Source organism: Kitasatospora cinereorecta (assembly GCF_024172095.1).
Lineage (GTDB): Bacteria > Actinomycetota > Actinomycetes > Streptomycetales > Streptomycetaceae > Kitasatospora > Kitasatospora cinereorecta.
In genome coordinates, this window is record NZ_JAMZDX010000001.1 from 885,651 (window position 1) to 942,439 (window position 56,789).

The window sequence follows — 56,789 nt, forward strand, 5'->3', positions numbered from 1 at the left end:
CCACCACCGTCCTGCTGGAGCTGGACACCGAGGCCGCCGCACCCGCGTGGCAGCGGGCCGGGGCCGAGGCCCGGCGGGCCAGGCGCTCGCCGGAGGCGGTCCGCCGCGAGGCGGCCCGGGCCGGCGCCGAGCAGCGGGTCCGCGCCGACCGGGCGATCGACCGGATCGACGCGGCGGTGCGCCGTGCGGTGCCGGGTGCCGTCCCGGTCTACCGCACCCGCACGCTGACCACCGGCCTCGCCCTGCGGGTGAGGCCCGCCGACCTGCCCCGGCTGGGCACCCTGCCGGGAGTGCGGGCGGTCCACCCGGTGGTGCTCAAGACCCGCTCCAACGCCTACTCGGTGCCGCTCACCGGCGCCCCCGCGGTCTGGTCCGGCCTGCCCGGCACCACCGGTGAGGGCGTCCGGATCGGCATCGTCGACTCCGGCATCGACTACACCCACGCCGACTTCGGCGGCCCCGGCACCGAGGCCGCCTTCCAGGCCGTGGACGGCGCCGCGCCCGCCCCGGCGGCCCTGTTCCCGAACGCCAAGGTGATCGGCGGCCAGGACCTGGTCGGCGACGCGTACGACCCGAGCCCGTCCGCCGCCGAGGACCGGCACACCCCGCACCCCGACGCCAACCCGATCGACTGCGCGCTGAACGGCCACGGCACCCACGTCGCCGGCACCGCGGCCGGCTACGGCGTCACCGCCGGCGGCGCCACCTACCGCGGCCCGTACCGGCCGGGACTGGATCCGGCCGGGTTCCGGGTCGGCCCCGGCGCCGCGCCCGGCGCCCAGCTGTACGCGATCCGGGTATTCGGCTGCGAGGGCTCCACCGACCAGCTCGCGCACGCCCTGGACGTCGCCGCCGACCCGAACGGCGACGGCGACCTCGGCGACCGCCTGGACGTGGTCAACCTCTCCCTCGGCAGCCCCTTCGGCGGCCCCGGGGACGCCGACGCACTGGCCGCCGACCGGCTCGCCGCACTCGGCACCGTGGTGGTCGCCGCGTCCGGCAACGAGGGCGACGTGTACGCCGTCGGCGGCAGCCCCGGCACCGCCGTCCGGGCCCTCACCGTGGCCGCCTCCGTCGACCCGCACGGCGACGCCGACGGCATCCGGGTGATCGCGCCCGCCGAGCTGGCCGGCCTGGTCCCGGCCCACTGGAGCTCCCGCTACCAGGGCTGGTCCAGCCAGGACGTCGCCGGTGAACTCGCCGTGCCGGTCGACCAGGCCGACGGCTGCACCGCCTTCGACACCGCCGACACCGGGCGGCTGCGCGGCAGGATCGCCCTGCTCACCTGGCACACCCGGGAGCCCGACCGGGCCTGCGGCTCCGCCGCCCGGGCCGACCACGCCGCCGACGCCGGCGCGATCGGCGCGCTCTTCGCCGCCGACGGCGACAGCCTCGGCGAGGTCGCCGGCAACGACCGGATCCCCACCGCGATCCTCGCCCCCGCCGACGGCGGACGGCTGATCCGGGCGGTCGGCCAGGGGCCGGTCCGGGTCGAACTTTCCACCCCGGGCAACCCGCTGCACGGCTCGGTCGGCCAGGACCAGCCGCAGCGCGCCGACACCCTGACCGGCTTCACCTCGCGCGGCATCGGGATCGAGGGCCTGGTCAAGCCCGACCTGGCCGCGCCCGGCGAGACCATCTGGTCCGCCAAGGCCGGCAGCGGCACCGGCGGCATGCGCGAGGACGGCACCTCGATGGCCACCCCGCACGTCGCGGGCCTCGCCGCGCTGGTCCGCGCCGCCCACCCCGACTGGAGCGTCGCCGAGGTCAAGGCCGCGCTGATGAACACCACCGGCGACACCTGGCAGGGCGACGGCCACACCGGCCCCCTCTACGGGCCCGAGCGCACCGGCGCCGGCGAGGTCCGGGTCGACCGGGCGGTGGCCACCCCGGCGGTGGCGATGGACGGCGGCAGCGACGGCGCGGTCGGCGTCTCCTTCGGACCGGTCGCCGTCACCGGGCCCACGTCACTGCGGCGCGAGGTGGAGGTCCGCAACCTCTCCGACCGCCCGCTCGGCTACACCACCTCCTACCTCCCGGCCACCGAACTGCCCGGCGCCGCCTTCCGGCTCTCGCCCGCCCGGATCGAGGTCCCGGCCCACGGCAGCGCCCGGGTCACCGTCACCCTGGCCGTCCCCACCGGGCTCCAGCGCCGCCCCGACCCCACGCTGGACCTGGTCCAGGGCGGCCGGGCCCGCAGCTACCGCGGCGAGCTCTCCGGCCGGCTGCTGCTCACCCCCACCGCCGGCGGCGACCCCGCGCTGCGGGTGCCGCTGTTCGCCGCCCCGCGGGCCGCCTCCGAGCACACCGTCGTCGGCGGCCCCGAGCCGTACGCCGTCCGCGGCACCGGAGCGGGCCTGCTCAGCGCCGTCCGGCTCGGCGCCGAGGGCACCCGCTGGCCCGACTGCCCCGGCCGGGACCTGTGCGTCGACGACCCCGCCCAGCGCGCCGCCAACCTGCGGGCCGTCGGCGCCGCGACCGACGGCCACGGCATGCTCTACCTGGCCGCCGCCCTGTACGCCCCGGCCCCCACCCCGGCCGGCGCCTTCAGGGTGCGGGCCTCGCTCGACCTGGACGGCGACGGCACCACCGACGCCGTGGTGGCGGCCGACCGGATCAAGGGCAGCGACGTGCTCGTCGCCCGTACCCTCGACGCCCGCACCGGCGCCGAGCTGGACGTCCAGCCGCTGAACGGGCGCTGGGGCGACACCGACACCGACCTGCTCGACACCGACGCGCTGGTGCTGCCGGTCCGCCTCGCCGCGCTGCCCGTTCCGCCCACCGCCCCGCGCTACGCCGTGTGGACGGCGGCCGCCTCCACCGACCAGGCCGACGCGCTGGACTCGCTCGGCCTCGACGACGGCCGGCCCGTCCTCCCGGTGGACCTCGACCACCCCTCGTCCGACCTGCTCACCCCCACCCGGGCCGGCACCTTCCTGCACCCGGGACCTGGTCCGCTGCTGCTGATCCACCACCTCGACCCGGACGGCCGCCGGGCGCAGATCGTCCGACCGCGGGCGACGGACCGGGGACCTGACACGGCGTCCGGATGATGGACGGTGCGTGCTCAGGCCCTGGGACGCGGAGTACTGTCCGAAATATGTCTCGCACCATTCGTCTCGCAGTGATCCCGGGTGACGGCATCGGCCAGGAGGTCGTGGCCGAGGGCCTCAAGGTGCTCGGCGCCGCCCTTCCCGCCGACATCAAGCTGGAGACCACCGAGTACGACCTCGGTGCCCGGCTCTACCACCGGACCGGCGAGACCCTGCCGGACAGCGTGCTGGAGGAGCTGAAGGGCGCGGACGCGATCCTGCTCGGCGCGATCGGCGACCCGAGCGTCCCGTCCGGCGTGCTGGAGCGCGGCCTGCTGCTGAAGCTGCGGTTCGCCTTCGACCACCACATCAACCTCCGCCCCGGCAAGCTGTTCCCAGGTGTGAAGTCGCCGCTGGCCGGCACTGAGATCGACAGCGCGTCTCCGACACGACGACAGATCGACTTCGTGGTGGTCCGCGAGGGTACCGAGGGCCCGTACGTCGGCAACGGCGGCACCCTGCGCACCGGCACCGAGCACGAGGTGGCCACCGAGGTCAGCCTGAACACCGCGTACGGCATCGAGCGGGTGGTCCGCGACGCGTACCGCCGGGCCTCTGCCCGTCCGCGCAAGAAGCTCACCCTGGTGCACAAGAACAACGTGCTGGTGCACGCCGGCCACCTGTGGACCCGGATCTTCGAGCAGGTCGGCCGGGAGTTCCCCGAGGTCACCACCGACTACCTGCACGTCGACGCGGCGACGATCTTCTTCGTCACCCAGCCCGAGCGCTTCGACGTGATCGTCACCGACAACCTGTTCGGCGACATCCTGACCGACCTCGCCGCGGCCGTCACCGGCGGCATCGGCCTGGCCGCGTCCGGCAACATCAACCCGAGCGGCGAGTTCCCGTCGATGTTCGAGCCGGTGCACGGCTCCGCCCCGGACATCGCCGGCCAGGGCAAGGCCGACCCGACCGCCACCGTGCTGTCGGTCGCCATGCTGCTGGAGCACCTCGGCTTCACCGCCGAGGCGGCGCAGGTCGAGGCGGCGGTCGCGGCCGACCTCACCGAGCGCAGCGGCGCCCGGTCCACCTCGCAGGTCGGCGACGCGCTCGCCGCCCGAGTATCCGGCTGACCGGCCGGAGCCCCAATCCGGCCGGCGGGCCGGTTCATATCGCGCACAGCCACTCCCGGCTGTTCGGCACGGCCCTCTGGATGCGAGTATCGACAGTGGGCCGTGCCGTCGTGCGTTCGATCAGTGACGGAGGCGGCCCAGCCCAACCCCACGGTGAAGGACAGACAGTCATGAGTACGCCCACCCAGGCGCCCATCACGTTCGACCTCAAGCCCTCCGCGCACCCGCTGTCCGACGCGGAGCGCGAGGCCCGGCTGGCCAACCCCGGTTTCGGCCGCGTCTTCACCGACCACATGGTCACCATCCGGTGGACCGAGGGCCTGGGCTGGCACGACGCCCAGCTGACCCCGTACGCGCCGCTGGAGATCGACCCGGCCAACATGACGCTGCACTACGGCCAGGCGATCTTCGAGGGCCTGAAGGCCTACCGGCAGACGGACGGCTCCATCGCCACCTTCCGCCCCGAGGCCAACGCGGCCCGCTTCCAGGCCTCGGCCCGCCGGCTGGCCATGCCGGAGCTGCCGGTCGAGACCTTCGTCGAGGCGGTCGAGCTGCTGGTCGAGCAGGAGCAGAGCTGGGTGCCGAACCAGGCCGAGCAGAGCCTCTACCTGCGGCCGTTCATGTTCGCCACCGAGGTCGGCCTGGGCGTCCGCCCGGCGAACTCCTACCTCTTCATGATCATTGCCTCGCCGGCCGGCGCGTACTTCCCCGGCGGCGTGAAGCCGGTCTCCGTCTGGCTCTCCGAGGACTACGTCCGCGCCGCGCCGGGCGGCACCGGCGCCGCCAAGTGCGCGGGCAACTACGCCGCCTCGCTGGTCGCCCAGGCCGAGGCCGCCCAGAAGGGCTGCGACCAGGTCGTCTGGCTCGACGCCGCCGAGCACCGGTGGATCGAGGAGATGGGCGGCATGAACCTGTACTTCGTGTTCGGCGAGGGCGCCGACGCGAAGATCGTCACCCCCGAGCTGTCCGGCGCCCTGCTGCCGGGCATCACCCGTGACTCGCTGCTCCAGCTCGCCGCCGACCTCGGCTACGCGGTCGAGGAGCGGAAGATCTCCACCGAGGAGTGGAAGCAGGGCAACGCGGACGGGACCCTGACCGAGGTCTTCGCCTGCGGCACCGCCGCCGTGATCACCCCGGTCGGCTCGGTCAAGTCCCGCGGCGGCGACTGGACGGTCGGCACCGGCGAGCCCGGCCCGATCACCATGGAGCTGCGCAAGGCCCTGCTCGCCATCCAGGGCGGCCAGGCGCCGGACACCCACAACTGGCTGCACAAGATCGTCTGACCCGGGCCCGGGCGTCCCGCCCCGACGGGACGCCCGCCCTCGGTAACCTCGAAGCGTTCCGCTCGTTGAGCCGTACGGATCGGAAGGAGGGGCCGTGACCGCCGCAACCCACGACTGGACCGCGTCCTGGCGCAGCCCGGAAGAGGAACTCCTCGACGCCTTCCTGGCCCTGGACACCCCGGAGGGGTTCAAGGCCGAGCTCATCGAGGGGGAGATCGTCGTGACGCCACCGCCGGACGGTGACCACGAGACCGCGATCGGCCGGATCGTCAAGCAGGTCTTCCGGCAGTGCCCGGCGGACCTCGACTTCGCTCCGGGCAAGGGCCTGATCGTGCCGGACGGCCGCTACATCCCGGACGGCACCTTCACGGTGGCCGACGCGATGCTGGGGAAGGAGTCCTGGTCCTCGCCGGACGGCGTGGTGATGGTCATGGAGGTCACCTCCAGCCGCCCGGGCAAGGACCGCGAGGCCAAGCGCAGGGGCTACGCGGAGGCCGGGATCCCGCTGTACCTGCTGGTGGACCGCCAGCGCGACGAGATCGTGCTGTACAGCCACCCGCGGGTCGGGGACTACGCGGCGACCAACGCCGTGCCGGTGGGCGACCCGCTGCCGCTTCCCGAGCCGTTCGACTTCGAGCTGTCGACCGACCGGCTGACCTGAGGCGTTTCGGATCGCGAGACGCCCGGGCCGGGATTCGGAACGTGTGCCAGACTGCCGACGTGTCCTCGCTCGCGCTCATTATTGGCAGCAGGCGCGCCGGTCCGCAGTGACCGTTCCGCAGCACCACCCCGACCGCGGAGCGACCACCAGCGTCCAGACCCGCGCGCAGACCTCTCGCACCCGCGAGGGGTCTTTTGTTTTGGCCCATGACCGGTCCGTTCCCCCACAAGGGGAGCGGGGACACCTGGGCCGCGCGCGGGATGCTGGACAGTGGAGCCGGATTCCCACGATCCCGGCATCAGCAGTACCTCCACCGAACGGAGAACCCAGGGCCATGACCGAGGCCAGCAGCCGACCCCATGACAGCTTCCACGTGTTCGACACCACGCTGCGCGACGGCGCGCAGCGCGAGGGCATCAACCTCACCGTCGCCGACAAGCTGACCATCGCCCGTCACCTGGACGAGTTCGGCGTCGGCTTCATCGAGGGCGGCTGGCCCGGCGCCAACCCCCGGGACACCGAGTTCTTCGCCCGCGCCGCCGCGGAGCTGGAGCTGACCCACGCCCAGCTGGTCGCCTTCGGCGCCACCCGCCGGGCCGGCGGCAAGGCCGCCGAGGACCCGCAGCTGGCCGCCCTGGTCTCCTCGGGCGCCCCGGTGGTCACCCTGGTGGCCAAGTCGCACGACCGCCACGTGGAGCTCGCCCTGCGCACCACGCTGGAGGAGAACCTGGAGATGGTCCGGGACAGCGTGGAGTTCCTGCGCTCCCAGGGCCGCCGGGTGTTCATCGACTGCGAGCACTTCTTCGACGGGTACAAGGCCAACCCCGACTACGCGGTCGCCGTGGTGCGCACCGCCCACCAGGCCGGCGCCGACGTGGTGGTGCTCTGCGACACCAACGGCGGCATGCTGCCCGCCGGGGTGCACACCGTCGTGGCGGACGTGCTGGCGCGCACCGGGGCCCGGCTCGGCATCCACGCCCAGGACGACACCGGCTGCGCGGTGGCCAACACCCTGGCCGCGGTGGACGCGGGCGCCACCCACGTGCAGTGCACCGCCAACGGCTACGGCGAGCGGGTGGGCAACGCCAACCTCTTCCCGGTGGTGGGCGCACTGGAGATCAAGTACGACCGCCGGGTGCTGCCGGCCGGCAGCCTGGCGGAGATGACCCGGATCTCGCACGCCATCGCCGAGGTGGTCAACCTGGCGCCCTCCACTCATCAGCCGTACGTCGGCTTCTCGGCGTTCGCCCACAAGGCCGGGCTGCACGCCTCCGCCATCAAGGTGGACCCGGACCTGTACCAGCACATCGACCCGGAGCTGGTCGGCAACACCATGCGGATGCTGGTGTCCGACATGGCCGGGCGGGCCTCGATCGAGCTCAAGGGCAAGGAGCTGGGATACGACCTCTCCGCCGACCGCGACCTGGTCGGCCGGGTGGTGGCCAAGGTCAAGGAGCAGGAGAACGCCGGCTACACCTACGAGGCGGCCGACGCCTCGTTCGAGCTGCTGCTGCGCGACGAGGTGAAGGGCCGTCGGGAGCGCTTCTTCACGCTGGAGTCCTGGCGGACCATCAGCGAGCAGGGCCCGGACGGCACCGCGGGCAACGAGGCCACCGTGAAGCTGTGGGCCAAGGGCGAGCGGAGGATCGCCACGGGGGAGGGCAACGGTCCGGTCGACGCCCTCGACCGGGCGCTGCGGACGGCGCTGGAGCGGATCTACCCGCAGCTGGCCGCGCTGGAGCTGGTCGACTACAAGGTCCGCATCCTGGAGGGCCAGCACGGCACCGGGTCGAAGACCCGGGTGCTGATCGAGTCCGGTGACGGCACGGCCACCTGGTCGACGGTCGGCGTGGCCGACAACGTGATCGCGGCGTCCTGGCGGGCCCTGGAGGACGCCTACACCTACGGCCTGCTGCGGGCCGGGGTGGAGCCCGAGCGGGCCTGAGCGGGGCCTGCGCGGGCCTCACCGGGGAGATCCCGGAGTAGAAGCGTGAAGGGGCGCGAACCGTGAGGTTCGCGCCCCTTCTGGTGTCCCTGATGCCCCTGTGACTACCGGAGTCGGGCGAGGAGGGCGTGTTCGACGAGGGTGATGAGGGCGCTCTTGGCGCTGTCGCGTCGCCGTGCGTCGAGGGTGATGACGGGGGTTTCGCTGTTCAGCTGGAGTGCTTCGCGGACTTCTTCGGGGGTGTGGGGCTGGTGTCCGTCGAAGCCGTTGAGGGCGACGACGAAGGGCAGTCCGCTGTTCTCGAAGTAGTCGAGGGCGGGGAAGCAGTCGGCGAGGCGGCGGGTGTCGACGAGGACGACGGCGCCGATGGCGCCGCGGACGAGGTCGTCCCACATGAACCAGAAGCGGTCCTGGCCGGGGGTGCCGAAGAGGTAGAGGATGAGGTCTTCGTCGAGGGTGATGCGGCCGAAGTCCATGGCGACCGTGGTGGTGGTCTTGCCGGAGACGTGGCTGAGGTCGTCGATGCCGGCGGAGGCGCTGGTCATGACGGCTTCGGTGCGCAGCGGGTTGATCTCGGAGACGGCGCCGACGAGGGTCGTCTTGCCGACGCCGAAGCCGCCTGCGACGACGATCTTCGCGGAGGTGGTGGCGCGGGTGGGGGCGGCCGCGTTAGAGCTTGCGAAGTCCACTGAGGACCCTTTCGAGCAGCGTGACGTCGGGCTGGGTGCCGGATTCGCCGCCGGCAGCGGGCTGATGGATGGCCACGAGACCGGCCTCGGCGAGGTCCGCGACCAGGATCCGGGCCACACCCAGCGGAAGGCTGAGCAGGGCGGAGACCTCCGCGACCGACTTCACCTCGGTGCACAGCGTGCAGATCCGCTGGTGCTCGGGCAGCAGGGTGGCCAGCCGGGCCGGCTCCACACTGGCCGAGACCAGCGCTTCGATGGCCAGTTCGTACCGCGGCCGGGTACGGCCACCGGTCATCGCGAACGGCCGGATCAGCGGCTCCGCGTCGTGGTCGTCCTCGAACTCCTCGACGTGGCCGGGCTCCTCGTGCCGGTGCGGCAGCCCGTGTTCGGGGAACGCCTCGGGCCCGGGATAGCTCTGCCCGTACCCCGGGGGCTGCGTGAAGTACCTCGGGTCGGGCTGCTGCTGCGGCACATAGGGCTGCCCGGGGTGTCCCTGGGCGTACTGCGCGTCGTACGGCTGACCGTGGCCGACGCCGGGGACGCCGAAGGCGTCGTGGCCGGTGCCGAGGTACGGGACGCCGTACTGGCCACTGCCGTGGTCGGGCGGTGTCACGGTTCCTACTCCTCAATGGGTGCGGCGGTGCGGTGCTGGCCGCGGAGCCGGGGAGCGCCGTGGCCGGTGGTGCGAAGGCCGTACAACGCCCGAACCCGAGGCCGTCGAAACGGCCTCGGGACGGGCAATGAGGTCTTTCGAATACCAGGACGGTATCCGACGAACCGTCAGTGCAGCAGGCTGCCCTGAAGTTCCGCTCGAAGAGCGGGGGTGAGAACGGCTCCGGCGCGGTCCACGAGCAGGGCCATTTCGTAGCCGACGAGGCCGATGTCGGAGTCGGGGGAGGCGAGGACGGCGAGGGCGGAGCCGTCGCTGACCGCCATCAGGAACAGGAAGCCCCGCTCCATCTCGACCACGGTCTGGTTGACCTCGCCGCCCTCGAAGATCCGGCTGGCGCCGGAGGTGAGGGAGGTGAGGCCGGAGGCGACCGCGGCCAGCTGGTCCGCGCGATCCCGGGGGAAGCCCTCGGACATGCACAGCAGGAGACCGTCGGCGGAGACCACCACCGTGTGGGACACCCCGGGGGTGTTGTCCACGAAATTGGTGATCAGCCAGTTCAGGTTCTGTGCGGCCTGGCTCATCTGACTCAACTCAACGCTCCTGGTGGTTCGAGCCGCCGAAGAGATCGGTGCTGCTGTTGTGCTGTCCGTTGCCGGGGCGCCCCAGGTCGGGGTCGATCCGGAAGCTGCCGGTGGCGCCCGGGTCGCCGCCCGCGCTGCGGCCCTGCTCGACGCCGCGGCGCAGGTTGGTCAGGCGACCGCGGACCTCGTTCGGGTCGCGGGAGACCTGCGGGCCGTCCTGCGGCCCGGGCTTGGCGTTGCCGGGCACCAGGTTCTGCTTGGGCACGCGGCGCGGCAGGCCCGCGGAGGTGGTCCCGCCGGAGGCGGGCTCGCGCAGCTGCTCGGCGCGCTGCCAGTCACCGTCGTTCGGCGACTGCCAGTCGGGCTGGGCGGCGGTCGGGCCGGTCGGCCCGTAGCCGCCGAGTGCGGACACGTCGTGACCGCGGGACTCGATGGGCGCCGAGGTGTCCTTGGCGCCGGTGAACCAGTTCGGCTTCTCCTCGCCGCCGCCGAAGGAGTCCCGGGCACCGCCCAGGGCGCGGGCGGCGGCACCGCCGGCCAGCTGCTCGCCGGGGCGGCGCTGCGGCAGGCCGGAACCGGGACCGTCCTGGGGGGAGCGGGCCGGCGGCAGCGCCGGGGTCTCGTCCTGGCCGTACGGGTGGCCGGCCGGCTCGTCGTAGCCGTAGCCCTGGTCGTAGGCCTCGGCGTACTGCTGGTCGCCGTAGCCGTCCTGGGCGTACTGCTGCTGGTAGCCGTCCTGGCCGTACTGGTCGCGGCCGTACGGGTCCTGCTGGAAGCCGTTCTGCTGGTAGCCCTGGAACTCGTCCTGGGCGTACTGGTCGCGGCCGTAGGGGTCCTGCTGGAAGCCGTCCTGGGCGTACTGCTGCTGCTGGTAGCCGTCCGGGGCGTACGGCGCGTCGCCGTAGGGCTCCCGGCCCGTCTCCTCGCCGTACGGCGACTCCAGGATCTCGGCCTCGAGCGGCTCGTCGGAGCCGGACTCCAGCGCGGCGACGCGGCGCTGCTCCTCCAGGCGCTGCGAGCGCTGGACGGACTCCAGGGCCGGGCTGAAGCCGCTGCCGCCGCCCTGGCCGGTCAGGTGGTCGTCGAAGCCCAGCTCGGCGGCGCTGCGCTGCGGGCCGTCCAGCGACCACTCGCCGGTCGGGCTCTGGTCGGCGAAGATCCGGGAGACCGTGAACTCCTCCTCCTGGGGCTCCGGCGCGTGGCGCAGCTGGGTGAGCGCCTGCGGGAGCATGACCAGGGAGGTGGTGCCGGCGGACTCGCCGGAGGGGCGCAGCTGGACGCGGATGTCGTGCCGCTGGGACAGCCGGCCGACCACGAACAGGCCCATGCGGCGGGAGATGGTGACGTCGACCGTGGGCGGCTCGGCCAGCTTCTCGTTGATCTCCGCGAAGTCCTCGGCGGTGAGGCCGATGCCCTTGTCGTGGATCTCGACCAGCACGCGGCCGTCCGGCAGGCGGGTGGCGTTGACCAGCACCCGGGTCTGCGGGCTGGAGAACGAGGTGGCGTTCTCGAGCAGCTCGGCGAGCAGGTGGACGAGGTCGGTCACGGCGGCGCCGATGACCTCGGCCTCCGGGATGCCGGCCAGCTCGATGCGCTCGTACTGCTCCACCTCGGAGGCGGCGGCGCGGAGCACGTCGACCAGCGGCACCGGGGTGTTCCAGCGGCGGCCGGGCTCCTCACCCGCGAGGACGAGGAGGTTCTCACCGTTGCGGCGCATACGGGTCGCGAGGTGGTCCAGCTTGAAGAGGTTCTCCAGCTGGTCCGGGTCGGCCTCGTTGTTCTCCAGGTCGGTGATCAGCGCCAGCTGGCGCTGAATCAGGCTCTGGCTGCGGCGCGAGAGGTTGGAGAAGATCGCGTTCAGGTTGCCTCGGAGCAGGGCCTGCTCGGCGGCGAGCGAGACCGCCTGCGAGTGGACCTGGTCGAAGGCGCGGGCGACCTCGCCGATCTCGTCCTTGCCCCACAGCGGGATCGGGGCCACCGAGGTGTCCACCCGCTCGGGGTCGGTCTTGGAGAGCTTGTCGACCAGGTCCGGCAGACGGTGGTTGGCGATGTCCAGCGCGGCGGTGTTCAGGGTGCGCATGCCGAGGATCATCGAGCGGGCGATGAAGCCGGTGAACAGGCCGGCCAGGATCAGCGAGGCGAGCACGATCGCCGAGTTGAGGATCCAGTCGGTGCGGGCGCGGTCCTTGATGTTCTGCGCGTCGCCGACGACCTGCTCCAGCAGGGCGTTCTCGGTGTTGCGCAGCGCGGTGGTGCGGCTGGTGGTGGCCTGCAGCCAGTTGTTGACGTTCAGACCCTCGGCCTGGGCGGCGGCGAAGGTCGCGGCGGCCGCGGCAATGGCCTTCTGGGGGCTCTGGCCGGCCTGCGGCTGCTGGCCGGCGATCGCCGCCTGGGTGTACGCCAGACCGATGTTCATCAGGCCCTGCATGGTCGGCAGGGTGTGGTTGTCGGGCATCCGCAGCGGCAGGCGCTCGTCGGCGGCGGCCTGGGCCACCTGGGCGTCCGACCAGACCTGGATGTCCGAGGGGTCGCTCGCGGTGTTGAACTCGCTGAGCGCGGTGCCCTCGAGGCGGTTGGCGACCAGCAGGGTCTGGATCAGGTCCTCGTTCTCGTGCCGGGTGACCGTGTTGGTCCCGACGCCGACCAGCAGGTTGAGCATCAGCGCGCGCTGGGTCGAGGCCGAGGCCTTGGCCAGCGACATGGCGTAGATCGCGCGGCCCTTGCTGGTGACCGAGGAGGAGCCGAAGCCGACCGAGTTGTCCATGGCCAGCAGCGGCGCGAACATCGCCGAGTAGGCGGACGCGGTGGCGGTGGCGAACAGCTCGGGCTTGTAGGCGTTGTCGCGCAGGTGCGGGAGGAAGACCACCAGCTGCTGGAAGGCGGCGTTGCGGCGGTCCAGCGTCTGGTCGCCGGAGACCTTGGCGTAGGCGGTGCGGTACGCGGCCAGCGCCTGGTCGGTCTTGGCCCGCAGCTTGGGCACCAGGCCCTGGTCGTCCTTGCCGTACATCAGCGGGATGACCGACAGGTCGCGCTCGGACTCCAGCGCGTCGGCCAGCTCGGTCGCGGCGCGGGCGAGCTGGGCGGTCTTCACCGCCTTGTCGGCCTTGTTGTAGTCGTCCAGCGAGGTGTTGACGCGCAGACCGCCGAAGACCAGCGCGATGATGACCGGGATCAGCAGGATCGCGACCAGTCGCGTGGGCACGCGCCAGTTGATCGGCGACAGGAAGTCGTACCGGCCGCTCGGCGGCGTCCGCTCCTCGGTCTGCGCGGAGCCCGACGGGCCGGCACCGGAGCCACCGGCCGCGGCGCCGGTGACGGCGGGCCGGCCGGGTATGCCCGGGCCGCTCCGCTCGTCGTTGGCCGCGAACGCGGAGAACTGACCTGGTGCCTGGCCGCTTGTGCCCGACTCTTGCTGGCGGGGCTCGGAGCGCCGCTGAGGGGTGACTGGCTGCTTACGCCTCACTCGACAACAACCTCTCGACCGACTTGCGGCCATGGATCAATCCGGCGGCTACCCCCCAACGGGCCGCAGCCCGCTAGGTACTACGGGGTAGCTGAGATTCCAACACGTGCGGGGAGACGGGACAAACGGCGCCGATGGCAGCGCGTAGAGTGCGAAAAACGGACATTCAGGTGCAGGTGACCACAAACCGCAAGGTCATTGGCGCGCACCGGATGCGTACGGTCACGCAGGGTCGTTCGGTCCCCCCAAATGCCTACCGAACTGTTATGGGAACCACAGGGGGCGCGAGGAACGGTGTTCCGCGCGCCCCTGGGGCTGCCTTCCTACCGGAGTCGGGCGAGGAGGGCGTGTTCGACGAGGGTGATGAGGGCGCTCTTGGCGCTGTCGCGTCGCCGTGCGTCGAGGGTGATGACGGGGGTTTCGCTGTTGAGCTGGAGTGCTTCGCGGACTTCTTCGGGGGTGTGGGGCTGGTGTCCGTCGAAGCCGTTGAGGGCGACGACGAAGGGCAGTCCGCTGTTCTCGAAGTAGTCGAGGGCGGGGAAGCAGTCGGCGAGGCGGCGGGTGTCGACGAGGACGACGGCGCCGATGGCGCCGCGGACGAGGTCGTCCCACATGAACCAGAAGCGGTCCTGGCCGGGGGTGCCGAAGAGGTAGAGGATGAGGTCTTCGTCGAGGGTGATGCGGCCGAAGTCCATGGCGACCGTGGTGGTGGTCTTGCCGGAGACGTGGCTGAGGTCGTCGATGCCGGCGGAGGCGCTGGTCATGACGGCTTCGGTGCGCAGCGGGTTGATCTCGGAGACGGCGCCGACGAGGGTCGTCTTGCCGACGCCGAAGCCGCCTGCGACGACGATCTTCGCGGAGGTGGTGGCGCGGGTGGGGGCGGCCGCGTTAGAGCTTGCGAAGTCCACTGAGGACCCTTTCGAGCAGCGTGACGTCAGGCGTACCGCCCGACTCGCCCGCGGCGGCGGGCTGGTGGATGGCGACGAGACCGGCCTCGGCAAGGTCGGCGACGAGGATGCGGGCGACCCCGAGCGGGACTCCGGCGAGCGCGGAGATCTCGGCGACCGACTTGACCTCACGGCACAGCCCGACGATGCGGGCGTGCTCGGGCAGCAGACCGCCGGCGCGGTCGGCGTTGCCGGTGGTCGAGATCAGCGCCTCGATGGCCAGCTGGTAGCGCGGCCGGGTGCGGCCGCCGGTCATCGCGTACGGGCGGACCAGCGGCTGCTGCTCGTAGCCGTCGGACTGCTGGCCGCCGTAGCCACCGGCCGACTGGCCGCCGCCGTAGCCACCACTGCCGTACCCGTTGCCGTACGAGCCGGCGGGTGTCGGGGGCGGGGTCATGCGTCCTCCTAGTGCTGCAGCCGTCCGCTGGTGCTCGACCGGGGGGTTCGGTCGAGAGGGTCAACCACCGTGCGGCGACTGGGGTGGAACGCCGGGCCCGGTCTGGGCGGCCCGGCGCTGATGACGGACGGTCAGTGCAGGAGGCTGCCCTGCAGTTCTGCTCGGAGAGCGGGGGTGAGGACGGCTCCGGCGCGGTCCACGAGCAGGGCCATCTCGTAGCCGACGAGGCCGATGTCGGAGTCGGGGGAGGCGAGGACGGCGAGGGCGGAGCCGTCGCTGATCGCCATCAGGAACAGGAAGCCCCGCTCCATCTCGACCACGGTCTGGTTGACCTCGCCGCCCTCGAAGATCCGGCTGGCGCCGGAGGTGAGGGAGGTGAGGCCGGAGGCGACCGCGGCCAGCTGGTCGGCGCGGTCCCGGGGGAAGCCCTCGGACATGCACAGCAGGAGACCGTCGGCGGAGACCACCACCGTGTGGGACACCCCGGGGGTGTTGTCCACGAAATTGGTGATCAGCCAGTTCAGGTTCTGTGCGGCCTGGCTCATCTGACTCAACTCAACGCTCCTGGTGGTTCGTGCCGAAGCCGGTGTTGCCATCGGCGTTGAACTGTCCGCCCTGGGCTCCGCGGTTGCCGCGGGCCGGGCCGCCGAATCCGTCGAAGCCCTGCTGCTGCGGGGCCTGCTGCCCCGCACCGGCCTGGCGGCCCTGCTGGATGCCGCGGCGCAGGTTGGTCAGGCGGCCGCGCACCTCCTCGGGGCTGCGGGAGACCTGCGGGCCGGTCAGCGGCGCCGCCTCGGCGGTGCCGGAGACCAGGTTCGCCTGCGGGGTGCGGCGGGGCAGGCCCGAGGTGGTCAGACCGCTGGTCGAGGGCTCCCGGACCTGCTCGGCCCGGCGCCAGCGCTCGTCGTTGGCCGACGCGCGCCACGGCGCGTCGCCGCCGGCACCGGCAGGGGCGCCGGCACCCGGGCGCTGGCCCGGCTGCTCGCCGAACTGGCCACCGAACTGACCGCCGGCGGGCGCCTGCTGCTGCGGCCGGGACTGCGGCTGCTGCTGCTGGGGCTGCTGCGGCTGGGCCGGGCGGCCCTGGGCGGGACGGCCCTGAGCCGGTCGCGCCTGCTCGTTGAGGCCCGGCGCGGTGGTGCCGGGACGCTGCGGCCGGTACGTCGGAGCCTGCTCCTGCGCGCTCGGCAGCGCCATCGGCTGCGGGCGCTCGGCCGCCGAGTACGGGGCCGGCTGGCCCGGCTGCTGGACCGGGTCCGGCAGCACCGGCTCGACCAGGCCCAGACCCAGCGGGTCACGGGGGTCGATGTCCGCGGCCTCGAACCGCGGCCGGGCGAACTGCACGGTCGACTCGGTCGGGGCGGCCTCGAGCGGCGCCGGGGCCTGACCCGGGCCGGGGCGGCCGGGCAGCTGCTGGCCGGGGCCCTGCGGCTGCTGCGGCTGGCGGGACGGACCCTGGTCGGCCCAGCCGTGCTGGGTGCGCTCGCCGCCGTCCTGGCCCGCGGCGGGGCCGCCGGCCGGACGCTGCCGCTCGGGCATCGGGCGACGCGCGCCGGGCATCCCCGGACCCTGCGGGCCCTGCTGCTGGCCCTGCGGGTTGCGGCGCGGCATCGCACCGGCAGCACCGGCACCGCTGGCGGCCGGAGCACCGGCACCGGGGCCGCCCGGGGCGCCGGAGGCACCCGGGGTGCGGCGCGGCGGGAGGTTGGGGGCCGGGTTCTCGCGCAGCGACTGGCCGACCGCGCGGGTGGGCAGGCCGCCGGAGGGACGGCCGCCCTGCGGCGACTGGCCACCGCCCTGGGGGGCGAAGAGGTTGGGGCCGCCCTGCGGACCCTGGCCGAGCTGCGGACGGCCGCCCGGGGCACCGCCCGCGGTCTGGCCGAGCTGCGGGGTGGGACGGCCGCCCGGCAGGTCGCCGCCGGGGCGGCCCTGCTGGCGCGGGGTCGGACCGACGCCGCGCTGCTGCGGCTTGCCGGCGCCCGGACCACCGGGACGGCCGCCGCGGCGGTCGGCGGTGTTGGTGACGTCCACCGGGAGCATGACCAGCGCGGTGGTGCCGCCGGAGTCGGACGGGCGGAGCTGGATGCGGATGCCGTGTCGCAGGGACAGGCGGCCGACCACGAAGAGGCCCATGCGGCGGGAGACGGAGACGTCCACCACCGGCGGGTTGGCCAGGCGCTCGTTGATGTCCGCCAGGTCGTCGGGGGACAGGCCGATGCCGGTGTCGTGGATCTCGATCAGCACCCGGCCGTCGGGCAGGGCGTGACCGGTGACCCGGACGCGGGTCTGCGGGCTGGAGAACGAGGTCGCGTTCTCGAGCAGCTCGGCGAGCAGGTGGACGAGGTCGTTGACGACGCGGCCGGCGACCTCGGCCGACGGCACGGAGGCCAGCTCGATGCGCTCGTACTGCTCCACCTCGGAGGCGGCGGCGCGGAGCACGTCGACCAGCGGGACCGGACGGGTCCAGCGGCGGCCCGGGTCCTCACCGGCGAGAACGAGCAGGTTTTCGCCGTTGCGGCGCATGCGGGTCGCGAGGTGGTCGAGCTTGAAGAGCGAGGCCAGCTGGTCCGGGTCCGCCTCGCGGCTCTCCAGCTCGGAGATCAGCGACAGCTGGCGCTGGATGAGGCCCTGGCTGCGGCGCGAGAGGTTGGTGAACATCGCGTTGATGTTGCCTCGCAGCAGCGCCTGCTCGGCGGCGAGGCGGACCGCCTCGCGGTGCACCATGTCGAACGCCGCGGCCACGTGGCCGATCTCGTCCGCGGAGTCGACGCCGACCGGCTCGACGGTGACGTCGACGTCGTGCGGGTCGCTCTCGGAGAGCGTCTTGACCAGCTCGGGCAGACGGCGCTCGGCGACGTCCTCGGCCGCGGCCTGCAGTCGGGTCAGCGAGCGCACCATCGAGCGGGCCACCAGGGCGGCGCCGGCGATGGCGACGATGAGCACCAGGGCGACCAGCGCGGCGTTGATGATCGACTCGGTGTCGGCGTCCGACTGGAGCTTCTGGGCCTTGCCGTCGAGGTCGTCGAGGAGCGAGCTCTCGATCGACTTCTCGGCGTTGATCTTGGCGCTGGCGTCGTCGTACCAGTTCTTGTACGAGCGGTTCTCGGCCTGCCGGATGCCGTTCGGGTTCAGGACGGCCTTGGTGAAGCGGTCGGCGTCGGCGATGACCTGGTTGTAGCTCATCTTGGCCCGCTTGGCGCGGGCCTCGGTCTCGCCGTAGATCGCGGTGAAGTTGGCGAGCGCGTTGTCCTCGGCGCCCTGCAGCCGGATGCCGAAGGTCTCGTCCGAGGAGGACAGGGCCGGGCCGTCGGGGCGGGCGAGCGCTGCGCTGATCAGCGCGCGCTGCATCGAGGTCGACTCCTTGGCCAGCGAGAACTGCTGCAGCGCCCGGGTCACCTTGATCAGCTCGGTGGAGTTCGAGGTGATCGCGATGTCCTGGGTGATGCCGATCAGGTCCTTGATGATCACGTCGTAGCTGGTGATCGTGGCCTGGATGTTGTCGTTCTTGTTGTACGCGCTGTTACGGGCGTCGGTCAGCTGGTTGAGGTCCTTGCGGACCTGCAGCAGCAGGGTCTTGGAACCGGCCTGGTCGAGGTCGTCGAACTTGTCGGCGCTGGCCGCGAAGGACTTCGAGAGCGCGTTGGTGGTCTTGTACGCGTCGGCGATCTCGGGGTCGTCGTGGTTGCCGCCCGCGGTCAGCGGACCGGCGCTGATGTCGCGCTCGGTCTGCAGGGCGTCGGCCAGCGCGGTCGCCCGGTGGGCGAGGTCGGCGAGGTCGCTCATCTGCGCCAGTTGGCGGGAGTTCTCCATCGAGCTCTGCACGCGCAGACCGCCGAAGGCCAGCGCCACCACCACGGGGAGCAGCAGCAGGGCGATGAGGCGGGTCCGGATGCGCCAGTTGCGCATCGCGAATCTGCTCATGCCGGTGGCACGTCGGCGCTGCAGCGATCCGCGCAGGCGCGTGCGGCGGCTGACCTTCTCGGAGTCGCCGCTCTGCGCCTCCTCCGCGGAGCCGGAGCCGGATTCGATGGTGGGCTCGGTCGTGCCGCCGAACGGCCTGTCGCCGGAGCCCGGGCTCGGCGCTGCCTGGTGGGGGCCTGCCATGGGCTCGCGCGACTCCGGGTCACCCGCGGCGCCGCTGCCCCTCTTGAAACGTCCCTGCACTGGCGTCGCAACCTCTGGACCGGGCGCCCCAGCCCCTGGACGGGGATAGGGCGGTGTCGAGTTTTTCCGTCGCATTCCAGCACAGCGGGAGAAGTCCAACAAGGGCGGTTACGACTCCGTGTCCTGAGCTACCCACCGCGCGCGGCGCCTCACGGACTGTGCGGTAACCGACCGGAATACGGCCCTTTTCGGACACTCGCCGGATACATGCCAAGTCGGCCCTAGATCAAGATGTGCGAGGAATGTCCGAGATGGGCGGATTGTCGGAAATTCTGCGCGGCCCGAAATGCCCACGATGCCGAAATGGGAACCGTATTTGTGAGCAAAGTCACAGGCTGGATGTGTAGCTTTGGTCACGGTCGCTGTGGAATACGGTCCCTAAGCTGGCAGGGTTGCGGTGAGCCTGCCCGGTCGGCGGGTCTCCCAAAAGTCCGAGCCGGAGAAGATCTCTCCACAGCCCCCGAGGTGTGACGCAATGTCCGAGACCAAGCTGGCCACTCGCTCCACGTTGAGCAGCGGTTCCACGGCGAACCCGCGCCGCACGACCCTGGCCTCCGTCGCGGACTTCAGCCAGCTCCCGGGCTTCGCGGCCGTCCAGCCCCGCGAGTACACGGCCGAGCTGCCCGCCGCCACCGCCAACCCGCGCCGCACCCAGCTGATGGTCGCCCCGGCCCCGCGCCTGCCCCAGGACTGACGCCCCGGGCGCATATTGCGCCGCGGCACTGACCTGCGCCGACTAACCTTGACGACGCGAGCCGGGCCCGGAACTACGGGCTCGGCCACCGTCCGGGAGCGTCCGGGCGCCGACGAACCGAGAGGTTGCAGGGCAGTGCGTATTGCCAGGTTCTCCGTCCGGGAAGGGAGCCCTGCAGCGGGTTCCGTCTCCTTCGGTGTGGTCGAGGGGGAGGTGTCCGCGCCCGACTCGATGGTCGTCCACGCGTTGGCCGGCCACCCGTTCGGCCCGCCGCAACCGACCGGGGAGAGCTACCGGCTGCAGGACGTGCGCCTGCTCGCCCCGATGCTCCCCAACAAGATCGTCGCGGTCGGCCGCAACTACGCGGCGCACGCGGCCGAGCTCGGCAACGAGGTCCCGGCCGTCCCGCTGACCTTCTTCAAGCCCTCCACGGCCGTGATCGGACCCTCCGAGTCCATCGCCTACCCGCCGTTCTCCTCCGACGTGCAGCACGAGGCCGAGCTGGCCGTCGTGATCGGCCGGATGTGCCGCGAGGTCCCGCTCGAGCGGGTGCCGGAGGTGATCTTCGGCTACACCTGCGCCAACGACGTCACCGCGCGCGACGTGCAGCAGCGCGAGGGCCAGTGGGCCCGCGCCAAGGGCTTCGACACCTCGTGCCCGCTCGGCCCGTGGATCGAGACCGACCTCGACCCGGCCGACCTCGCCGTCACCTGCACGGTCAACGGCGAACTGCGCCAGGCCGGCCGCACCTCCCAGATGATCCGCTCGGTCGCCGAGCTGATCGTCCACATCTCCGAGGCGATGACGCTGCTCCCCGGCGACGTCGTCCTCACCGGCACCCCGGCGGGTGTCGGACCCCTCAACGTCGGCGACGAGGTCGCCGTCTCCATCGAAGGCATCGGCACTCTCGCCAACAAGGTGATCAAGCGTGGCTGACACTCACCCGAACGTTCGGGTCCGCTTCTGTCCCTCCCCGACCGGCAACCCGCACGTGGGCCTGGTCCGGACCGCCCTCTTCAACTGGGCCTACGCCCGCCACCACGGCGGCACGCTGGTCTTCCGGATCGAGGACACCGACGCGGCCCGCGACTCCGAGGACTCGTACAACCAGCTGCTGGAGGCCATGCGCTGGCTGGGCTTCGACTGGGACGAGGGCCCCGAGGTCGGCGGCCCGCACGCGCCGTACCGGCAGTCGCAGCGGATGGACATCTACGCCGACGTGGCGCAGAAGCTGCTGGCCGCCGGCCACGCGTACCACTGCTACTGCACCACCGAGGAGCTGGACGCCCGCCGCGAGGCCGCCCGCGCGGCCGGCAAGCCGTCCGGCTACGACGGCCACTGCCGCGCGCTGACCGAGGACCAGGTCGCGGTGTACCGCCAGGAGGGCCGCACGCCCATCGTGCGGTTCCGGATGCCGGACACCCCGCTGACCTTCGACGACCTGGTCCGCGGCCCGATCACCTTCGACCCCAAGGACGTGCCGGACTACGGCATCGTCCGGGCCAACGGCGCGCCGCTCTACACCCTGGTCAACCCGGTCGACGACGCGCTGATGGAGATCACCCACGTGCTCCGCGGCGAGGACCTGCTCTCCTCGACGCCGCGTCAGATCGCCCTGTACGCCGCGCTGGCCGAGATCGGCGTCGGCAACGGCTCCACCCCGCGCTTCGGCCACCTGCCGTACGTGATGGGCGAGGGCAACAAGAAGCTCTCCAAGCGCGACCCGCAGGCCTCGCTCAACCTCTACCGCGAGCGCGGCTTCCTGCCCGAGGGCCTGCTCAACTACCTGGCCCTGCTGGGCTGGTCGCTCGCCGAGGACCGTGACGTCTTCGACATGGCCGAGATGGTCGCGGCCTTCGACATCGACGACGTCAACGGCAACCCGGCCCGCTTCGACCTGAAGAAGTGCGAGCACCTCAACGCCGAGCACGTCCGCCGGCTGGCGCCCGAGGAGTTCGTCCGCCGCCTGGTCCCGTACCTCCAGGCCCCCGGTCTGCTGCCGGCCGAGCCCGGCGCCGAGCAGCTCGACCTGCTGGCCAAGGTGGCGCCGCTCACCCAGGAGCGGATGGTCGTCCTCGGCGAGATCGTCAACATGGCCGGCTTCCTGTTCGTCGACCCGGCCGCCTTCACGGTCGACGAGGAGGACGCGGCCAAGGTGCTCACCGCCGACGCCCGGCCGGTGCTGGAGGCCTCGATCAAGGCGCTGGAGGGCCTGGCGGACTTCACCCCGGAGCCGATCCAGGCGGCGCTGCGCGAGGCGCTGGTGGACGGCCTGGGCATCAAGCCCAAGTTCGCCTTCACCCCGCTGCGGGTGGCGGTCACCGGCCGCCGGGTCTCGCCGCCGCTGTTCGAGTCCATGGAGCTGCTGGGCCGCGCGGAGACCCTGCGCCGGCTCGCCGCCGCCGTGGAGCTGACCCCCGCCTCCTGAGGCTCGTCTAGGGGTCCTCGCGACCCCTGACGGCCCTCCCGTCGCCCTGCGGGCCCGGTGCGCTGACCAGGCCCGCAGGCGCGCCGGGCGCTGCCTGCGGTTATCGATTTTGGAGCGGGGCCACGCGTCGGGTAATGTTCTTTCTGCGCCGCCCGGGCAGGGAGGCGCAGACGCCGAGGAAGATCCCGCTGAGGGGTTGAACTCTGGTGGGGTATGGTGTAATTGGCAGCACGACTGATTCTGGTTCAGTTAGTCTAGGTTCGAGTCCTGGTACCCCAGCGCAGCACCTTGTGTGACGCAAGCCCCCGTTGTGTAGCGGCCTAGCACGCCGCCCTCTCAAGGCGGTAGCGCCGGTTCGAATCCGGTCGGGGGTACGCAATCTCAACAATTGCAAATCGATGAGTCAAGCCCCCGTTGTGTAGCGGCCTAGCACGCCGCCCTCTCAAGGCGGTAGCGCCGGTTCGAATCCGGTCGGGGGTACTCATCAAGGCCCCCGTTGTGTAGCGGCCTAGCACGCCGCCCTCTCAAGGCGGTAGCGCCGGTTCGAATCCGGTCGGGGGTACTTTTGGGGTATGGTGTAATTGGCAGCACGAGTGATTCTGGTTCATTTAGTCTAGGTTCGAGTCCTGGTACCCCAGCCAGAAATCCTGAAGCTCCGGCGAAAAGCCGGGGCTTTTCTGTTTTCCCGGTGCTCGACCGGACGCCTCGACCGTGTGCGACGACGAAGGACCCGCCCCCGACGGGGGCGGGTCCTTGCTGCGTCCCTGCCGCTCAGCTGCGGCGCAGGGCCTCGGTCAGCCGGTTGGCGGCCTCGATGATGGCCTGGGCGTGCAGGCGGCCCGGGTGGCGGGTGAGGCGCTCGATCGGCCCGGAGACCGAGACGGCCGCCACGACGCGGTTGGAGGGCCCGCGGACCGGCGCGGAGACGGACGCCACACCGGGCTCCCGCTCGCCGATCGACTGGGCCCAGCCGCGGCGCCGTACGCCGCTCAGCGCGGTGGCGGTGAAGCGGGCGCCCTGGAGGCCGCGGTGGAGGCGCTCGGGCTCCTCCCAGGCCAGCAGGACCTGTGCCGCGGAGCCGGCCTTCATCGGCAGCGTGGAGCCGACCGGCACGGTGTCCCGCAGGCCCGAGAGCCGCTCGGCGGCGGCCACGCAGATGCGCATCTCGCCCTGGCGTCGGTAGAGCTGGGCGCTCTCCCCGGTCACGTCGCGCAGATGCGTGAGCACCGGCCCGGCGGCGGCGAGCAGGCGGTCCTCGCCGGCGGCGGCCGAGAGCTCGGCGAGTCGGGGGCCGAGGATGAACCGGCCCTGCATGTCCCTGGTGACCAGGCGGTGGTGTTCGAGTGCGACGGCGAGACGGTGGGCCGTGGGCCGCGCCAGACCGGTGGCGGCGACCAGCCCCGCCAACGTGGCGGGGCCCGACTCCAGTGCGCTGAGCACCAGAGCGGCCTTGTCGAGAACGCCGACGCCGCTAGTGTTGTCCATGTCTCGATACTGCAGTCTCAGTGGGCGAGACGCAAGTTCAATCTCGCGAGAAAAGCGCCACTCTTGATGCAGCAGCCCGGGAGACACCCAGGATGGACCCGCACCACGGCGTCCACATCCTGGACACGGTCCGGCGTGCAGGTCGCGACTCGAAGCGAGCCTCACAGGGCGGCAAGGGATCTAGACCTCGACGACACGAGAAGGCCGGCAGAGCGGCCGGCTGGAGGGAAAGCGATGGGACGGACACTGGCGGAGAAGGTCTGGGACGACCATGTCGTCCGGCGCGCCGAGGGCGAGCCCGACCTGCTCTACATCGACCTGCACCTGCTGCACGAGGTCACCAGCCCCCAGGCCTTCGACGGTCTCCGGCTGGCCGGCCGCCCGGTCCGCCGGACCGATCTCACGATCGCGACCGAGGACCACAACACCCCGACCCTGGACATCGACAAGCCCATCGCCGACCCGGTCTCCAAGGTCCAGCTGGAGACGCTGCGCAAGAACGCCGCCGAGTTCGGCGTCCGCATCCACTCGCTGGGCGACGTCGAGCAGGGCGTGGTCCACGTGGTCGGCCCGCAGCTGGGCCTGACCCAGCCCGGCATGACCGTGGTCTGCGGCGACTCCCACACCTCCACCCACGGCGCCTTCGGCGCACTGGCGTTCGGCATCGGCACCAGCCAGGTCGAGCACGTGCTGGCCACCCAGACGCTGCCGCTGGCCCCGTTCCGGACGATGGCCATCACGGTCGAGGGCGAGCTGCCCGAGGGCGTCACCGCCAAGGACCTGATCCTGGCCATCATCACCAAGATCGGCACCGGCGGCGGCCAGGGCTACGTCCTGGAGTACCGCGGCTCGGCCATCCGCAGCCTCTCCATGGAGGCCCGGATGACCATCTGCAACATGTCCATCGAGGCGGGCGCCCGGGCCGGCATGATCGCCCCGGACGACACCACCTTCGCGTACCTGAAGGGCCGCCCGCACGCCCCGCAGGGCGAGGACTGGGACGCCGCCGTCGAGTACTGGCGCACCCTGGCCGGCGACGAGGACGCGGTGTTCGACGCCGAGGTGTTCATCGACGCGAACGAGCTGACCCCGTTCGTCACCTGGGGCACCAACCCGGGCCAGGGCGCCCCGCTGGGCGCGAACGTGCCGCACCCCGAGGACTTCACCGACCCGCAGGAGCGGATCGCCGCCGAGAACGCCCTGAAGTACATGGGCCTGGAGGCCGGCACCCCGCTGCGCGAGGTCGCGGTCGACGCCGTCTTCGTCGGCTCCTGCACCAACGGCCGGATCGAGGACCTGCGCGCCGCGGCCGCCATCCTGGACGGCCGGCAGGTCGCCGACGGCGTACGGATGCTGGTCGTCCCCGGCTCCGTCCGGGTCGCCCTGCAGGCGGTCGAGGAGGGCCTGGACAAGGTCTTCACCGCCGCCGGCGCCGAGTGGCGCCACGCGGGCTGCTCGATGTGCCTGGGCATGAACCCGGACCAGCTGGCCCCGGGCGAGCGCTGCGCCTCCACCTCGAACCGCAACTTCGAGGGCCGCCAGGGCAAGGGTGGCCGTACCCACCTGGTCTCGCCCCAGGTCGCCGCCGCGACCGCCCTGCTGGGCCGCCTGGCGTCCCCGGCCGACCTGACCGACCCCGTCGCCGTGGAGGCCTGAGCCATGGAGAAGTTCACCACCCACACCGGCCGCGCCGTTCCGCTGCGCCGCTCCAACGTGGACACCGACCAGATCATCCCGGCGCACTGGCTGAAGAAGGTCACCCGCTCCGGTTTCGAGGACGGCCTGTTCGAGGCCTGGCGCAAGGACGAGGAGTTCGTCCTCAACCGCCCGGAGCGCCAGGGCGCCAGCGTGCTGGTGGCCGGCCCCGAGTTCGGCACCGGCTCCTCCCGCGAGCACGCGGTGTGGGCGCTGCAGAACTACGGCTTCCAGACGGTCATCTCCTCGCGCTTCGCCGACATCTTCCGCGGCAACTCGCTGAAGAACGGCCTGCTGACGGTCGTCCTGCCGCAGGAGACCGTGGAGCGGCTGTGGGAGCTGACCGAGGCCGACCCGACCGCCGAGATCACCGTCGACCTGGAGGCCCGCGAGGTCCGCGCCGAGGGCGTCACGGCCGGTTTCGAGCTGGACGACAACGTCCGCTGGCGGCTGCTCAACGGCCTGGACGACATCAGCATCACGCTCCAGAACGAGGCGGACATCGCTACGTTCGAGGCGACCCGTCCCGCGTACAAGCCGCGGACCCAGCCGGCCGCCTGAGCGATCCCTTTCTGACGCACCACCGGAAGACCCGCCCCCACCCGGGGGCGGGTCTTCCGCGTTGAGCACGCGGAGTCAAGCGGGAGTTCGAACCGTCGACGGCACACTCATCCGGCGTTCCCAATGCGGTGAATGAGGGGCTGGTGCAGTACAACTCCGGGCAGATGGCACAATCGATGCATGCACCGGAACCCCGAACCTCCGTACCCGGGTGGCGAACCCGCGTGGCCGGAGGGGACGGACGGTGCCACCGACTCGGAAGTCACAGCGCTCTACGCACTTGTGGCCGAGCGGTTGAAGCAAGCCCATGCCCGCGTTCATGCGCTGAACGTGTCAACGGACGCAAAGACCGCTCTCACCCGACAACTGCTGATCGTCACCGAGACCGCCAAGCGTGATCTCCCGGAGGCGGCACGGCGGTTGAGTCGCTTTGTGCAGGACCTCGACGAGGGGCGCATCCCGCCCGTCTGAGGTCGGCGATGTGCAAATTCGTTGCGACACTAGGGTGATTCACGCGTTTGGTAATTGAAACTCCGCAGATCCATACCTAACGTGCGAAATGAACGGATGGAATCATCCGGCGCCCGTTTCCGAAGGGGAAGACGTGAACAAGGCTCAGCTTGTCGAAGCGGTGGCCGAGCAGCTGGGCGGTCGCAAGGCTGCCGCAGAGGCCGTCGACGCAGTGCTCGACACCATGGTGCGTGCCGTCGTGGCGGGTGACCGCGTGTCGGTCACCGGTTTCGGCACCTTCGAGAAGGTGGAGCGCTCGGCGCGCTTCGCCCGCAACCCGCAGACCGGCGAGCGCGTGAAGGTCAAGAAGACCTCGGTGCCGCGCTTCCGTCCGGGCCAGGGCTTCAAGGACCTCGTCTCCGGCACGAAGAAGCTGCCGAAGGAGGGCCCGTCCGTCAAGAAGGCCCCCAAGGGTTCGCTCACCCCGGGCAAGTCCGGTGTCGCCGCCCCCGCCGCCAAGCGTGCCGCCACCAAGCGCGCTGCCGCGGCCGCGACCACCGCCGCCACCAAGAAGACCGCGGCGAAGAAGACCACCGCCACCGCCGCCGCGAAGAAGGCCGCCCCGGCGAAGAAGGCCACCACCGCCAAGTCGACGGCCGCGAAGACCACCGCCGCCAAGACCACGGCCGCCAAGACCGCTGCCGCGAAGAAGGCCGCCCCGGCCAAGACCGCTGCCGCCAAGAAGGCCACCCCGGCGAAGAAGACCACCACCGCCGCCAAGAAGACCGCTCCGGCGAAGAAGACCACCACGCGGAAGACCACCGCGCGCAAGTCCACCGCCAAGTAAGGCCCTTCGGGCGTTTTCCGACGGCCCGTCGTTCGACGGACCGTCAGGATCGCACAGCTGCGGCGGCCCGCCTCCGGACGAATCCGGGGCGGGCCGCCGCAGCTGTTCGCGTTCGGGGCGCGGGTGTCAGGACTCCGCGGTCTCCGCGAAAGGACCGACCGCGAGCTCGTAGACGATGTCCCAGCGCGCATCCGGCACCACCAGATCGGCGGTCTCCACCGCCCGGCCGTCGGCGTCCAGGTGCGTGCGCTCGATGACCGTCACCAGGTCGCCGACCGAGATGCCGAGCAGGTTGGCCTGCTCCAGGGTGGCCCGGGCCGGGCGCGGCCGCTCCACCACCCGTGCGACCCGCACGCCGATCGACGCCATCCGCGCCACCACGCCCCGGCCGGTACCCAGCGGGCCGTACTCGGGCATCAGCACCGGGGTGCCGTCGGTGACCGCCATCGGCTCCCAGCTCTCGGCGAGTTGGACCGGCCGGCGGTCGGCCAGGTACTCGTAGCGGGTGCGGACGGTGGCGTCGCCCGGGGCGATGCCGAGCCGGTGCGCGATGTGCTCGGGAGCCGGCACCCGGGTGTCCGTGTGGGACTCCCAACTGTCCGGCGCGCAGGCGCCCTCGACGGCGGTGCCCGCCCATGAGCGCGGCATCGGCCGGCGCTCGGTCGGGGTCCGGACGTAGGTGCCCGAGCCGGTCCGGCCCTCCAGCAGCCCTTCGGCGATGAGGAGTTCCTGCGCGCGCTGCAGCACGTTGGCGCCGACGTCGTAGGTCTCGGCGAGCTTCGCCCGGGACGGCAGCCGCTCGCCGACCGGCCACTCGCCCGCCGAGACTCGGCGGCGGAGGTCGTCCGCGATCCGCAGGTACGGAGGCTCCTGTGAGGGCATCTGGCTCTCCCGGCGGGCAGGACGGGTGATTCGGAGTTGACAATCTAATGCATCAGGTGGAATCTAATGCGTTAGATTCACGTTACGTGACCGGCTGCTCTCGGGGAGAGGCGTTGCGTGCGAACCACCAGGGCGTTTGACCTCGCGTACCGGCTCGCCGTCGCCGCGGGAGCCCGGGCCCGCGTCCGCCGCAGACCGGACGGCGGCTACCGGGTGGAGGCCGAGATTCCCGGCGACCTCGGCGAGGAGGCCCACCGAGCCGTCCTCACCGCCCTCGCCGCGGCCGACCGCTTCGGTCACGTCTACCTGGCCGCGTCCCACTCGGTGTGGGCGGAGATCGACGAGGAGTCAACCCAGTGACCGTGCCCCGCGTCTACACGGTGTCGATCGAGGACATCACCGAACCGGCCACCTTCAGCCGACTGCCCGACGCCGTCGCGGCGCTCTGGGAGTCCCTGCGGGTGCTGCCGCTCGGTTGGACCCAGTACGAGGCCTACCGCTACTTCTTCGGACCCGGCGCGGTCGAACGGGTCGAGGACTTCCTCTCCCGCGAGGGCGAACTGGTGCTCAGCTTCCGGATGGCCGGTCGCTCGCACGCCGTCCGCGTCCGCGGCTGAACCGCCGCCGCACGGACGGGTTCTAGGCGGCCGGGGCCTCGGGGTCGGGGAAGGTCTGCAGGGTCACGAAGACCACCCGGCGCGCGTCGCCGGCACCCTCGGTGCGGATCCGCACCCGCTGGCCGGGGCGGAGCAGGCGCAGCCCGCCCGCGTCGAAGGCCGCGGCGTCGAACGGCACCGGCGTGCCGTCGTCGAGCAGCACGGAACCCGTCCGGGTCGCGGGGTCGAAGGTGAACGCGGTGGCCTGCATGGCAGCAGCATATCGGGCCCCTGCCGGCGCCCCGGGCGAGCGGCCCGCCGCCAGCAGGGCGGCCGTGTGGACCCCGACGCCGAGCGCCAGGGCCTCCCTCAGGTCGGCCGCGGTGTCCACGTCCCGCCGGACCGACGGCACGTCCGGCAGCGCGAGTTCGGCGGCCCCGCCGGCGGCGTGGTCGCGCCGGGAGGTGGGCCCGAAGGCCGGCCGCAGCGCACTCCCGGGGAAGCAGGCGAGCAGCGTGGTGCCGGTGCCCGGCGCGTCCGGGAGGAAGGCCCGGCCGCCGGCCGGCACCGCGGCCAGCACCCGGGCGAGTTCGGCCGGCCGCAGCGCCGGCAGGTCCGCGGAGAGAGTGGCCACCGGCGCGTACGGGGCGAGTCGGCGCGCCCGGAGTGCACCGTGCGCCAGGGCGGGGTTGAGGCCGCCGCCCGGTTCGTCACCGACCACGGTGGCGCCCAGCGCGGCCAGCCGGGGTCCGGCGGTGGCGTCCCGGGTCACCACCAGCACCCGTTCCACCGCCGGGCAGGACAGCGCCGCCGCGACCGTGTCGAGCGCGAACGCCAGCGCCAGGTCGGGCCGGCGGGCGCCGGGGAAGCCGGCCAGCCGGCTCTTGGCCAGTTCGAGCGGCTTCACCGGCAGCACCAGCGACCAACCCGTGGCCGGGTCGGGCGGGAGGGTGCCGGTGGGGCGTACGGTGTCCTCTGTCATCGGCGCCAATTCTGGCGTCGGCTCCGACGTGCCGGCCAGCCCGGGCCCGCCGTCCCGCCCCGCGGTCGCGTGTGATCGGTCACCCTGTGCCGGGCCTTCGGCAGGGGCTGCTCGACAGGCGCTCCGTCCACGGGTGAGACTGTTCCGCGCTGGAGCCGCAGGTCGGACCCTGCGAGGAGAGACCGCGGCACCCCACGTGCCGCACCGGATGAGGAGGAGCTGGGGTGTCCCGCCGCTCTAACGCCAGGTTCGGCAATCCCGACTACGGAATCTGGTACCGCTTCGCGGCCGTGCTCGTGAAGCCGGTGACCAGGACCCTGGCGACGCGGGAGTGGCACGGCTGGGAGCACCTGCCCGAGAAGGGCGGGTTCATCGCCGCGGTGAACCACAACTCGATCATCGACCCGGTGTTCTACGCGCACTGGCAGTACAACAGCGGCCGCCCGCCGCGGATACTCGGCAAGTCCTCGCTGTTCTCGATCCCGTTCATCGGCTTCATGCTGCGCAAGACCGGCCAGATCCCGGTGTTCCGCGAGTCGACCGACGCCGCCGTGGCCTTCCGCTCCGCGATCGACGCGATCGAGCGCGGCCAGTGCGTGCAGTTCTACCCCGAGGGAACGCTCACCCGTGACCCGGACCTGTGGCCGATGACCGGCAAGAGCGGCGCCGCCCGCGTCGCCCTGATGACCGGTGCGCCGGTCATCCCGGTCGCCCACTGGGGCGCGCACGAGATCATCCCGCCCTACGGGCGCGGCGGCGGCCCCAAGTACCGCCCCTTCCCGCGCCACAAGGTGACGGTGGCGGCCGGCCCGCCGGTCGACCTGAGCAAGTACCAGGGCAAGGAGATCACCGCCCAGGTCCTCAGGGAGGCCACCGAGGACATCATCGAGGCCATCACCGCCGTCCTGGAGGGGATCCGCGGCGAGCAGGCGCCGCCCGAGCGGTACGACATGCGCAAGGCCGCCCGCGAGCGCGCCGCCGTCGCCGAGGCCAAGAAGGACCGCGCCGCCGAGGAGGGCGGCCGATGACCCGCTGCGCCGTGATGGGCACCGGCTCCTGGGGCACCGCGTTCGCGATGATCCTGGCCGACGCCGGCTGCGAGGTGGTCCTGTGGGGCCGCCGCAAGGAACTGGTCGACGCGATCGACCGCGACCACGTCAACCCGGACTACCTGCCCGACCTCCGCCTGCCGGAGTCGATCCGGGCCACCACCGACCCCGCCGAGGCGCTGGCCGGCGCCGACTTCGCGGTGCTCTCGGTCCCCTCGCAGACGCTGCGCGACAACCTCGCCCGGTGGGCGCCGCTGCTCGGCCCGGAGACGGTCCTGGTCTCGCTGATGAAGGGCATCGAACTCGGCACCGCCAAGCGGATGAGCGAGGTGGTCCAGGAGGTCGCCGGGGTCGGCCCCGAGCGCGTCGTGGTGGTCAGCGGTCCCAACCTGGCCGGCGAGATCGCCAACCGGCAGCCCGCCGCCACCGTGGTCGCCTGCACCGACGAGGCGGTCGCCAAGCGCTTCCAGACCGCCTGCCACACCCCGTACTTCCGCCCGTACACCAACACCGACGTGATCGGCTGCGAGCTCGGCGGTGCGGTCAAGAACGTGATCGGCCTGGCGGTCGGCATGGCCAATGGCATGGGCCTGGGCGACAACACCAAGGCCACCCTGATCACCCGGGGCCTGGCCGAGACCACCCGGCTGGGCCTCGCGCTCGGCGCCGACGCGCACACCTTCGCGGGCCTCGCCGGCATGGGCGACCTGGTCGCCACCTGCTCCTCGCCGCTGTCGCGCAACAACACCTTCGGCACCAACCTGGGCCGCGGCATGACGCTGGCGGAGACCATCGCCGCAACCAGCCAGACCGCGGAGGGCGTCAAGTCCTGCGAGTCGGTCCTCGACCTCGCCCGGCGCAACGGGGTGGACATGCCCATCGTCGAGGCCGTGGTCGACGTGGTCCACAACGGCCGGCCCACCCAGGAGGTGCTCAAGGGACTGATGGCCCGTTCGGCCAAGCCTGAGCGCCGGTGACCGAAAACGGACGGTAGTCTCAAATCGATATGAGCATCGAACAGACCTCCCCGAACCACGCGGCCAAGCCGCGCGTCGCGATCGTCTTCGGCGGCCGCAGCTCCGAGCACGCCATCTCGGTCTCCACGGCCGGCAGCGTGCTCAAGGCGATCGACCGGAGCAAGTACGAGGTGCTGCCGATCGGCATCACCCACGAGGGCCGCTGGGCGCTGGTCGCCGACGAGCCCGCCCGGATGTCCATCACCGACGGCAAGCTCCCCGACGTCGCCCAGGTGGCCGAGTCGGTCGAGGGCCAGGTCACGCTGCCGGTCTCGCCGGGCAACCGCGAGGTGGTCTGGAGCGAGCCCGGCAGCACCCCCAAGGTGCTCGGCGAGGTCGACGTCGTCCTGCCGCTGCTGCACGGCCCCTGGGGCGAGGACGGCACCCTGCAGGGCCTGCTGGAACTCTCCGGCGTCCCGTACGTCGGCTCCGGGGTGCTGGCCAGCGCGGTCGGCATGGACAAGGAGTTCACCAAGCGGATCCTGGAGTCGCACGGCATCTTCGCCGGCACCTACACGGTCGTCCGCCCGCGCGAGTGGGAGACCGAGGAGGGCCGCGCCGCCGCCCGAGCCCGGATCGCCGAGCTCGGCCTGCCGCTGTTCGTGAAGCCCTGCCGGGCCGGCTCCTCCATGGGCATCACCAAGGTCAAGGACCTGGCCGACCTGGACGCCGCCGTCGAGGAGGCCCGCCGCCACGACCCGAAGATCATCGTGGAGCTCGGCGTCGAGGGCCGCGAGATCGAATGCGCCGTGCTGGAGTTCGAGGACGGCCCGCGGGCCAGCGTCCCGGCCGAGATCCACGTCGGCGGCGACTTCGAGTTCTACGACTTCGAGGCCAAGTACATCGACTCCTCCGAGGTCGAGATCCCGGCGAAGCTGACCGCGGACGAGACCGCCGAGATCCGCCGGCAGGCCGTCGCCGCCTTCGAGGCGCTCGGCTGCGAGGGCCTCGCCCGGGTCGACTTCTTCCTGCTGAACGACGGCCGGTGGATGGTCAACGAGATCAACACCATGCCCGGCTTCACGCCGATCTCCGCCTACCCCAAGATGTGGGAGGCCAGCGGGCTGTCGTACGCGGAGCTGATCGACCGGCTGCTGGGCGCTGCGCTGCGACGCTCCACGGGTCTGCGCTGACCACTGAGGGGCGCGGGGAACTGCGCGACCGGAGTTCCCCGCGCCCCTGGTGGTTGGCCTACAGCCCGTCCGGAATGGTGGCCGTGATCGCGTCCGTCAGTGAGGACAGCGGGTCGATGTAGTTCGGGTAGGCGCCCTTGGGGACGTCGATCTCGACGTACGCCTTGCGGAGCGTGGTGACGAACAGGTAGCCGCCGTTGCCGTCCGGGCCCATGCCGAACTGGACGCCGTTGACCTCGGGGGAGTTCTTCAGCGGGTCGTCGTCCAGGTAGGACGGCCGCTCGATGCCGCAGCGCAGCACCGTCCGCGGCGAGGAGCCCCATGCGGCGGTGTACGGCGACGCGGGGGAGGGGTCCTCGCGGTGGTGGCCGAGCACGTCGGCGGGCAGCGCCCGGTCGAGCGCCTGGCAGTAGCCGGCCGCGGCGGGCGAGGGCTGCGGCGGGGTGACGTCCGCGGGAGCGGACCACGCGGCGGCGACCAGGACCGTGCAGCCCAGCAGGACGGCCGGCGGCGCCAGCCATCGCACGGGCGCGGGCAGCTTGCTCAGAACGGTTCGGACCACCCGCCGATGGTAACCGGGCCTTACAGGCGCACCACCGGACAGGTCAGCGTCCTGGTGATGCCCTCGACCTGCTGGACCTGCGCCACGACCAGGCGGCCCAGGTCGTCGATGGAGTCGGCCTCCGCGCGCACGATCACGTCGTACGGGCCGGTGACGTCCTCGGCGGTGACCACGCCGGGGATCTTGGTGATGGACTCCGCCACCGCGGTGGCCTTGCCCACTTCGGTCTGGATCAGGATGTACGCCTGTACCACGGGAGACCTCCAGGCGGCAGGGGTGGGTGGACCGGCCAGCGGTCTGATCACCACGCTACCGCGCCAGGGGGTGAGGAGGGGAGACATCTGCACGGACGGAAGGCGTACGCTGCGCGGCGGGGGCGCGCGCGCCCACTCGACACGTTGACTCGGGAGGACGGCAGATGCAGGGGACCGTGGGCGAGCTCGGTGAGTTCGGCCTCATCCGGGAGCTGACCGCCCGGCTGCCGCTGACCCCGGCCGTGGATCTCGGCCCGGGGGACGACGCCGCCGTGGTGAAGGCGCCCGACGGCCGGGTGGTGGCCACCACCGACGTACTGATCGAGGGCCGGCACTTCCGCCGCGACTGGTCCACCGCCTACGACGTCGGCCGCAAGTCGGCGGCGCAGAACCTGGCCGACGTCGCCGCCATGGGCGCGGTGCCGACCGCGCTGCTGCTCGGCCTGGTCGCCCCCGCGGACCTGCCCACCACCTGGGCGACCGAGCTGATGGACGGTCTGCGCGACGAGTGCCAGGTCGCCGGGGCCACCGTGGTCGGCGGCGACGTGGTCCGCGGCGACACCATCACCCTGGCCATCACCGCGCTGGGCGACCTCCAGGGCCGCGCCCCGGTGGTCCGCTCCGGGGCCGGGGTCGGCGACGTGGTCGCGGTGACCGGCTGGCTGGGCTGGTCGGCGGCCGGGCTGACCGTGCTGCAGCGCGGCTTCCGCTCGCCGCGCGCCTTCGTCGAGGCGCACCGCCGCCCCGAGCCGCCGTACCACGCCGGTCCGGCTGGCGCCGACCTCGGCGCCACCGCGATGGTGGACGTCAGCGACGGGCTGGTGGCCGACCTCGGCCACGTCGCCAGGGCCAGCGGGGTCGACATCGACCTGCACGCGGCGGACTTCGACGTCCCGGCGCAGATGGCGGACATCGGCCAGGCGGTCGGCGTGGACCCGCTGGTCTGGGTGCTCTCCGGCGGCGAGGACCACGCGATCGTGGCCACCTTCCCGAAGACGGTCCAGCTGCCGGCGCGCTGGCGGGTGGTCGGCGAGGTGGTCCGTACCGCCAACCCGGCCCGCGGCGGTCGGGTCACCGTCGACGGCGCCCCCTGGGACCGGGCGGGCGGCTGGGACCACTTCGGCGCCGAGTAGCCCCGGGCGCGGTGGCGCGCTGACGGCTTCCGGGACCCGCCGAACGCGTACGCTTGCGCTGTCGGGAGGACCGGTTTGTCCGGATCGCCCGGTTGTTCGGTTCCATCCACCGGAGGTGCCCGGCGCCTCCGCACCGGGAGAGCGCAGCCACCATGCGAATCGGCGTCCTGACCAGCGGGGGAGACTGCCCGGGCCTCAACGCGGTGATCCGATCCGTGGTGCACCGCGGGACCGACGTCCACGGCGACGAGATCCTCGGCCTGGAGGACGGTTTCCTCGGCCTGCTCGAAGGCCGCGCCCGGCCCGTCTCGCACGACGACGTCACCGGCCTGCTCACCCTCGGCGGCACCATCCTGGGCTCCGCCCGGGTCAAGCGCGACCGGATCCGCTGGGCGGTCGACAACGCCCAGCGGCTCGCCCGCGAACTCGGCATCGACGCGCTGATCGCGATCGGCGGCGAGGGCACGCTCACCGCCGCCAAGCTGTTCAGCGACGCCGGACTCCCGGTGGTCGCCGTCCCCAAGACCATCGACAACGACATCGACGCCACCGACGTCACCTTCGGCTTCGACACCGCCGTCCACGTCGCCACCGAGGCGATCGACCGGCTGAAGACCACCGCCGAGTCCCACCAGCGGGTGATGGTGGTCGAGCTGATGGGCCGCCACACCGGCTGGATCACCCTCACCGCCGGGGTGGCCGGCGGCGCGCACGGCATCCTCATCCCGGAGAAGCCGTTCGACATCGAGGCGGTCGCCCGGATGGTCGAGGAACGCTTCCGGCGCGGCAAGAAGTTCGCCATCATCGCCGTCGCCGAGGGCGCCCAGCCGATGCCCGGCACCCTCCGCTTCGAACACGGCCAGCTCGACCAGTACGGCCACCAGACCTTCGGCGGGATCGGCAACCGGCTCGCCAACGAACTCGAGGACATCCTCGGCACCGAGGCCCGGCCGGTCATCCTCGGCCACACCCAGCGCGGCGGGATCCCCACCGCCCGCGACCGGGTACTCGCCACCCGGTTCGGCTGGCACGCGGTGGAGGCCGTCCACAAGGGAGCCTTCGGCCACTTCACCGCCCTGCGCGGCAACGAGATCCAGCTCGTCCCGCTCGCCGACGCGGTCGTCCGACTCAAGACCGTCCCCCCGGACCGCTGGGCGGAATCCGAAGCCGTCCTGTGACGCGGCTCGGCTAGGTTGGGGCCATGGTTTCGACAGCTCCCCCCCGTGTGCTCACCGTCGCCGGTTCGGACAGCGGCGGTGGCGCCGGGATCCAGGCCGACCTCAAGGCCATGCTCGCCCTCGGCGTCCACGGCATGAGCGTGATCACCGCCGTCACCGCGCAGAACTCGCTCGGCGTCCAGGGCTACTGGGAGCTCCCCGCCGAAGCCGTCCGGGCCCAGTTCCGCAGCGTGGTCGACGACATCGGCGTCCAGGCCGTCAAGACCGGCATGCTCGCCTCGATCCAACTGGTCGAGACCGTCTCCGAACTCCTCGCCGGAGTCGACGCCCCCGTCGTCGTCGACCCGGTCGGCGTCTCCAAGCACGGCGACCCGCTGCTCGCCGCCGACGCCGTCACGACCGTCCGCGAGCGCCTGCTGCCCGTCGCCACCCTCGCCACCCCCAACCTGCACGAGGTGACCCAGCTCACCGGCCTGGTCGTCGAGGGGGAGGACCGCATGCGGGACGCCGCCAAGGCGCTGCTCGACCTCGGACCGCAGTGGGTGCTCGTCAAGGGCGGCCACCTGGCCGGCGACGCCGCCGACCTGCTGCTCGGCGCCGACGGCGAGGAGCACTGGTACCGCGCCCCGCGCTACGACAACCGCCACACCCACGGCACCGGCTGCACGCTCGCCAGCTCGATCGCGGCGCAGCTCGCCAAGGGCGACACCATGCCGGACGCCGTGGCGGCGGCGAAGGAGTACATCACCGGTGCCATCCGGCACGGCTTCGCCCTGGGCGCCGGCATCGGCCCCGTGGACCACGCCTGGCGCTGGCGCTGACCACAAAAAGGGGCGCGGGGAACTGCGCGACCAGCCATGCACTCACGTGGAGCGGTGGCTGGTCGCGCAGTTCCCCGCGCCCCTGGGTACACCAAAACAGCCGACCGCCCGAGGGCGAATCGGCTGTCCGGAGGACCGGCGTACCGGTCTGCGCGTCAGCGCGAGACCTTACCGGCCTTGATGCACGAGGTGCAGACGTTGAGCCGCTTCGGCGTCCGCCCAATCACAGCACGCACCCGCTGAATGTTGGGGTTCCAACGACGGGAGGTACGGCGGTGCGAGTGGGAGATGCTGTTGCCGAAGCCCGGCCCCTTGCCGCAGACGTCGCAGTTGGCAGCCACAGGAGTCACTCCAAGACTTCAGATCAGTTACTTTCGGAAACCCCGGCTGAGCCCCCCGGCACCACTCACGTGGGCCGGATCGGATCAAGGGGTGAGCCCGGGTTGTTCCAGGCAACCGGGAGAGCATACAACGGACGCTCCCGCCCAACGAAACTACCACGCCCGGGCCCGTGATCGTCTCCGACCTGGGCTCCTGGCGGCGCGGGCAGCGCTCCCGCACCGATAACCTGCCAGCATCGCCCTAGCCACCGCGTCCCGTCGCGTTCCCGTGGCGTTCACCCGGAGGAGACCTGGTGCTGGACACGTTCGACGGCGCGGCCGTCCGCACCTGGTGCCGGCTGGCCCTGGCCGCGCTCGGGCAGGCCCGCGAGGAGATCGACGCGCTCAACGTGTACCCGGTTCCGGACGGCGACACCGGCACCAACCTCTATCTGACCGTCGAGTCGGCCGCCGAGGCGGTGGACGCGGTGTTCACCGCCGACGGGCACGGTGAAGGGGCCGCGCTCGGTCCGGCGGTCACCGCCGCCGCGCGCGGTGCGCTGATCGGGGCGCGCGGGAACTCCGGGGTGATCCTCGCGCAGTGGCTGCGCGGGCTGGCGGAGGTGCTGGCGGAGCACGGCGGTTCGCCCGAGGCGCTGCGCAAGGCGCTGCTGCGGGCCGCGGAGGCGGCGTACCAGGCGGTCGCCGAGCCGGTCGAGGGGACGCTGCTGACCGTCGCGGCGGCGGCGGCCAGGACGGCGGACGCACGGCACGACGGGCTGACCGCGGTCGCCGAGGCGGCGTACCGGGCGGCCCGCGAGGCGCTGGTGCACACCCCCGACCAACTGGCCGTGCTGGCCGAGGCCGGGGTGGTGGACGCCGGCGGCCGCGGCCTGGTGGCGGTGCTCGGCGCCCTGGTGGACGCGGTGTCGGGGCAGAACCCGATGGGTCCGGTCGCCCTGCGGCAGGAGATCGCGGTGTCGTTCACGGCCGGCTGCGAAGGCCACGAGCGCCCGCCGGGCCCGGGCCACCCCGCGTTCGAGGTGATCTATCTGCTGGACGCGCCGGACGAGGCGCTGCCCGCCCTGCGCGAGCGGCTGGCCGGGCTCGGCGACTCGCTGGTGATCGGCGGCGGCGACGGGCTGTGGAACGTCCACGTGCACGTCGACGACGCCGGCGCGGCCGTGGAGGCGGGCGTGGAGGCGGGCCGCCCGTACCGGATCAGGATCACCCACTTCGCCGAGGCGGCGGCCCGGGCGGGGGAGCGGGAGGAGACCGTCTCGCACGGCCGGGCGGTGCTCAGCGTGGTCTCCGGCACCGGTCTCGCCGAGCTGTGCGCCCAGGCCGGCTCCGCCGTGCTGCCCGCCGACCCGGACCGGCCGCCGGCCAGTGCCGAACTCGCCGAGGCGGTCCGCCGGTGCGCCGCCCGCGAGGTGATCCTGCTGCTCAACGACCCCGAGCTGCGCGCCGCCGCCGGGGCCGCCGCCGACCAGCTGCGCGAGGAGGGGCTGCGGATCGCCGTCCTGCCGACCCGCTCGCCGGTGCAGGGCCTCGCGGCGCTCGCGGTGCACGACGCCAGCCGCCGCTTCGACGAGGACGTGGTCGCCATGACCTCGGCCGCCGGTGCCACCCGGCACGCCGAACTCGCCGTCGCCGAGGGGGAGTCCTGGACGATGGCCGGGGTCTGCCAGTCCGGCGACGTACTCGGCCTGATCGACGGCGACGTGGTGGCGATCGGCGACGACCTCGCCGAGACCGCCGTCACCCTGCTCGACCGGATGCTCGCCGCCGGCGGCGAACTGGTCACCCTGATCCTCGGCGAGGACCTCCCGCCCGGCCTGGCCGACCGGCTGGTCGCCCACACCCGCCGGACCCGCCCCGAGGTCGACACCGTGGCGTACGAGGGCGGGCAGGAGTCGGCGCTGCTGCTCATCGGGGTCGAGTGAGCTGTCGCCGTCGTGGTGTAAACAGGTCACGATGGGCGCTCTCGATGAACCTCTGACCAAGCTCGTCGGCGACCGCACCGCGAAGGTGCTGGCCGACAGCCTCAAGCTGCACACGGTCGGCGACCTGCTGCACCACTACCCGCGCCGGTACGTCGAGCGCGGCCAGCTCACCAGCCTGGACGAGCTGGAGGTGGACGAGCACGTCACCGTGCTGGCCCGGATCGAGAAGGTCACCCTGATCCCGTTCCGCGGCCGCAAGGGCGACCGCCTCGAGGTGATCGTCACCGACGGGCGGGCCCGGCTCTCGCTGGTCTTCTTCAACCAGGGCTGGCGGCAGAAGGACCTCCGCCCCGGCGCCCAGGGCCTGTTCGCCGGCAAGGTCGGACTGTTCAACCGTACCCGGCAACTCGCCTCGCCCGACTACCAGTTGATCGACGAGGAAGCCGACACCGACGCCGCCACGCAGTTCGCCGGGCGGCTCATCCCGGTCTACCCGGCCAGCGCCCAGATGCCCAGCTGGAAGCTGTCCATCTGCATCGAGACCGCGCTCACCAAACACCTCCCGGACGTCGGCGAGCCGCTGCCCGCCGACCTGCGCGCCGCCCACGACCTCGCCCCGCTGCGCGAGGCCCTGGAGCTGATCCACCGCCCGCGCAACCACGCCGAGCGCGAGCGCGCCCAGGCCCGGCTGCGCTGGGACGAGGCGTTCGTGCTGCAGGTCGCCCTGGCCCAGCGCCGCGCCGCCGACTCCGCGCTGCCCGCCAAACCGCGCACCCCGCGGTCCGGCGGCCTGCTCGACGCCTTCGACGCGCGCCTCCCGTTCACCCTCACCGAGGGCCAGCAGAAGGTCTGCGGCGAGATCCTCCGCGACCTCGCCACCGAGCACCCGATGCACCGGCTGCTCCAGGGCGAGGTCGGCTCCGGCAAGACCCTGGTCGCCCTGCGCGCGATGCTCACCGTGGTCGACGCCGGCGGCCAAGCCGTCCTGCTCGCCCCCACCGAGGTGCTCGCCCAGCAGCACCACCGCTCGATCGTCGAGATGATGGGAGACCTGGCCGAGGGCGGCATGCTCGGCGGCTCCGAACTCGGCACCCGGGTCACCCTGCTCACCGGCTCGATGGGCACGCCCGCCCGGCGTCAGGCCATGCTCGACATGGCCAGCGGCGACGCCGGCCTCGCCATCGGCACCCACGCCCTGATCGAGGACAAGGTCCAGTTCCAGGACCTCGGCCTGGTCGTGGTCGACGAGCAGCACCGCTTCGGCGTCGAGCAGCGCGACGCCCTGCGGGCCAAGGGCGGCCAGCCCCCGCACCTGCTGGTGATGACCGCAACTCCTATCCCGCGTACCGTCGCGATGACCGTCTTCGGCGACCTGGAGACCTCCGTCCTCGACCAGCTGCCCTCCGGCCGCTCGCCGATCTCCTCCCACGTCGTCCCCGTGCTGGAGAAGCCCAACTTCCTCGCCCGCACCTGGGAACGGGTCCGCGAGGAGGTCGGCAAGGGCCACCAGGCGTACGTCGTCTGCCCCCGGATCGGCGACGAGGAGCCCGCCGACCCGAAGAAGAAGCGCAAGGCCGCCGCCGACGACCTGGAGGACCTCGGCGCGGCGAGCGACGAACGCCGCCCGCCGCTCTCGGTGGTGGAGACCGCCGAGATGCTCGCCAAGGGCCCGCTGGCCGGCCTGCGCCTGGAGATCCTGCACGGCCGGCTGGCGCCCGACGCCAAGGACGACGTGATGCGCCGCTTCGCCGCCGGCGAGGTGGACGTCCTGGTCGCCACCACCGTCATCGAGGTCGGCGTCAACGTCCCCAACTCCACCGTGATGGTCATCATGGACGCCGACCGCTTCGGCGTCTCCCAACTCCACCAGCTGCGCGGCCGGGTCGGCCGCGGCAGCGCCGCCGGCCTGTGCCTGCTGGTCAGCGAGATGCCCGCCGGCAGCGCCGCCCGCGCCCGCCTCGACGCCGTCGCCGGCACCCTGGACGGCTTCGCACTCTCCCGCATCGACCTGGAACAGCGCCGCGAGGGCGACGTGCTCGGCCAGGCCCAGTCCGGCGTGAAGTCCTCCCTCAAGGTGCTCTCCGTCCTCGACGACGAGGACGTCATCGCCACCGCCCGCACCGAGGCCACCCGCCTGGTCGCCGCCGACCCCGACCTCGCCGACCACCCGGAGCTCCGCACCGTCCTGGAGAGCCTGCTCGACGAGGAGCGCGCCGAGTACCTGGAGAAGGGCTGACGGAAGCCTCGATTGTCAGTGCCCCAAGAGAGAATGTAGTTGTTCGGGACGCACGCCAACGTGCGGGCCCGGTACGAGAATTGGGGGTCATTGCATGGCATTCCGTCACCTCAACGAGCTGCCGCTCGGCGACAAGGTCTTCCGGATCGAACTCGCCAGCGAGGACGACCGCGAAGTCACCCTCACCCTGACCGGCTGGCGCGAGGGGGCCGCCGCCAGCCCCGTCGCCTCCGGCAAGCTGCGCCTGCCGGTGGAGGACGTCGCGTCGCTGCGCATCGCGCTCAACCGCGCCCTGCGCGCGCTGGCCATCGTCGCCGACGTCTCCGAGCCCATCCCCGACCGCGACGTCCTGCGCGAGCTCTACCCCGGCCACGGCGCCCCCTGGGTGCCGCAGCACGAGGAGGAGCTGGTCCGCCGCTTCCACGACGGCGAGACCATCGCCCGGATCGCCGCCCGCTACGGCCGTACCCCCGACTCCGTCCGCACCAAGCTGCGGGAACTCGGCCACGACCCGCGCCGCCCGGAGTACTGCCCGCCGGACGGCTGCCTCTCCTGGTCCCGCTACGCGTCGCCGGCCCTGCTGGGCGCTGCCGAGGCGTGATCTTCAGGGGCGCGGGGAACTGCGCGACCGGCCACCGCTCTACCTGAGCGCATGGCTGGGCGCGCAGTTCCCCGCGCCCCTCGTGGTCGGCCGATCCCGTAGGTTTGAGCTGCCCGTACGAAAGGACCTCGCAGCAGATGACCCGCGTGATCGCCGGGACGGCCGGCGGCCGCCGGCTGGCCGTGCCGCCCGGCCGGAACACCCGCCCGACCTCCGACAAGGCCCGGGAGGCGATGTTCTCCACGCTGGAGGCGCTCCGCGGGACGATCCACGGCGCCCGGATGCTCGACCTGTTCGGCGGCAGCGGCGCGGTCGGCCTGGAGGCGCTGTCCCGCGGCGCGGTGCACGCCCTCCTGGTGGAGTCCGACGCGAGCGCGGCCCGCACCATCCGCGAGAACGTCCGCACCCTCGCCCTCCCCGGCGCGGAGGTCCGCGCCGACAAGGCCGAACGGGTGATCGCCGGACCGGCCCCGGCGGCCCCGTACGACCTCGTTTTCCTGGACCCGCCGTACGCCGTCACCGATGACCAGGTGCGGGAGATGCTGATCACACTCGGGGCTGGGGGCTGGCTAGCGGAGGACGTACTCGTCACCGTGGAACGCAGCACTCGCGGCGGTGACTTCCGCTGGCCGGAGGGCTTCGACGGCCTGCGCTCGCGCCGGTACGGCGAGGGCACCCTCTGGTACGGTCGCGCCGCTGTCGAGGAAGACCAGGATTCGTAGCACCCGCCGTACCCATCGGAAACGGGCCACAAGGGAGTGGACGCATGCGCCGCGCCGTCTGTCCGGGGTCGTTCGACCCCATCACCAACGGGCACCTCGACATCATCGAGCGGGCCTCGAAGCTGTACGACGTGGTCCATGTCGCGGTGCTGATCAACAAGAACAAGCAGGGCATGTTCTCCATCGAGGAGCGGATCGCGCTCATCGAGGAGACCACCGCGCAGTACGGCAACATCGAGGTGGAGTCGCATGCCGGCCTGCTGGTGGACTTCTGCCGGGACCGTGGCATCCCCGCGATCATCAAGGGCCTGCGGGCGGTCAGCGACTTCGACTACGAGCTCCAGATGGCCCAGATGAACCACGGGCTGACCGGGGTGGAGACGCTGTTCGTGCCGACGTCGCCGACCTACAGCTTCCTCTCCTCCAGCCTGGTGAAGGAGGTCGCCTCCTACGGGGGCGACGTCTCGCACCTGCTGCCCGAGGTGGTCAACGCCCGGCTGGTCGAGCGAATCGCCGAGCGCGCCCGCTGAACGGCGCGGGAGACCGCTCCGACTGACAGGGCGTTGTGAGCTCCGGGGGCAGTGGCCGTACAGTCTGTAGTCCCTGCCCCGTGGGCGCTGCCGAGCCGACGGGGACTGCCTCCGCCGCACCTCGGCGGCACACGGAAAGACTGAAGCGCCCGTGGACGTGCAGCAGAAACTCGATGAGATCGTCGCCATGGTCGAGAAGGCCAAGGCGATGCCGATGTCGGCCTCGTGCGTGGTGAACCGTGCCGAGCTGACCGGGATGCTGCGCGACCTGCGCGACACCATGCCGGCCGAACTCGCCCACGCCCAGTCGGTGGTGGCCGACCACCAGCAGATGGTGGCCGACGCCCACGCCCAGGCCGACCAGATCATCCGCGGCGCGCACGACGAGCGCGGTTCGCTGATCTCCGACACCGAGGTGGTCCGCCAGGCCCAGGCCGAGGCCGACCGGATCCTGGCCGAGGCCCGGGCCGAGGTGGAGACCAAGCGCGCCGAGGCGGACGACTACGTCGACTCCAAGCTGGCCAACTTCGAGGTCGTGCTCACCAAGACGCTGGGCGCGGTCGGCCGCGGCCGGATCAAGCTGCGCGGCGAGTCCGGCGTGTACGAGCCGGACGCCGAGGGCGAGACGGACGGCGAGGAGTTCCAGCCGCGGTTCAGCCCGAGCCCCGAGGCGGACGAGTACGTCGACGTGAAGCTCGCCACGCTGGAGGCGGTGCTCTCGGCCACCCTGGAGGCGGTCGGCAAGGGCCGCGACAAGCTGCTCGGCAAGGCCCCGATCGACGAGCTGGGCGCCTACCTGGCCGCCGCCGACGAGGCCCAGCAGCTCAAGAACCGGGCCGAGGCGGTCGCCGCGGGCTTCGCCAACGAGGAGGAGCAGCCCTGGTACCGGGAGGACGTCCCGCAGCAGCAGAGCTGGCCGGAGCAGACCCCCGCCGCGGCCGGCTGGCAGGCCCCCGGTGAGGACCCTCCCCCAGCCTCCGGCTGGGGGGACCCCCATGGCCAGCCGCAGGCTCCGCAGTACGCCGAGGTCTACAACGGCGGCTACGACCCGGCGGGCGCGCCGCAGGCCGACCCGTACGGCAACCAGTACGGCTACCAGCAGCAGCCCCAGGTCGACCAGTACGGCTACCCCCAGCAGCAGGCGTACCCGCAGCAGTACGACCAGTGGGGCCACCCCCAGCCGGAGGTCGGCGGAGGGTACCCGCAGCAGCAGGGGCAGGCGCAGGTCCCGCAGCAGGGCAACCTGGACGAGACCAGCTTCTTCGACACCAGCATGATCGACATGACCCGGCTCCGGGAGCTCGGCGGCCGCTGAACCCGGTCGCCCGGGGGAGCGAAGTTGGGCCTGGCGCGACTCTCCGGTAGTCTGACCACTCCGGCCTGTTCGTGCCGGGTTCGCCGCGTGCCCGCGAACGGGCCGCGCACCGCAGGAACCATCGCGACACGCAGGGATGCGTGCCGCCGCCAGGAAGTCAGGACACCTTGAACCGCCTCGACCACCGCGACCCCCTCGTGTTCGACACGCACGAGCTCGGTCGTCGCCCCGGCTCGATGCGCAAGGTCGCCCGCACCCTGGAGGCCCCGGAGGGCCTGGGCATCGCGGATGTGATCGGCGTCCCGGAGAAGAGCGAGATCACGCTGGAGCTCCGCCTGGAGTCGGTGGTCGAGGGCGTGCTGGTGACCGGCAGCGCCGAGACCCACGTCGAGGGCGAGTGCTCCCGCTGCCTCGACCCGGTGGAGGACGACCTGGAGGTCGACTTCCAGGAGCTGTACTACTACCCGGAGTCCGACGAGCGCCACCGCGCCCGGACCACCGGGACCGACGACCTCGACGAGGAGTCGGAAGAGGAGACTTACCGTCTGGAGGGCGACTTCTTCGACCTCCAGCCGGTGCTGCGTGACGCGGTGGTGCTTGCACTGCCGCTGCAGCCGGTGTGCCGGGAAGACTGCCTGGGTCTGTGCTCCGAGTGCGGGGCCAGCCTGAACGACGACCCGGACCACCACCACGATGCCGCCGACCCTCGGTGGGCGGCTCTGCAGGGACTCTCCGCCGCCCCCGGCGACGAGGGTGACGAAGACAAGAACAGCGGTACCCGTGAGGGTCTCGCCGAGAACCAGGAGAAGTAGCCGTGGCTGTTCCGAAGCGGAAGATGTCGCGCAGCAACACGCGCCACCGCCGGTCCAACTGGAAGGCCGTCGCGCCCGCGCTCGTCGCGTGCGACCGCTGCCACGAGCCGAAGCTGGCGCACATCGCGTGCCCGAGCTGCGGCACGTACAACCGTCGCCAGGTCCTCTCGGTCTGATCGGCGGGGTGCACGGATCGATGTCGGACAGTAACTCTCCCCGCAAGTCGGTCCCCGCTACCAACGGGGGCAAGGTCGGCGGGCCGGCTTCGACCGAATACGACGTCCTGGAAGGGCGCCTCGGGTACACGCTCGAGCGCGCCCTTCTGGTGCGCGCCCTGACCCACCGCTCGTACGCGTACGAGAACGGTGGCCTGCCCACCAACGAGCGCCTGGAGTTCCTGGGCGACTCGGTCCTGGGCCTGGTGGTGACCGACACCCTCTACCGCCTCCACCCGGAGGTCGCCGAGGGCACGCTCGCCAAACTTCGCGCCGCGGTGGTCAACTCCCGCGCGCTCGCCGAGGTCGGCCGCGGCCTGGACCTCGGTGCCTTCATCCGGCTCGGCAAGGGTGAGGAGGGGACCGGCGGCCGCGACAAGTCGTCGATCCTCGCCGACACCGTCGAGGCCGTGATCGGCGCCATCTACCTGGACCAGGGCCTGGAAGCCGCGACCGCCTTCGTGCACCGGCTGTTCGACCCGCTGATCGAGGAGTCCGCCCAGCTCGGCGCCGGCCTCGACTGGAAGACCAGCCTCCAGGAGCTGACCGCCATGGTCGGCATCGGCGTCCCCGAGTACGTGGTGACCGAGTCCGGTCCCGACCACGAGAAGACCTTCACCGCCGCCGCCCGGGTGGCCGGCGAGGACTACGGCACCGGCACCGGCCGCTCCAAGAAGGAAGCCGAGCAGAAGGCCGCCGAGTCCGCCTGGCGTGCGATCAAGGCCAAGTACGGCGACGACCAGCCGGGTGCCGGCGCAGCCGCCTAGGCTGGCCACGTGCCCGAACTTCCCGAGGTCGAGGTGGTCCGGCGGGGTTTGACCCGCTGGGTCGCCGGCCGGACCGTCATCGCCGCCCAGGTCCTCCATCCACGCGCCGTCCGCCGCCAACCCGGCGGGGCCGACCAGTTCACCGCCATGCTCGTCGGCGCCACCCTCGGCGACGCCCAGCGCCGCGGCAAGTACCTGTGGGTACCGCTCGGCAACGGCCTGTCGATGGTGGGCCACCTCGGCATGAGCGGCCAACTGCTCGTCCAGGACGCCTCGGTGCCGGACGAGACCCACCTGCGGGTCCGGCTCCGCTTCACCGACGGCGACGGCGAACTGCGCTTCGTCGACCAGCGCACCTTCGGCGGACTCGCCGTCGAGGAGGCCGAACCGGACGACCCCGAGCACACCCCCGTCTCCATCGCGCACATCGCCCGCGACCCGCTCGACCCGCGCTTCGACGACGCCGCCTTCGTCACCGCGCTGCGCGCCAAGCGCACCACCGTCAAGCGCGCCCTGCTCGACCAGACCCTGATCAGCGGTGTCGGCAACATCTACGCGGACGAGGCGCTCTGGCGCACCCGGCTCCACTACGACCGGCCCACCGCCACCCTGACCCGCCCGCTCGCCACCGAACTGCTGCGGCACGCCCGCGAGGTGATGACCGCCGCGCTGGCCGTCGGCGGCACCAGCTTCGACAGCCTCTACGTGAACGTGAACGGCGAGAGCGGCTACTTCTCGCGCGACCTCGACGCGTACGGGCGCGAGGGGGTGCCCTGCCGGCGCTGCGGGACGCCGATGCGGCGGGAGGCGTGGATGAACCGGTCCAGCTACTTCTGCCCGCGCTGCCAGCGGCGACCGCGGTAGGTACGAGCCGGCGCGGTAGGCACGAGCCCGGCTTCAGTTCACCGGTTCCGGGACCTTGGGGCGGTTCCCGTGGGCCTCGGTCTCGCTCTGGCCGAAGTAGGCGACACCGACCGCGCTGACCACGGCGAGGACGAAGCCGGTCACCGCGAGCCAGCCGAGGCCCGCGCGGGAGGAGTCGCCCAGCCACAGCACGCCGACGGCGCCCGGCACCACCGTCTCGCCGACCACCAGCGCCGCGGTCGCCGCGTTCACCGAGCCGATCTGCAGGGCCACCGTGTGCAGGTACATCCCGCCCAGGCCGCCGATCAGGATCGCGTACAGCGCCGGGTCGCCGACCAGCTGCGCCAGGTCGAAGGGCTGGACGCCGTCGAGGATCCGGACGCCGATGCCGAGCGCGCCGAAGCCGAGGCCGGAGAGCAGGCCCGCGACGATCGCACCGCTGCGCCCGAGCCGGCGGACCAGCAGGCTGCCGCCGGCGATCAGCACGACGGTCACGCCGAGCAGCCACCAGTGGAACGCCATCGGCGCGTGGTGTCCGCCCTCGGGGCCGGCTGCTGCGGCGAGCAGCACCAGCGCGCCGCACAGCACCCCGATGGAGACCCACTCCAGCCGCTTGAGCCGCAGCCCGAGCAGTTTGATGCTCAGCACGGCGGTGATCACCAGGTTGGCGCTGATGATGGTCTGGGAGAGGAAGAGCGGCAGCAGCCGCGCGGCCAGCGCGCCGAGCATGAAGCCGACGAAGTCGAGCACCGTACCCAGGATGAACTCCCAGGTCACCGCGGCCTTGGCGGTGGAGGCGAGGCTCGGGCCGCCGTGTTCGGTGGTGGCGGTCCCGGTGGATTCGGCGGCCTCCTGCCGGGCCGAGCGGCGGGCGCCGAGGGCTTGCAGCACCGAACCGGTGCCGTAGCAGGCGGACGCCGCGACGGCGGTGACGAGGCCGATGATCACCAGGAAGCTCCGAATCGGTGGCAGAGGGGGCCGGCACAGGGACGGGCTGAGGGGCCGGGCAGGCACCACTATGCCCTCTCCGGGCACCGGCGGCGGACGGCGAGTGGGGGTTCCGGCCGGTCGGCGGGGTCGGGATCCGCCTGCGGTACGGGGTGGGATCATCCCGGGGTAGGGGTCCGGATCCACCCGGGGTAGCAGCCGCGTGCCCCCGGCGGACCGGTACCTTCTCTGATATGAGAACTGCTATCCGCCGCCCCGCGGCCACCGTGCCGCTCGCCGTGCTGGCGGCACTGCTGGGGCTGCTCCTGCTCCTCGCCGCGCCCGCGCGGGCCGCGGGCGGGATCGACGCGGCCGCGACGACCCTGAAGCAGGGCCAGGTCTACGTCGATCCGGCGATGACCGGCCGCTTCTCCGCGGCCCAGGCGGCGGACCTCACCAAGAAGCTGAACAAGGCGGACAAGCCGATCTTCGTCGCCGTCCTGCCGGACAGCAACGAGTACCCGCGCACGACCGTCGCCAAGGACCTGCGGACCAAGGTCGGCATCGTCGGCGTGTACGCGATCTGGCGCGGCAACGAGTTCAAGGCGTTCTCCGACGCCAAGGCGCTGCGGCCGTCGTCCACGGACAACATCGCCGGCGCGGCCCTGCGCTCGCACCCCGGCGACATCAACGGCACCCTCAACGACTTCGTCGACCAGGCCGCCAAGCAGACCAAGGGCGAGGGCGTGAACGGCGGGGGAGTCTCCGTCGCCGCGATCGTGATCCCGGTGGTGCTGCTGGCACTGGTCGGCGGCGGTGTGTTCCTGCTGTTCCGCCGCGCGAAGAAGCGCAAGGAGGAGAAGGTCCGGGCCGAGCTGGCGCAGCTGCGCACCGTGGTCGACGAGGACATCACCGCCTTCGGCGAGGAGCTCGACCGGCTGGACTTCAACCCCGGCGCCGGCGACGCGGACGACGCCCAGCGCGCCGACTACACCCGCGCGCTGGACGCGTACGACCGCGCCAAGCGGTCCATGGACGAGGCCAAGCGTCCCGAGGACGTCAAGCCGGTGACCGAGGCACTGGAGGACGGCCGGTTCGCGCTGGCCACCCTGGCGGCCCGCCGGGACAAGCGGCCGCTGCCCGAGCGCCGGGTGCCGTGCTTCTTCGACCCGCGGCACGGGCCCTCGGTGCGCGACGTGGAGTTCGCGCCGATGGGCGGCGCGGTGCGCACCGTCCCGGCGTGCGCCGACGACGCGGACCGCCTCGCCACCGGCCAGGACCCGCACATCCGCACGGTGCAGACCGACCACGGCCACGAGCCGTACTGGAACGCCGGCCCGGCGTACAGCCCGTGGGCGGGCGGCTACTTCGGCGGCGGGATCCTGCCCGGCCTGGTGGTCGGCACCGTGCTCGGCTCGGCGCTGTCCACGCCGAGCTACGCGTACGCCGCCGGCGGTGGCTACGGCGACTACGGCCACCACCACGGCGACCACGGCGTCTGGGACGCCAACGGCGGCGCGGACGCCGGCGAGTACTCGGGCGGGGACTTCAACGCGTCCGACTTCGGCAGCTTCGACGGCGGCGGCTTCGACTCCGGTGGTTTCGACGGCGGCGGTGGCGGCGACTTCGGCGGCTTCTGAGCCTGATCCTGATCCGCCCGGCACGCGCTGTGCGGCACGGCCCCCGGTCCCCAGCGGACCGGGGGCCGCGCCGTTTCCGTCCGGGCCGGCCGTGGCAGGCTGGTGCGGTGACCGTCGAACCCGCCGAGCGCTCCGCCGACCTGCCGCCCGACCCGTTCCCGGCCCTGCCGACCGCCACGCCCTCCGACGGTGTGCGGAGGGTCGGTGGAAGCCGCGTGAAGCCGGCGCCGTTCGCGCTCTGGATGCCCGACTATGGTCGAGACATGCAAGGTCGCGACGGTCTGCAGCCCGTCCGCGCCACCATCTGGGTGCGCGGACGCGTCCAACAGGTCGGCTTCCGCTGGTGGACCAGGGCCCGTGCCCTGGAGATCGGGCTCAACGGCTACACGAGCAACCTCGGCGACGGCCGGGTGCAGGTGGTGGCCGAGGGGCTGCACGGCGAGTGCGAGCAACTGCTGGCACTGCTGCGCGGTCCCGACACGCCCGGCCGCGTCACCGGCGTCACCGAGATCTGGTCGGCGACGGGCGAGGGGTACGACGGATTCGCGATCCGATGAACACACCGCAGTTGCCGGTAGGAGGAGAGCCTCCCGGCAACTGCCGGTGTCATGCGGTTGCCATTCGGGCAGACTCGTGGTTGACTCCGCAAGCGTAGTGATCCTTTCGATCCCTCCGCCCCGACCCGTGGCGTGTCGATCCCGCCATGCAGGTGACAGGGGGGCGGTAGCGTGCGGTGATCGTGTTGACCCGTAGGGTCTTTGGTGAGACGCTTGAAGCCCGCGCACAGGTCTGCGTTTATGCCGACGGGGTCATGCCGTATGGGCCCAGCTCATCGCGGCTGTCCCGGAGTGCCCAGCCAGCACGTCCGGCGGCGTGGACGCGTGCGCATCCCTTCCCCCAAGACCCATACCGTACACGGTTCGGTCACTCAGCGTGGAGGACCATACATCATGGCAAAGGCGCTTCTCGGGTACGTCGGCGGCCCCGACCCGCGAATGCTCTCCGAGATGCGACGGCTGCAGCAGCGCGTCCTGGACCTGGAGAAGGAGCTCATGAAGCTCCAGGCCGAGAACGACGCTCTCACCGCTGTCGCTGACGAGCACTCGCTGCTCAACAGCATCGACCTGGACCAGCGGGAGCCGGCCCTCACCTGATACCGCGATCCTCACCGATCGACGCTGTTGCGCACAAGAGCTTCCCCACAAGGGATGGCAGCTTGCAAGGGACGTCCCGGGTGACGTCCCTTCGTCGCATCCGAAGCCCTTTGCCGAGGCCGTTCGGACTGTTCGGACCTCGGCGCGGTGGCCCCTTCCGGCGTGGACAGGGCCACCACCGCGTCCACCGCCACCTGGCCGGATACAGTCGCCAGCGGGACCGGTAGTCGCGGCGGAGGAGGACGGGCGCGTGCACCTGAAGAGTCTGACGCTGCGCGGATTCAAGTCCTTCGCCTCCGCCACCACGCTGCGCTTCGAACCCGGCATCACCTGCGTCGTCGGTCCCAACGGCTCCGGCAAGTCCAATGTCGTCGACGCCCTCTCCTGGGTCATGGGGGAGCAGGGCGCCAAGTCGCTGCGCGGCGGCAAGATGGAGGACGTCATCTTCGCCGGTACCAGCGGACGCGCTCCGCTCGGCCGTGCCGAGGTCAGCCTCACCATCGACAACACCGACGGCGCGCTGCCCATCGACTACTCCGAAGTCACCATCACCCGGACCATGTTCCGCAACGGCGGCAGCGAGTACGCCCTCAACGGCACCACCTGCCGCCTGCTCGACATCCAGGAACTGCTCTCCGACTCCGGCATCGGCCGCGAGATGCACGTCATCGTCGGCCAGGGTCAACTCGACTCCGTCCTCCACGCCGACCCCATGGGACGCCGCGCCTTCATCGAGGAGGCGGCCGGCGTCCTCAAGCACCGCAAGCGCAAGGAGAAGGCGCTGCGCAAGCTGGACGCGATGCAGGGAAACCTCAACCGCGTCCAGGACCTCGTCGCCGAACTGCGCCGCCAGCTCGGCCCGTTGGGACGCCAGGCCAAGATCGCCCGGCGGGCCGCCGGGATCCAGGCCGAACTGCGCGACGCCCGGCTGCGGCTGCTCGCCGACGACCTGCTGGTGCTGCGCCGGGCCGTCGAGGCCGAGGTCGCCGACGAACTGGCGCTCAAGCTGCGCCGCACCACCGTCGAGCAGGAGCTCGCCAAGGCGATCCAGCGCGAAGCCGTACTGGAGGCCCAGGTCGAACAGCTCGGACCGCAGCTGGAAGCCGCCCGGCAGACCTGGTACCGGCTCTCCTCGCTCGCCGAGCGCACCCGCGGCACCGTCGGCCTCGCCGAGGCCCGGGTCCGCTCCGCGGCCGGCGTCGGCCAGGCCGAGGAGCGGCGCGGCCGCGACCCCGAGGAGCTGGAACGCGAGGCCGAGCGCGTCCGCGAGGAGGAGGCCACCCTCGCCGAGGCGCTGGAGGAGGCGCAGTACGCGCTGGCCGAGGCCGTCGAGTCGCGCGGCGACCTGGAACGCGCCCTCACCGCCGAGGAGACCCGGCTCAAGGCCGCCGCCCGGGCCATCGCGGACCGCCGGGAGGGACTCGCCCGCCTGCAGGGGCAGGCCGCTGCCGCCCGGTCCAAGGCGTCCAGTGCCGAGGCGGAGATCGGCCGGCTCGCCCTCGCCCGCGACGAGGCCGTCGCCCGGGCCGCGGCCGCCGAGGCCGAGTACGCCGAACTCCGGGAGCACTCCGACGGTCTGGCCGCCGGCGACGAGGAACTGGAGCACGCCCACGACCGGGCCCGGGCCGCCCTCGCCGACGCCGAACGCGAACTCGCCGCCGTCCGGGACGCGGCAGGCGCCGCCGAGCGGGAGCGCGCGGCGCTCACCGCACGCCACGAGACGCTGGCCCTCGGGCTGCGACGCAAGGACGGCAGCGGCACGCTGCTCGGCGGCGGCGGCGGAGACGGCGACGACGACGAACGGCCGGTCGGGGTGCTCGGCGCCGCCGCCGAACTGCTCTCCGTCCAGCCCGGGTACGAGCTCGCCGTCGCGGCGGCGCTCGGCGCGGCGGCGGACGCGGTCGTGGTCGACGGGGTGGGAGCGGCGGCGCAGGCCCTGCGACTGCTGCGCAAGCTGGACGCGGGACGGGCGGCCCTGCTGATCGCCACTCCGGGCGACGACGACGGCCACCAGGGGGCGGCCCAGGACGTTCGGGCGGCCCAGGAGGTTCACACGCCCCTGCCGGCTTCGCTCCTGGTCTCGGGCCGCGCAGGCGTCGCCCAGGCCGCCAGGGTGCTGCTGGCCGGGGCGTGGGTGGTGCCCGATCTCGGCGCGGCGGCCGAACTGCTGGCCTCGCAGCCGGACGCCACCGCCGTCACCCTGGACGGCGACGTGCTGTCGCGGAGCTTCGCCCAGGGCGGCTCGGCCGGCGCCCCCAGCCTGCTGGAGACCCAGGCCGCGGTCACCGAGGCCGCTCACCGGATCGATGAACTCGACGTACGGTGCGCCGACTTGGCGGAGCAGCTGGCCGAGCGGACGGAGCGCCGCCGGGAGTTGGCCGCCGAGCTGGAGCAGTTGGCCGCCGAGCGGCGGCGCGGCGAGAAGGAGCGGGCCGACCTGGCCGGTGCGCTGGGTCGCTCGGGCGGCCAGGCGCGGGCCGCCGCCGGTGAGGCGGAACGGTTGTCCACCGCCGTGGCGAAGGCCGAGCAGGGGCTCGCCGAGGCCCGGGAGGCCGCCGAGGAACTCGCCGAACGGCTGCTGGTGGCCGAGGAGTCGGCCGACTCCGGGGAGGACGAGCCGGACGGCGCCGAGCGTGACCGGCTGGCCGCCGCCGGATCGGCCGCCCGGCAGGCGGAGATGGAGGCGCGGCTGGCCGTGCGCACCCACGAGGAGCGGGTCCGCGGTCTGGCCGGCCGGGCGGACCAGCTCGACCGGGCGGCCCGCGCCGAGCGCGACGCCCGGGCCCGGGCCGCCGAGCGCCGCGAACGCGCCCGCCGGGAGGCGGCGGTGGCGTCCGCGGTCGCCGCCGGCGCCCGGCAGTTGCTGAGCCGGATCGAGGAGTCGCTGACCACCGCCGAGGCCGAGCGCGCCGAGGTCGAGCAGCTGCGCGGCGAGCGTGAGACCGAGCTGCGCTCCTTCCGCGAGTACGGTCGCGAACTCAAGTCGGAACTCGACAAGTTGGTCGACGCGAGCCACCGGGACGAGGTGCTGCGGGCGGAGAAGCGGCTGCGGATCGAGCAGCTGGAGGCCCGTGCGCTGGAGGAGTTCGGCATCGAGGGCGGCGAACTGCTGGCCACGTACGGACCCGACCAGCTCGTCCCGCCACCGCTGCCGGAGGAGGGCGAGGAGCCGGGTGAGCCGCGGCCGTACGTCCGGGCCGAGCAGGAGAAGCGGCTGAAGGCGGCCGAGCGGGCGTACCAGCAGCTGGGCAAGGTCAACCCGCTGGCGCTGGAGGAGTTCGCGGCGCTGGAGGAGCGGCACCGCTTCCTCGGCGAGCAGTTGGACGACCTCAAGAAGAGCCGCCGCGACCTGATGGACATCGTCCGGGACGTCGACGCCCGGGTGGAACAGCTCTTCACCGCGGCGTACCACGACACCGCGGCGCAGTTCGAGGGCGTCTTCTCCCGGCTCTTCCCGGGCGGCGAGGGGCGGCTGGTGCTGACCGACCCGGAGTCCATGCTGACCACCGGCGTCGAGGTGGAGGCGCGGCCGCCCGGCAAGAAGGTGAAGCGGCTGTCCCTGCTGTCGGGCGGCGAGCGCTCGCTGACCGCGGTCGCCCTGCTGGTGTCGATCTTCAAGGCGCGCCCCAGCCCGTTCTACGTGATGGACGAGGTGGAGGCGGCGCTGGACGAGACCAACCTGCGCCGACTGATCGCGATCATGGAGGAGCTCCGGGCGAGCTCCCAGCTGATCGTGATCACCCACCAGAAGCTCACCATGGAGTCGGCCGACGCCCTCTACGGCGTCACCATGAAGGGCGACGGCATCTCCCAGGTGATCAGCCAGCGCCTGCGCGACGAACACCGTGAACGGAAACCGGCCGAACGCGGGCCTGTCGAAGCCTGAGCACCGCGGCACCCCTAAGTGATACTGGACGGGTTATGGAATACGTGATCCTTGCCGTAGTCATCGCTGTGGTCGCCGTCGGCGCGATCGCGGGTTTCGTCGTCACCGGCAAACGACGCAAGCAGCTGCCCCCGCCGACGCAGACCCCGGTCGTCACGCCGCCGTCCGCCCAGGCCGAGACCAAGGCGCCGCCGAAGGTGGCGGAGGAGGGCGCGGCTCCGCCGACGCAGGCTCCGGCCGAGACCGCCACCGCCCCGGCCGGCGCGCCGGCGGCCGAGGAGACCGCTGCCGCCCCGGCCGAGGACGCCACCGCGGCCCCGGCCGAGGAGCTGGTGGTCGAGGAGGCCGAGGTCGCGCCCGCGATCGAGGTCCCCGAGCCGACCGCCGGCCGGCTGGTGCGGCTGCGTTCGCGCCTGTCGCGCTCGCAGAGCACCCTCGGCAAGGGTCTGCTGACCCTGCTCTCCCGGGACCGCCTCGACGAGGACACCTGGGAGGAGATCGAGGACACCCTGCTGACCTCGGACATCGGCGTCGCCGCCACCCAGGAGCTGGTGGACAACCTCCGTACCCGGGTCAAGGTGCTCGGCACCCGCACCCCGGACGAGCTGCGCGGCCTGCTCCGTGAGGAGCTGATCACCCTGATCGGCCCCGACTCCGACCGCACCGTGCGCTCGACCAAGCACGAGGAGGGCCCGGCGGTCGTCCTGGTCGTCGGCGTGAACGGCGTCGGCAAGACCACCACCACCGGCAAGCTGGCCCGCGTCCTGGTCGCCGACGGCCGCCGGGTGGTGCTCGGCGCGGCCGACACCTTCCGTGCCGCCGCCGCCGACCAGCTGCAGACCTGGGGCGAGCGGGTCGGCGCGCACACCGTGCGCGGCCCGGAGGGCGGCGACCCCGCCTCGGTCGCGTTCGACGCGGTCAAGGAGGGCATCGCCGAGGGCGTGGACACCGTGCTGGTGGACACCGCCGGCCGACTGCACACCAAGACCGGCCTGATGGACGAGCTGGGCAAGGTCAAGCGGGTCGTGGAGAAGCACGGCCCGGTGGACGAGGTGCTGCTCGTCCTGGACGCCACCACCGGTCAGAACGGGCTGGTCCAGGCCCGGGTGTTCGCCGAGGTGGTCGACATCACCGGCATCGTGCTCACCAAGCTCGACGGCACCGCGAAGGGCGGCATCGTGGTCTCGGTGCAGCGGGAGCTGGGCGTGCCGGTCAAGCTGATCGGGCTCGGCGAGGGCGCGGACGACCTGGCGCCGTTCGAGCCGGGGGCGTTCGTAGACGCACTCCTCGGCTGACGTGAACCACTAGGGGCGCGAGGAACTGCGCGACCAGCCATTTGCTCACGTAGAGCGGTGGCTGGGCGCGCAGTTCTCCCCCAGCCTTCGGCCGGGAGGTGCCCCCACGCGCCCCTTCTGTGGTTGCCCTCACCCCGCGAAGGAAGGTGTCCGCTCGCGGGTGCGGTGGCAGGCGTACGCCAGGGTGCCGAGCAGGAGGCGGGCCTCGGGGGGACACGCCGCGCTCTCCCGACAGGGACGGCGCAGCCACCGCATCGCCCCCAGCCCGGCCAGCGCCACGGGCGGCGCGGCCACGTAGCTGCCGACGCCGTGGCAGGCGAGGTCGAGCGAGGCGTCGTCCCAGCCCATCCGGTAGAGCAGGTCGGGCAGCCGCTGGGCGGTGCCGGGGGCGACGAAGAACAGCAGCCGCCCGGCGGGGGAGGCCAGCACCGGGCCGACCTGGGTGCCCATCCGCTCCAGCCGCACCAGGGCCTGGAGCCCGGGCTGGGAGGGCACGTCCAGCACGTCGAAGTGGATGCCGGCGGGCAGCAGCAGCGGCCGGTCGGCGGCGCACAGGGTGCGCAGCTCGTGCACGGCCGTGCCGGGGCCGGCGATCGGGCCGACCGCGCCGTGCAGGCCGGGCGCGGCGCAGTGGGTGGCGATGCAGTCGCAGCCGCCGCCGGTGCGCGTCGGCGGGCCGCCGGCGGTGACGGACCAGCCCCAGCGGCCGGTGTACTCGGTGGCCGCCTGGAGCGCGGTGGGCCGGGTACGGCGGCGCGCGCCGAGCGGTGCGAGCCGCAGGGTGCCGAGCCGGAGATCGCCGAACAGGTTGTCCATGCCTCCCCCAACAGATTCCGGTTGCTGGTGGTTACGGGACTGTGACGGTCCGTCGATTGTCCGCTGCGG

The 56,789-nt window shown here is 72.5% G+C and carries 50 protein-coding genes, 5 tRNA genes and 1 pseudogene (1 of these 56 only partly in view); 40 read left to right on the top strand and 16 right to left on the bottom strand.

Annotated features, from left to right (window positions below; all coding sequences use genetic code 11):
• From FHR36_RS04005 to cimA, 5 genes are all read left to right on the top strand, one after another.
• Nucleotides 1–3,053, top strand: partial view of a S8 family serine peptidase gene (locus tag FHR36_RS04005; protein WP_253793792.1) — the 3' portion only. 103 nt of this gene lie to the left of the window's left edge; the window shows 3,053 of its 3,156 coding nt (coding positions 104–3,156); its start codon lies beyond the left edge, outside the window; it ends in the stop codon at nucleotides 3,051–3,053.
• Between the two features lie 47 nt (nucleotides 3,054–3,100).
• Entirely contained in the window at nucleotides 3,101–4,165 is a 1,065-nt protein-coding gene (locus tag FHR36_RS04010) for a 3-isopropylmalate dehydrogenase (protein ID WP_253793793.1), read from the top strand.
• A 170-nt stretch (nucleotides 4,166–4,335) separates the two neighbouring features.
• Nucleotides 4,336–5,448, top strand: a complete 1,113-nt coding sequence (locus FHR36_RS04015) for a branched-chain amino acid aminotransferase (protein WP_253793794.1) — start codon at nucleotides 4,336–4,338, stop codon at nucleotides 5,446–5,448.
• A 94-nt stretch (nucleotides 5,449–5,542) separates the two neighbouring features.
• Nucleotides 5,543–6,109 carry a Uma2 family endonuclease gene (locus FHR36_RS04020; RefSeq protein WP_253793796.1) on the top strand — a complete coding sequence of 189 codons (567 nt, stop codon included), beginning with the start codon at nucleotides 5,543–5,545 and terminating at the stop codon, nucleotides 6,107–6,109.
• Nucleotides 6,110–6,443: 334 nt separating this feature from the next.
• Nucleotides 6,444–8,054, top strand: coding sequence for a citramalate synthase (gene cimA / locus FHR36_RS04025; RefSeq protein ID WP_253793798.1), 1,611 nt, complete (start codon nucleotides 6,444–6,446; stop codon nucleotides 8,052–8,054).
• A 104-nt stretch (nucleotides 8,055–8,158) separates the two neighbouring features.
• On the opposite strand, the gene FHR36_RS04030 is transcribed toward cimA, so the two are convergent.
• The 8 genes from FHR36_RS04030 to FHR36_RS04065 all read right to left on the bottom strand — a co-directional run bounded on the left by FHR36_RS04030 (nucleotide 8,159) and on the right by FHR36_RS04065 (nucleotide 18,848).
• Complete coding sequence (locus FHR36_RS04030; RefSeq protein ID WP_253793800.1) at nucleotides 8,159–8,743, bottom strand: GTP-binding protein; 585 nt, start codon at nucleotides 8,741–8,743, stop codon at nucleotides 8,159–8,161.
• Complete coding sequence (locus FHR36_RS39805; protein WP_253793802.1) at nucleotides 8,724–9,356, bottom strand: DUF742 domain-containing protein; 633 nt, start codon at nucleotides 9,354–9,356, stop codon at nucleotides 8,724–8,726. Before FHR36_RS39805 ends, FHR36_RS04030 begins: the two co-directional genes overlap by 20 nt.
• Nucleotides 9,357–9,523: 167 nt before the next feature.
• Entirely contained in the window at nucleotides 9,524–9,937 is a 414-nt protein-coding gene (locus FHR36_RS04040; RefSeq protein ID WP_030057391.1) for a roadblock/LC7 domain-containing protein, read from the bottom strand.
• Nucleotides 9,938–9,947: 10 nt separating this feature from the next.
• On the bottom strand, nucleotides 9,948–13,400 hold the full coding sequence (locus FHR36_RS04045; RefSeq protein WP_253793804.1) for a sensor histidine kinase: 3,453 nt from the start codon (nucleotides 13,398–13,400) through the stop codon (nucleotides 9,948–9,950).
• A 323-nt stretch (nucleotides 13,401–13,723) separates the two neighbouring features.
• Complete coding sequence (locus FHR36_RS04050; protein WP_253793800.1) at nucleotides 13,724–14,308, bottom strand: GTP-binding protein; 585 nt, start codon at nucleotides 14,306–14,308, stop codon at nucleotides 13,724–13,726.
• Nucleotides 14,289–14,744, bottom strand: a complete 456-nt coding sequence (locus FHR36_RS04055) for a DUF742 domain-containing protein (RefSeq protein WP_253793806.1) — start codon at nucleotides 14,742–14,744, stop codon at nucleotides 14,289–14,291. The genes FHR36_RS04050 and FHR36_RS04055 overlap by 20 nt, the downstream gene beginning before the upstream one ends.
• Nucleotides 14,745–14,875: 131 nt before the next feature.
• The gene (locus tag FHR36_RS04060; protein ID WP_097236138.1) at nucleotides 14,876–15,289 is read right to left on the bottom strand and encodes a roadblock/LC7 domain-containing protein; all 414 of its coding nucleotides are present in this window, start codon (nucleotides 15,287–15,289) and stop codon (nucleotides 14,876–14,878) included.
• Between the two features lie 10 nt (nucleotides 15,290–15,299).
• Nucleotides 15,300–18,848 (bottom strand): sensor histidine kinase, encoded by a 3,549-nt coding sequence (locus tag FHR36_RS04065; protein WP_253793808.1) that lies wholly within the window; start codon nucleotides 18,846–18,848, stop codon nucleotides 15,300–15,302.
• Between the two features lie 535 nt (nucleotides 18,849–19,383).
• On the opposite strand from FHR36_RS04065, the gene FHR36_RS04070 reads away from it, so the two are divergent.
• The 8 genes from FHR36_RS04070 (at nucleotide 19,384) to FHR36_RS04105 (ending at nucleotide 22,671) form a co-directional block, all read left to right on the top strand.
• Nucleotides 19,384–19,602, top strand: coding sequence for a hypothetical protein (locus FHR36_RS04070; RefSeq protein WP_253793810.1), 219 nt, complete (start codon nucleotides 19,384–19,386; stop codon nucleotides 19,600–19,602).
• 135 nt (nucleotides 19,603–19,737) lie between these two features.
• A complete protein-coding gene (locus FHR36_RS04075; protein ID WP_253793812.1) occupies nucleotides 19,738–20,538 on the top strand; it encodes a fumarylacetoacetate hydrolase family protein in 801 nt (266 codons plus the stop codon).
• Nucleotides 20,531–22,030, top strand: a complete 1,500-nt coding sequence (gene gltX, locus FHR36_RS04080) for a glutamate--tRNA ligase (protein WP_253793814.1) — start codon at nucleotides 20,531–20,533, stop codon at nucleotides 22,028–22,030. The genes FHR36_RS04075 and gltX overlap by 8 nt, the downstream gene beginning before the upstream one ends.
• A gap of 207 nt (nucleotides 22,031–22,237) precedes the next feature.
• A tRNA-Gln gene (locus FHR36_RS04085) sits at nucleotides 22,238–22,309 on the top strand.
• Between the two features lie 22 nt (nucleotides 22,310–22,331).
• Nucleotides 22,332–22,404, top strand: a tRNA-Glu gene (locus FHR36_RS04090).
• A gap of 33 nt (nucleotides 22,405–22,437) precedes the next feature.
• Nucleotides 22,438–22,510: transfer RNA gene (locus FHR36_RS04095), tRNA-Glu, on the top strand.
• A gap of 9 nt (nucleotides 22,511–22,519) precedes the next feature.
• Nucleotides 22,520–22,592: transfer RNA gene (locus FHR36_RS04100), tRNA-Glu, on the top strand.
• Nucleotides 22,593–22,596: 4 nt separating this feature from the next.
• A tRNA-Gln gene (locus FHR36_RS04105) sits at nucleotides 22,597–22,671 on the top strand.
• Nucleotides 22,672–22,801: 130 nt separating this feature from the next.
• On the opposite strand, the gene FHR36_RS04110 is transcribed toward FHR36_RS04105, so the two are convergent.
• Complete coding sequence (locus FHR36_RS04110) at nucleotides 22,802–23,515, bottom strand: IclR family transcriptional regulator (RefSeq protein WP_035866446.1); 714 nt, start codon at nucleotides 23,513–23,515, stop codon at nucleotides 22,802–22,804.
• A 234-nt stretch (nucleotides 23,516–23,749) separates the two neighbouring features.
• Here FHR36_RS04110 and leuC point away from each other — a divergent pair, with 234 nt between their 5' ends.
• The 4 genes from leuC (at nucleotide 23,750) to FHR36_RS04130 (ending at nucleotide 27,068) form a co-directional block, all read left to right on the top strand.
• A complete protein-coding gene (gene leuC / locus FHR36_RS04115; RefSeq protein ID WP_253793816.1) occupies nucleotides 23,750–25,171 on the top strand; it encodes a 3-isopropylmalate dehydratase large subunit in 1,422 nt (473 codons plus the stop codon).
• A gap of 3 nt (nucleotides 25,172–25,174) precedes the next feature.
• Entirely contained in the window at nucleotides 25,175–25,771 is a 597-nt protein-coding gene (gene leuD, locus FHR36_RS04120; protein WP_253793818.1) for a 3-isopropylmalate dehydratase small subunit, read from the top strand.
• A gap of 180 nt (nucleotides 25,772–25,951) precedes the next feature.
• Nucleotides 25,952–26,242: an SCO5555 family protein gene (locus FHR36_RS40245; RefSeq protein ID WP_301329954.1), complete on the top strand. Its 291-nt coding sequence runs from the start codon at nucleotides 25,952–25,954 to the stop codon at nucleotides 26,240–26,242.
• 133 nt (nucleotides 26,243–26,375) lie between these two features.
• Nucleotides 26,376–27,068 carry an HU family DNA-binding protein gene (locus FHR36_RS04130; protein WP_253793821.1) on the top strand — a complete coding sequence of 231 codons (693 nt, stop codon included), beginning with the start codon at nucleotides 26,376–26,378 and terminating at the stop codon, nucleotides 27,066–27,068.
• A 126-nt stretch (nucleotides 27,069–27,194) separates the two neighbouring features.
• On the opposite strand, the gene FHR36_RS04135 is transcribed toward FHR36_RS04130, so the two are convergent.
• On the bottom strand, nucleotides 27,195–27,950 hold the full coding sequence (locus FHR36_RS04135; protein WP_253793823.1) for a GntR family transcriptional regulator: 756 nt from the start codon (nucleotides 27,948–27,950) through the stop codon (nucleotides 27,195–27,197).
• 117 nt (nucleotides 27,951–28,067) lie between these two features.
• On the opposite strand from FHR36_RS04135, the gene FHR36_RS04140 reads away from it, so the two are divergent.
• A complete protein-coding gene (locus tag FHR36_RS04140; protein WP_253793824.1) occupies nucleotides 28,068–28,310 on the top strand; it encodes a hypothetical protein in 243 nt (80 codons plus the stop codon).
• Nucleotides 28,307–28,567 carry a hypothetical protein gene (locus FHR36_RS04145; RefSeq protein ID WP_253793826.1) on the top strand — a complete coding sequence of 87 codons (261 nt, stop codon included), beginning with the start codon at nucleotides 28,307–28,309 and terminating at the stop codon, nucleotides 28,565–28,567. Before FHR36_RS04140 ends, FHR36_RS04145 begins: the two co-directional genes overlap by 4 nt.
• Nucleotides 28,568–28,856: 289 nt before the next feature.
• Here FHR36_RS04145 and cofC read toward each other — a convergent pair.
• A pseudogene (gene cofC, locus FHR36_RS04150) lies at nucleotides 28,857–29,528 on the bottom strand (2-phospho-L-lactate guanylyltransferase); the annotation flags it as partial.
• A 224-nt stretch (nucleotides 29,529–29,752) separates the two neighbouring features.
• Between cofC and FHR36_RS04155 the strand changes: the two are divergent.
• From FHR36_RS04155 to FHR36_RS04165, 3 genes are read left to right on the top strand one after another with little or no spacing between them, the layout of a single operon-like run.
• Nucleotides 29,753–30,556, top strand: a complete 804-nt coding sequence (locus FHR36_RS04155; protein WP_253793827.1) for a lysophospholipid acyltransferase family protein — start codon at nucleotides 29,753–29,755, stop codon at nucleotides 30,554–30,556.
• Entirely contained in the window at nucleotides 30,553–31,554 is a 1,002-nt protein-coding gene (locus tag FHR36_RS04160; RefSeq protein WP_253793829.1) for an NAD(P)H-dependent glycerol-3-phosphate dehydrogenase, read from the top strand. The genes FHR36_RS04155 and FHR36_RS04160 overlap by 4 nt, the downstream gene beginning before the upstream one ends.
• Nucleotides 31,555–31,583: 29 nt before the next feature.
• Complete coding sequence (locus tag FHR36_RS04165) at nucleotides 31,584–32,726, top strand: D-alanine--D-alanine ligase family protein (protein ID WP_253793831.1); 1,143 nt, start codon at nucleotides 31,584–31,586, stop codon at nucleotides 32,724–32,726.
• Between the two features lie 58 nt (nucleotides 32,727–32,784).
• Here the strand turns inward: FHR36_RS04165 and FHR36_RS04170 are convergent, their stop codons facing one another.
• Complete coding sequence (locus tag FHR36_RS04170; RefSeq protein ID WP_253793832.1) at nucleotides 32,785–33,288, bottom strand: DUF3515 domain-containing protein; 504 nt, start codon at nucleotides 33,286–33,288, stop codon at nucleotides 32,785–32,787.
• Between the two features lie 20 nt (nucleotides 33,289–33,308).
• On the bottom strand, nucleotides 33,309–33,542 hold the full coding sequence (locus FHR36_RS04175; RefSeq protein WP_253793833.1) for an Lrp/AsnC family transcriptional regulator: 234 nt from the start codon (nucleotides 33,540–33,542) through the stop codon (nucleotides 33,309–33,311).
• 164 nt (nucleotides 33,543–33,706) lie between these two features.
• On the opposite strand from FHR36_RS04175, the gene FHR36_RS04180 reads away from it, so the two are divergent.
• The 3 genes from FHR36_RS04180 to thiD all read left to right on the top strand — a co-directional run bounded on the left by FHR36_RS04180 (nucleotide 33,707) and on the right by thiD (nucleotide 36,674).
• Nucleotides 33,707–34,675: a thiamine-phosphate kinase gene (locus FHR36_RS04180; RefSeq protein ID WP_253793834.1), complete on the top strand. Its 969-nt coding sequence runs from the start codon at nucleotides 33,707–33,709 to the stop codon at nucleotides 34,673–34,675.
• A 152-nt stretch (nucleotides 34,676–34,827) separates the two neighbouring features.
• Nucleotides 34,828–35,853: a 6-phosphofructokinase gene (locus FHR36_RS04185; RefSeq protein WP_253793835.1), complete on the top strand. Its 1,026-nt coding sequence runs from the start codon at nucleotides 34,828–34,830 to the stop codon at nucleotides 35,851–35,853.
• 23 nt (nucleotides 35,854–35,876) lie between these two features.
• Nucleotides 35,877–36,674 (top strand): bifunctional hydroxymethylpyrimidine kinase/phosphomethylpyrimidine kinase, encoded by a 798-nt coding sequence (gene thiD / locus FHR36_RS04190; RefSeq protein ID WP_253793836.1) that lies wholly within the window; start codon nucleotides 35,877–35,879, stop codon nucleotides 36,672–36,674.
• Nucleotides 36,675–36,829: 155 nt separating this feature from the next.
• On the opposite strand, the gene rpmB is transcribed toward thiD, so the two are convergent.
• A complete protein-coding gene (gene rpmB, locus FHR36_RS04195; RefSeq protein ID WP_253793837.1) occupies nucleotides 36,830–37,015 on the bottom strand; it encodes a 50S ribosomal protein L28 in 186 nt (61 codons plus the stop codon).
• A gap of 293 nt (nucleotides 37,016–37,308) precedes the next feature.
• On the opposite strand from rpmB, the gene FHR36_RS04200 reads away from it, so the two are divergent.
• From FHR36_RS04200 to mutM, 10 genes are all read left to right on the top strand, one after another.
• The gene (locus FHR36_RS04200; RefSeq protein ID WP_253793838.1) at nucleotides 37,309–38,940 is read left to right on the top strand and encodes a DAK2 domain-containing protein; all 1,632 of its coding nucleotides are present in this window, start codon (nucleotides 37,309–37,311) and stop codon (nucleotides 38,938–38,940) included.
• A 31-nt stretch (nucleotides 38,941–38,971) separates the two neighbouring features.
• Nucleotides 38,972–41,176 (top strand): ATP-dependent DNA helicase RecG, encoded by a 2,205-nt coding sequence (gene recG, locus FHR36_RS04205; protein ID WP_253793839.1) that lies wholly within the window; start codon nucleotides 38,972–38,974, stop codon nucleotides 41,174–41,176.
• A gap of 94 nt (nucleotides 41,177–41,270) precedes the next feature.
• Nucleotides 41,271–41,777 carry a hypothetical protein gene (locus FHR36_RS04210; RefSeq protein WP_253793841.1) on the top strand — a complete coding sequence of 169 codons (507 nt, stop codon included), beginning with the start codon at nucleotides 41,271–41,273 and terminating at the stop codon, nucleotides 41,775–41,777.
• A gap of 137 nt (nucleotides 41,778–41,914) precedes the next feature.
• Nucleotides 41,915–42,499, top strand: a complete 585-nt coding sequence (gene rsmD, locus FHR36_RS04215; protein ID WP_253793843.1) for a 16S rRNA (guanine(966)-N(2))-methyltransferase RsmD — start codon at nucleotides 41,915–41,917, stop codon at nucleotides 42,497–42,499.
• Between the two features lie 44 nt (nucleotides 42,500–42,543).
• A complete protein-coding gene (gene coaD, locus FHR36_RS04220) occupies nucleotides 42,544–43,029 on the top strand; it encodes a pantetheine-phosphate adenylyltransferase (RefSeq protein WP_253793844.1) in 486 nt (161 codons plus the stop codon).
• 151 nt (nucleotides 43,030–43,180) lie between these two features.
• Nucleotides 43,181–44,344, top strand: a complete 1,164-nt coding sequence (locus FHR36_RS04225) for a F0F1 ATP synthase subunit B (protein ID WP_253793845.1) — start codon at nucleotides 43,181–43,183, stop codon at nucleotides 44,342–44,344.
• A gap of 167 nt (nucleotides 44,345–44,511) precedes the next feature.
• The gene (locus FHR36_RS04230; protein WP_253793846.1) at nucleotides 44,512–45,156 is read left to right on the top strand and encodes a YceD family protein; all 645 of its coding nucleotides are present in this window, start codon (nucleotides 44,512–44,514) and stop codon (nucleotides 45,154–45,156) included.
• Between the two features lie 2 nt (nucleotides 45,157–45,158).
• Complete coding sequence (rpmF, locus tag FHR36_RS04235) at nucleotides 45,159–45,332, top strand: 50S ribosomal protein L32 (protein ID WP_030275709.1); 174 nt, start codon at nucleotides 45,159–45,161, stop codon at nucleotides 45,330–45,332.
• Nucleotides 45,333–45,352: 20 nt separating this feature from the next.
• Nucleotides 45,353–46,138, top strand: a complete 786-nt coding sequence (rnc, locus tag FHR36_RS04240) for a ribonuclease III (protein WP_253793847.1) — start codon at nucleotides 45,353–45,355, stop codon at nucleotides 46,136–46,138.
• Between the two features lie 9 nt (nucleotides 46,139–46,147).
• On the top strand, nucleotides 46,148–47,002 hold the full coding sequence (gene mutM, locus FHR36_RS04245; RefSeq protein WP_253793848.1) for a bifunctional DNA-formamidopyrimidine glycosylase/DNA-(apurinic or apyrimidinic site) lyase: 855 nt from the start codon (nucleotides 46,148–46,150) through the stop codon (nucleotides 47,000–47,002).
• 33 nt (nucleotides 47,003–47,035) lie between these two features.
• Here mutM and FHR36_RS04250 read toward each other — a convergent pair whose 3' ends face one another.
• The gene (locus tag FHR36_RS04250) at nucleotides 47,036–47,950 is read right to left on the bottom strand and encodes a DMT family protein (RefSeq protein WP_253793849.1); all 915 of its coding nucleotides are present in this window, start codon (nucleotides 47,948–47,950) and stop codon (nucleotides 47,036–47,038) included.
• 233 nt (nucleotides 47,951–48,183) lie between these two features.
• Between FHR36_RS04250 and FHR36_RS04255 the strand changes: the two genes are divergently transcribed.
• The 5 genes from FHR36_RS04255 (at nucleotide 48,184) to ftsY (ending at nucleotide 55,904) form a co-directional block, all read left to right on the top strand.
• Entirely contained in the window at nucleotides 48,184–49,569 is a 1,386-nt protein-coding gene (locus FHR36_RS04255; protein WP_253793850.1) for an EGFR-like transmembrane domain-containing protein, read from the top strand.
• Between the two features lie 263 nt (nucleotides 49,570–49,832).
• Nucleotides 49,833–50,126 (top strand): acylphosphatase, encoded by a 294-nt coding sequence (locus FHR36_RS04260; protein WP_253794726.1) that lies wholly within the window; start codon nucleotides 49,833–49,835, stop codon nucleotides 50,124–50,126.
• A 393-nt stretch (nucleotides 50,127–50,519) separates the two neighbouring features.
• Complete coding sequence (locus tag FHR36_RS04265; protein ID WP_253793851.1) at nucleotides 50,520–50,723, top strand: hypothetical protein; 204 nt, start codon at nucleotides 50,520–50,522, stop codon at nucleotides 50,721–50,723.
• A 250-nt stretch (nucleotides 50,724–50,973) separates the two neighbouring features.
• Nucleotides 50,974–54,609 carry a chromosome segregation protein SMC gene (smc, locus tag FHR36_RS04270; RefSeq protein WP_253793853.1) on the top strand — a complete coding sequence of 1,212 codons (3,636 nt, stop codon included), beginning with the start codon at nucleotides 50,974–50,976 and terminating at the stop codon, nucleotides 54,607–54,609.
• Between the two features lie 35 nt (nucleotides 54,610–54,644).
• Nucleotides 54,645–55,904, top strand: a complete 1,260-nt coding sequence (gene ftsY, locus FHR36_RS04275; protein ID WP_253793855.1) for a signal recognition particle-docking protein FtsY — start codon at nucleotides 54,645–54,647, stop codon at nucleotides 55,902–55,904.
• A gap of 129 nt (nucleotides 55,905–56,033) precedes the next feature.
• Here the strand turns inward: ftsY and FHR36_RS04280 are convergent, their stop codons facing one another.
• Nucleotides 56,034–56,720, bottom strand: a complete 687-nt coding sequence (locus tag FHR36_RS04280) for a bifunctional DNA primase/polymerase (protein ID WP_253793857.1) — start codon at nucleotides 56,718–56,720, stop codon at nucleotides 56,034–56,036.
• Nucleotides 56,721–56,789: the final 69 nt, after the last annotated feature.

Bases quoted from the DNA above. Each gene is read 5' to 3' on its own strand.
- FHR36_RS04255 (WP_253793850.1), top strand. From the start codon at position 48,184: ATGAGAACTGCTATCCGCCGCCCCGCGGCCACCGTGCCGCTCGCCGTG.
- FHR36_RS04055 (WP_253793806.1), bottom strand. From the start codon at position 14,744: ATGACCCCGCCCCCGACACCCGCCGGCTCGTACGGCAACGGGTACGGC.
- leuD (WP_253793818.1), top strand. From the start codon at position 25,175: ATGGAGAAGTTCACCACCCACACCGGCCGCGCCGTTCCGCTGCGCCGC.
- FHR36_RS04160 (WP_253793829.1), top strand. From the start codon at position 30,553: ATGACCCGCTGCGCCGTGATGGGCACCGGCTCCTGGGGCACCGCGTTC.
- FHR36_RS04260 (WP_253794726.1), top strand. From the start codon at position 49,833: ATGCAAGGTCGCGACGGTCTGCAGCCCGTCCGCGCCACCATCTGGGTG.
- recG (WP_253793839.1), top strand. From the start codon at position 38,972: ATGGGCGCTCTCGATGAACCTCTGACCAAGCTCGTCGGCGACCGCACC.
- FHR36_RS04070 (WP_253793810.1), top strand. From the start codon at position 19,384: ATGTCCGAGACCAAGCTGGCCACTCGCTCCACGTTGAGCAGCGGTTCC.
- FHR36_RS04135 (WP_253793823.1), bottom strand. From the start codon at position 27,950: ATGCCCTCACAGGAGCCTCCGTACCTGCGGATCGCGGACGACCTCCGC.
- ftsY (WP_253793855.1), top strand. From the start codon at position 54,645: ATGGAATACGTGATCCTTGCCGTAGTCATCGCTGTGGTCGCCGTCGGC.
- rnc (WP_253793847.1), top strand. From the start codon at position 45,353: ATGTCGGACAGTAACTCTCCCCGCAAGTCGGTCCCCGCTACCAACGGG.
- cimA (WP_253793798.1), top strand. From the start codon at position 6,444: ATGACCGAGGCCAGCAGCCGACCCCATGACAGCTTCCACGTGTTCGAC.
- FHR36_RS04265 (WP_253793851.1), top strand. From the start codon at position 50,520: ATGGCAAAGGCGCTTCTCGGGTACGTCGGCGGCCCCGACCCGCGAATG.
- FHR36_RS04040 (WP_030057391.1), bottom strand. From the start codon at position 9,937: ATGAGCCAGGCCGCACAGAACCTGAACTGGCTGATCACCAATTTCGTG.
- FHR36_RS04110 (WP_035866446.1), bottom strand. From the start codon at position 23,515: ATGGACAACACTAGCGGCGTCGGCGTTCTCGACAAGGCCGCTCTGGTG.
- FHR36_RS04185 (WP_253793835.1), top strand. From the start codon at position 34,828: ATGCGAATCGGCGTCCTGACCAGCGGGGGAGACTGCCCGGGCCTCAAC.
- thiD (WP_253793836.1), top strand. From the start codon at position 35,877: ATGGTTTCGACAGCTCCCCCCCGTGTGCTCACCGTCGCCGGTTCGGAC.
- FHR36_RS04180 (WP_253793834.1), top strand. From the start codon at position 33,707: ATGCAGGGGACCGTGGGCGAGCTCGGTGAGTTCGGCCTCATCCGGGAG.
- FHR36_RS04280 (WP_253793857.1), bottom strand. From the start codon at position 56,720: ATGGACAACCTGTTCGGCGATCTCCGGCTCGGCACCCTGCGGCTCGCA.
- FHR36_RS04060 (WP_097236138.1), bottom strand. From the start codon at position 15,289: ATGAGCCAGGCCGCACAGAACCTGAACTGGCTGATCACCAATTTCGTG.
- rsmD (WP_253793843.1), top strand. From the start codon at position 41,915: ATGACCCGCGTGATCGCCGGGACGGCCGGCGGCCGCCGGCTGGCCGTG.
- coaD (WP_253793844.1), top strand. From the start codon at position 42,544: ATGCGCCGCGCCGTCTGTCCGGGGTCGTTCGACCCCATCACCAACGGG.
- FHR36_RS04015 (WP_253793794.1), top strand. From the start codon at position 4,336: ATGAGTACGCCCACCCAGGCGCCCATCACGTTCGACCTCAAGCCCTCC.
- leuC (WP_253793816.1), top strand. From the start codon at position 23,750: ATGGGACGGACACTGGCGGAGAAGGTCTGGGACGACCATGTCGTCCGG.
- FHR36_RS40245 (WP_301329954.1), top strand. From the start codon at position 25,952: ATGCACCGGAACCCCGAACCTCCGTACCCGGGTGGCGAACCCGCGTGG.
- FHR36_RS04210 (WP_253793841.1), top strand. From the start codon at position 41,271: ATGGCATTCCGTCACCTCAACGAGCTGCCGCTCGGCGACAAGGTCTTC.
- FHR36_RS04065 (WP_253793808.1), bottom strand. From the start codon at position 18,848: ATGGCAGGCCCCCACCAGGCAGCGCCGAGCCCGGGCTCCGGCGACAGG.
- FHR36_RS04165 (WP_253793831.1), top strand. From the start codon at position 31,584: ATGAGCATCGAACAGACCTCCCCGAACCACGCGGCCAAGCCGCGCGTC.
- FHR36_RS04010 (WP_253793793.1), top strand. From the start codon at position 3,101: ATGTCTCGCACCATTCGTCTCGCAGTGATCCCGGGTGACGGCATCGGC.